Genomic DNA, 57,671 nt, shown 5'->3' on the forward strand with positions numbered 1-57,671 from the left:
CAGACTGGCCCCACCCTCATGGTCTCCGACCTCTTCGACTTCTCCGTTTACGTCGATGCCCGGCGCGAGGACATCGAGGATTGGTACATCGACCGCTTCCTGCGCCTGAAGAACACCGCGTTTAAGGATCCGAAGGCGCACTTCCACCACTTCGCCAACTTCAGCGATGAAGAGGCCACCGTGGTCGCTAGGGAAATCTGGCAGACCGTGAACCTGCCGAACCTCATGGAAAATATCCTCCCCACCCGCGTGCGTGCCTCTCTGGTTCTGCGGAAGGGCCCAGACCACCTGGTGCAAAAAGTGCGGATGCGGAAGATCTAGCCCCGCGCTCTATCGCGGGCAGTTATCGTCCGCGCCCTATCGCCGGCTATCCCCGGCTTAAAGCCCGAAGCGCCGGTGCCGCTGCGAGTAGTCGCGCAGCGCGCGCAGGAAATCCACGCGACGGAAAGCCGGCCAATAAGTATCGGTAAACCAGATCTCCGAGTACGCGGACTGCCACAACAGGAAACCAGATAGGCGCTGCTCCCCCGACGTGCGGATCACCAGGTCCGGATCCGGCTGCCCCGAGGTGTACATGTGATTCCCCAGCGCCTCGGCGGTGATTGCCTCCGCCATATCCTCCGGCGCGGTCCCCTGCTCCGCCAGCTCGGCCACGAGGGTCTGCACCGCATCCACGATCTCCTGGCGCCCGCCGTAGCCCACCGCCACGTTCACGCGCACACCCGTGTGATCGTCCGTCTTGGCCTGGTTTTCCTCCAGGCGAATGCGCAGCTGTTCAGGCAGTAGCTCTAGGTGGCCGACGGTGCGCAGCTGGAAACCGGCGTCAGAATCCGCCAATTCCTCGGCAACATCACCAATAATGCTGCACAGCAACGACAGCTCCTCCGGGGAGCGCTTTAGATTTTCGGTGCTGAGCAGGTACACCGTGACGGTTTCGATCCCCAGCTCGTCGCACCATCCGCACATTTCCGCGATCTTCTTCGCCCCCACGCGGTGGCCGTGCGATACATCCGTAAACCCGTTCTCGCGCGCCCAGCGGCGGTTGCCGTCGGCCATGATGGCGACGTGCTTCGGCCGTGGCTTATCGCGCAGCGAGCGCGCCAGGCTGGCCTCGTACGCTGGGTATAGCAGCTGGGGGATGCGGTTCACGGTGTTGATCCTACTGATGCTGGTTCGGGGGTTCTTCGCCATCCTTATTGACGCCCTTAGCCCGCGCCCGTTCAGCATCAATAGCAGCCGGGCCGGTCAGTGTGCCGGAGGAGGGCAAGAAACGCTCATCTGTCTGCGGCACCTCAGTTCGGGCAAACATGGAGCGCTTGCCGGCAGTTTCGTCGAAACCCTCGGCCTTCATTGCAGCTTCCAGCTTCTCCGTGTCGAACAGATCAATGCCACGCGCATCGGCGAAAGCCTGGCGACGCTCGAGGCGGCGGATGCGCTTGTTCATGGCGAAGCCGATGAGCAGCACAACCAGCAGCAAGATGACGATCACGAACAGGCCCACGGGGGCGGCCTTACCGAACTCGGCACCCTTCGGGCCGGTGCGCTCTGCCTGCGCAATGATCCAGGTGGCGGTGTTCATCGCTGGAAACTCCTTCTTGTTATCTGCCCATTAACTGTAGTTTGTCGCCCGCTTGTGGGGAAACCCTGCACTGCGTGAATCAGGCTTGCGCTGCGCCAGTCAACCCTGCGCTGCGTGAATCAGCCCAGTACTGCGCTAATCCGCTGATTCCAACCCGGCGAAAAGTTCCGACTCCGGCAGCTCGCTATGCACGCGCGACTGTGCGAGCTCGAACTCCTCGGTCGGCCACACCTGCTGCTGCAAGTCCATGTCCGCCAGGAAGAACGCCCCCTTCGGGTCAATCTGAGTGCGGTGGGCACGCAGCGCATCATCGCGGCGCTCAAACCAGTCGGCTACATTCACGCGGGTGGTCACGCGAGAAAAGATATCGGGCAGCTGCCTCCACATCTCCAAGTGCCGCAGGACGTGCTCCGGCAGCTGCGCGCCGCGCTCGTACATGGCGGTGGCCAGGTTCTCGAAACGCTCGCGGATGAACCCGTGGGTGTAGTACAGCTTCTTCACCTCCCAAGGTTCGCCCAGCTCCGGGTGGTAGTTCGGGTCGCCGGCAGCCTCCCAAGCACGGACGGAAACCGCATGCACCTTGATGTGATCCGGGTGTGGGTAACCGCCGTACTCGTCGTAGGTGATGAGGACGTGCGGACGGAACTCACGCACCACCCGCACAACGTTCTTCGTGACCTCTTCCGTGTCCTGCAGTGCAAAGCATCCCTCCGGCAGCGGCGGCTTCGGGTCGCCCTCCGGCAGGCCGGAATCCACATAACCCAACCACTCATGCTCCACCCCCAGGATGGAGGCCGCCTGAGCCATCTCCTCGCGGCGCACCTCGATCAGATCTCCGATGCCCTGGTCGGCCAGCTCCTGCATCTCTGGGTTCAGAATGTCCCCGCGCTCACCGCCGGTGCACGTCAGCACCTTCACCCGGTGCCCCTCATCAACATAGCGGGCCATCGTGGCTGCACCCTTGCTGGATTCGTCGTCCGGGTGCGCGTGAATCGCCAGCAGGCGATAACGCGGCGTATCTACGGAAGATGTCTTTTCACTCACGCCAATACAATCTACTACCCAGCCCTCCCCTACCCAATAGAGCCACCGGTCCGGGCAGGCCGGGGACGTGGGCGTCAATAATAAAAGGGTGGGCTAGACTAGAGACATCATGAACGCGGCGAAAAAGAGCATCCAAGAAGAGCGCTACGGCGAAACGCGCAACCAGAAATTCTCCGGGAAAATCGTTGTAGTAATCCTGGCCGTAATGCTGGCAGCGGCGCTGACTTATGCGGTCACGCAGTTCATGCGTAATTCGGAAGCGGATGTCACGGCGCAGGAATCCGGCGGCGAGATCGTCTCGGACGAGCGCATGACCATGAGCATCGACGTCACCCGCAAGGATCCCTCCAAGCCCGCGTACTGCATCGTCACCGCCCTGGACTACGACAAGAACGAAGTCGGGCGCCGCGAGTTTGTCGTGCCACGCGGCGGCGAAGAAGTAGAGCGCTTTCTGGTGGACATCCCCACCCGCGAACGCGGCTACGCAGCCACGGCCTACGGTTGCTCCGCCACGCTGCCGCCGCACCTCGACCCGCGCGACTAGGCCGGAAGGCTAAGCCGACCCGCGCGACTAGGCCGGGCAGCCCAGGTAGCCTGGCGCCCAGGTGCTACACTTTGCACGCCTACTTAATAATCTATTGACGCCCACGTGAGAGACCGCGTCAACCTTCAACGAAGATGGGAGAACCCAATGGCCGAGAACCAGACTCGCTGGCTGACCCAGGAATCTTACGACCGACTGAATGCAGAGCTGACGGCTCTGAAGGAGAACCGTCCGGTGCTGGCAGCCGAGATTAACGAGCGCCGCGAAGAGGGCGACCTGAAGGAGAACGGCGGCTACCACGCAGCCCGCGAGCAGCAGGGCCAGGAGGAGGCTCGCATCACCTACCTGGAGGAGCTGCTGGATAACGCCACCATCGGTGAGGCTCCGCAGGAGTCCGGCGTGGCACTGGTTGGTTCCGTGATCCACGTCTACTACGACGGCGACGAGGACGATAAGGAGACCTTCCTGATCGGCACCCGTGGCCTGGAGTCTTCTAACCCGGACCTGGAGACCTACTCCACCGATGCTCCGCTGGGTGCGGCCATCGTCGGCGCCAAGGTCGGCGAAACCCGCGAGTACCAGACCCCGACTGGCGATACTGTATCTGTGACGATCGTGGCAGCTGAGCCTTACGACCCGGACCTGGACGTTCCGCGCGCGGAGCAGTAGTTCCTGCCGGTTGAGCTGGGCTTTAGCTGGGCTAGTTTGCGGCTGGCTGGGCTTGCCCGGGCTAGTTTGCGGCTGGGCTTTTAGCTGGGCTGGCTGAGCCGGTTGCATTTATGAAGGGCGCCTGCGGGCGCCCTTCTTGTTTTCCTCTGCCTTGCGGGCCTCCCCCTGCAAGGTCCAATGCCACTCCGGCGCGCCCCACTACCTCCCGGGCTCAATGCTTGCCCCTACAGGATCCAATGCCACTCCGGTGCGCCCCAATACCTCCCAGTAGTGTCCAATGCTGCCGCGGTGGCACCTTTCCCACCCGGGCAGCGCCTTGTGCGCCCCCTCGGAGGGGTTAAATGTCGGAAAAGTTGCAATTTGTTATTGGGAGACATTCTCACTTACCTAAACTTGCAGGTCAGAGCGTTTTGGTATTCACGCATCGATAGCAGGAATTTTAGTTTTGCAACTTTTCCGACATCTAGGCCTGAGAACTGCAATTTTTCCGACATACCCCCGCCCCGCGCTCCCCTTTTCTCTACCCCGCCATTCCCCTTAGCCCCTTCCTGAAAGAGGTTAAACCTCCAGATGTCGCCAGATCGAGAATACGCAGGGGGAAGTGTCGCTAGTTCGGGAATACGCAGGAGGGAACCCCGCCAAATCAGGGCAATACCGGGCTGGATGTCGCTAGAACGGGAATACATTCTTGATAACCATTCTCAACTATAAGAAAGTGCAGGTCAGAGCGCTGCGCTTTTGTCAGGCTGATTGGTCGCGCCCGCGTATTCCCGATCTAGCGACATCTGTCCATGTCCACGCCCGCGTATTCCCGATCTAGCGACACTTCCCCCTGCCGGCGCCCACGTATTCCCGATCTAGCGACATTTCCCCCCTTAGCTGCGAAACCTCCCGCATACAGACAGCAAAATTCCCCGCCCTAGCGGCAATATCCCCCGCACAAGAGCAGCCAACTCCCCCTCTCCGCACACCGGCAGCAGAAAAAGGCTCCCGGTAAACCGGAAGCCCCTCAACTAACAGCGCCCCAGCGCTAGCTCCTAAAGCGCTAGTCCCTGAAGTAGGACAGCAGGCGCAGGATCTCGGTGTACAGCCAGACCAGGGTGACGGCCAGACCCAGTGCCACGCCCCAAGCCATCTTCGACGGAGCACCCGCGCGGACCAGACGATCCGCCTGGTCGAAGTCCAGTAGGAAGCTCATGGCAGCAATACCGATGCAGACCAGGGAGAAGATGATGGCGATCGGGCCACCGTCACGAAGGATGCCTGCGGAGCCCGTAACCAGCGCAAACACCAAGTTGCCCAGCGCCAGAACCAGGATGCCGATCATGGCGCCCACCAGGAAGCGAGTGAACTTCGGAGTCACGCGGATAGCACCGGTCTTGTACACAAACAGCATGCCAATGAACACACCAATGGTTCCCAGAACCGCCTGGGCGATGAGCATGCCGGCGTCAGTATCACCAACCGCAGCACCAGACAGCAGGAACGTAAAGCCACCAACAAACAAGCCCTCAAAAGCCGCGTAGGTCAGCGTGACCGGCGCGGAGTCGTACTTCTTGCCGAAAGCAGAGACCAGAACAGCGATCAGGCCACCGATCATGCCGACGAAGGTTAGGCCCATCGCGATGCCAGAGTAGCTCAGGCCGATGATGAAGTTCACCACCGCCAGAGCAATGATCACGGCCAGCGTGATGCCGGTCTTCGTAACCACGTCATCGACGGTCATCGGACGGTCGGCGCTGCCGGCCTGGCCGTAGTTGGCTGCGTCCTGCATGCCGTAACCCATAGCGGCGGTCTGTACACCGCCGTGAGCGGAGGTCGCGTAGGGGTTCATCCCCTGCTGGCCATAACCGCCCTGCTGGCCGTAGCCACCCTGGTTGCCCTGTTGTGCGAACGGGTGCTGGCCCTGGTTCTTGGCCAGCGACCCCATAAACGGGTTCGAGCTCTTCATTCTTTAGTACTCCAAAGTTGTGCTGGTCATTTTCGGTGCCGGAGCCTAGCAATAAGCCACCGGCGCTTTCGCGTACATCCTACCAACGGCTAAGCCTGCTTAAAGGTTCCCACAAGCAAAAGTTCGCACTCCCGCACCCTATTCATTTGCTTAGAAATGTTCTAGATCGAACACACTCCCCCGGCCTTTTAGGTAGTCTCCCAAACATGAAACGAACCAACTACAAGCGCCTATCCGTAGCCGCTCTGCCCGCCGACCTGGAAGTAGAGCTGCGCGAGCTCACCACCAACGCCCGCCTGCACAACCTCAACGACGATTACGACGGCAAGCGCCTGGAGATCGAGGCTCCCTTCCTCGGCGAGACGATCGGCTGGGTCGCCAGCGGTGACGCCGACGATGTCACCGAAGCCTTCCGCTTCGCCCGCCGCGCCCAGCAGTCCTGGGTGCATGTCCCCTTCGCCGAGCGCAAGCGCATCTTCCGCCGCTTCCACGACCTGGTTTTAAAGAACGCCGAACTGCTCTGCGACATGGTGCAGCTGGAGACCGGCAAGAACCGCGCCAGCGCCTTTGACGAGGTCATGGACGTCGCCAACAATGCGCGCTACTACTCCAACAACGTGGAGAAGTTCATGAAGCCGCGCAAGCGCGCCTCGGCGATGTCGATCATGGCGAAGTCCATCGAGTACCGTCACCCGCTGGGCGCGGTCGGCCAGATCAGCCCGTGGAATTACCCGCTGTCCCTCGGCATTGGCGACGCGATCCCCGCGCTCCTCGCCGGAAACGCTGTGGTCGCTAAGCCCGACTCTGCTACGCCTTTTACCTCGCTTTTGGTCTTTAAGTTTCTTTTTGACGCCGGACTGCCGCGCGACCTGGTGCAGTTAGTTACCGGTTCCGGCCGCGTGGTTGGTAGTGCCATTGCGGATCAGTGCGACTTCTTGATGTTCACTGGCTCCACCGCAACGGGCAAGGTTTTGGGCGAGCAGGTTGGTCGTCGCCTGATCGGCTACTCGGCCGAGCTGGGTGGCAAGAACCCGCTGATTATCGCCAACGACGCGGACGTCAACTACGCAGCCCGCGGAGCTATCGATGCGTGCTTCTCTAACTCCGGTCAGCTGTGTGTTTCCATCGAGCGCATCTACGTCGAGCGTGCATCCTACGAGGATTTCGTGGGCGCGTTTTCCTCTCGCGTGCAGTCCATGAGCCTAGGCAGCGGCTTCGAGTGGGAGACGCAGATGGGTTCGCTGGCTTCCGCCAGCCAGCTGGAGACCGTGGAGAAGTACGTGGAGGACGCCCGCGAGAAGGGCGCGAACATCCTGTGCGGTGGCAAGAAGCGCCCAGATCTGGGGCCGTACTTCTACGAGCCGACGGTCATGGTGGACGTTCCAGAGGATGCGCTGCTGCGCACCGAGGAGGTCTTCGGGCCGGTGGTGTACATCGAGCCGGTGGAGGATCTGTACGACGCGATCGAGCTGGCCAATGACACGGACTACGGCCTGAACGCTTCTGTGTTTGCCGCCGACGACACTGCCTGGAAGATCGGCCCGAAGATCGAGTCCGGTTCGGTGGCTCTGAACGATGGCTACACCTCCAGCTGGGCGGCCATCGATAACCCCATGGGCGGCATGAAGGAATCCGGTGTCTCCCACCGCCACGGCGCGGAGGGGCTGCAGAAGTACACGGCAACACAGAACGTCACCTCGCAGCGCTTCATGTACTTCCGCGGACCGGAGTCCCTCAGCCGGAAGAGCTTCTCCAAGGTCATGCTCACCCTGCTGAAGGCCGGCAAGACCTTCCGCATGCTGCCGTAACTGTGCTGAAGTAGCGCCGAAACTGCGCCGTAGTTTCACAGTAGGCCTTGCGGCAAAGCCCGCCGCGCGATGCTCGCGCTACCGTCACCCTCGGGTGGCCGCCACTACCTCGGCGGCCACCCTTTTTGCATGCACTCCAACGCCAGTGATGGTGGCGGAGCCTGGACCCACCCAATCGCCATAGCCCACGAGGAAGAGGCCGGGGTGCTGGGGCGAGGGGGCGTCACCACGAAAAGAGAGCAACCCGCGAAAAGGGCCGAGGGCGGGGCGGAAGCCGGTGCACCAGATCAGGTGGTCGGTGGTGACTTCGTCGAGGGAGGAGAACATCGGGGTGGGGCGCAGGTGTCCGGAGTCTCGGGCGCGGCGGACCGCGGGAAGCATGACGATGTCCCCGAGGCTGGAATCGGCGCCGGGGTCTTCCTTACCTGCGGAAATGGCGAGGTAGCGTTCGCGGTTGCGGCGGAAGAGCTCCGCGCCATCGACGTCGTCCGGCATCCAGCGGGGCGGGTGGCGGACGAACCAGGTGACGTCGGCGACGTCGGCGCCGTCGGCCAGGTCGGCGGCGATCTGTGCTCCCGAGTTAGCCGCTCCCACGACGGCCACGGAGGAACCGGCGAACGGCTCCGGCCCCGGGTAGGTGGCGGTGTGCCACTGCTGGCCAGCAAACTTGCCGGGATAATAGGGAACGAAAGGCGCGGACCACGTGCCCGTGGCGGCGACGACGGTGCGGGCACGCCAGGTGTGGGAGCGCAGGGTGTGGGAGGAGCTAGTCGGGCGGGCAGCGCCGCTACCCGGGCGGGCGTGCAGATGAAACAGCCCGGTCGGCTCGTCGTACTCCACCCGGTCGATATGCACGGGACGGATGACGGGCAGATCGTAACGGCGCTCGTATTCGCGCAGGTAGTCGACCACATGGCCGGGCGGTGGATAGCCCTTAGACCCTTCGTAACTGGGCATCGGCATGCCCGGAAGGTTGGAGAAGTTGGCGGCGGAGAACAACGTCATCGACGGCCACATGTGCCGCCAGGCCCCACCCGGTTCCGGCTGATCGTCGAACACCGCAAAGTCGGGAGCTTTGCGGCTCCGCCTTCCCTCCCGGCGCAGGTAGAAGGCCGTGGCCAGTGCGGACTGGCCGCCGCCGACAATGGCGCAGTCCAGGATGCGGTTTGGATCGCGGTTTAGGTCAGATTCTGGGCGTGCCATGTAATACTTAGCGCCCGTTGGCCGGGCGGATCGTCAGAGACTCGATCATCGCATCGTCCGTCGCATCAACGGCGAGGCGCACGGCCTTCGCCACCGATTCCGGGCGCAGGTACTGGGTTTCGTCGTAATCCGCTTCGGCCACACCGCGGTGGGACTGGATCTGGCGCTGCATGTCGGAATCGACCTTGCCCGGGTGGATGGAGCTCACGCGGATCTTGTTGCGCTGTTCCTCCCGCAGCGCATCGGTGTAGGCGCGCAGGGCGAACTTCGTGGTGGCGTACGGCCCGAAGCCCACGCTGGAGCGGTAGCCCGCGCCGGAGTTGATCGTCACCACGGTTCCGTGCGCCGCCTGCAGCGCGCCGAGCAGCTGCCGGGTGAGCTCCGCAACGGCAAACAGGTTGATGTCGAAGGCGTGTTTCCACTGTTCAGGAGTGGTTTCGGTGACCGGGTCGTGCGCCACCACACCCGCGGAGTGCACCAGCACATCCAGACTATCGAGCCCCAGCTCAGCCACGGCTGCACCGATGCCTTCCGTATCGGCGAGATCCGCCACGAAGCCTTGCGCGCTTGGGAACTGGGAGGCAACGTCGTAGGCCTTCTCCGAGCTTCCGCCGATGATCAGGTGGTAGTCGTCCTGCAGTTCGCGGGCAATCGCCAGGCCGATGCCTCGCGTGCCACCGGTGATCAGCGCGATCTTGCGATCCATTGTTGCTTTCCCTTCTATTGCTCTCGTGTTCTCTTGCTCTGTGCCCTTGCGCGTTCTCGCGTTATTCGTGGTCGGGCGCCTACCCCTGCACCACTGTGCCCAGCCACGCCGTTGCATGCGGGATGTGCTGCGCGATCTTCAGCGCCGAGGTCGGCGCCGGGCCGTACGGGGTAAGGGAGGATATATATGACGCCGCAGCGTGGATAGCCACACCAACCGCAGCTGAATCGACCACGTAGTCTGCCTCGTGCGCCTCCAACTCGTACTGGCCGGCTTCTGTGTATCCGGTGTCCCGAGCCCGCTTGCCGGCATCGCGCGCCACCAGCGCGCCCAGAATTCCCGCTAATACGTCGCCGGATCCGGGAGTAGCGGCCCAGGACGATGCGGTATCGACAACCACAGTGCGCTGTGGGTTGGCGATGATGGTGAAGCGGCCCTTCAGCAAAACCGTGCAGTTCAGTTCACGTGCCAGCCGTTCTGTGGAGGTGATCCGGTCCGGCGATTCCGCCGGCAGTCCGGCCGCCTTAGCCAGCCGGTCAAACTCCCCGTCGTGCGGGGTGAGCAGCGTGGGAGCGTTGCGAGCACGCAGGATCTCTAGAACGTCAGGGTTCTTCGCCAGGACGGTGATCGCGTCGGCGTCCAGAACCAAGGGCTGCACCATGTCTAGTACGGCGAGCAGTTCGTCGCGGGCATCGCGATCCGTGCCGCGACCGGAGCCGACCATGCGCGCCTGCACCTGCCCGGCCCCGCGGACGACGGGGTGCACGACGACTTCCGGGGTGGTCGCCAGAACGTATTCGGGGTGCTCGCCGATGTAGCGCACCATCGAGCTGGTGGTGTTCACCGCCGCGAGCGTGGCCAGCACACCTGCTCCCAGATAGTCTTTGCTACCCGCGCAGATGCCCACTACCCCGCCGGAGTATTTGTCGTCCACTGCCCCCGGCTCGCCGGGCAGCTCCCCGGGCAGAGGTTCCGGACTGCCGAGCAGCTGCGCGGCCAAACCTTCCGGCGCAAGGCGCTCGACAGGCGTGTGCCACAAAGAGACGGCGCTTTGGAGCCTGGACAGCTCGGCGGAAAGCATAGAACCATCGTCCAGGTTGATGTCCTCGCACAGCACCGTCCCGCACGCCGCGCTCAGGCCGTGTGCCCGGCGCAGCCCACCGAAGGTCACGGTCACGTCGGCATTAACGTGCCTGCCCGGCGCCTTGCCGGTATCAGCAACCACACCGCTGGGAAGGTCGATGGCCAACACAAGCGGCCGGCGCTTCCTTCCAGCGCGCACCCCCTGGGCCTCTCGCAGGAACTCGTCGACCTCCACCGGGATCTCACCACGCCCGCCGAGGCCGAACATCCCGTCGACGATCACGCGATAACTGTCTGCTCGCTCCAGGCCGACGAAGCTGCCACCCGCCGCAGTGAAGGCCCGCGCGGCGCGCTCGTGCACGCGGTCGGCGCCTTCGAGCGGGAAGGCCTCGACCTTCCTACCCTGCATCGCAAGAACCGCGCCAGCGTACAACGCATCGCCGCCGTTGCCACCCGGGCCGACCAGCAACAACACGGAACCTTCCGCAGCGCCCGCCGACTCCTCTGCTTTGGCCAGCATCTTTTCCGCTACGACCGCCACTGCGTGCGCGGCAGACTGCATCAGCTCGTCCTCTCGCTGCTCGCGGGGGAACAAAGCCGCCTCGGCCGTGCGGATGTCCTGGGCTGTGTAGAGAGTGCGCATACTTCCCATGATAGGTGTGCAACGCACCTACCCTGCGCTCGAACCAGACCCCAAGCCCCGCCCGCGTGAGGGCGTCCTAAAAAAATCGTTTCCCAAAGGTTCCCCAAAGGGCTAGACTGCAAAGTCTGAACTGACGCGCCGGCAGCGCGCATAAAACCTCATAAGCACCTCACTTTTTGGATAAAGGTTCACTCGCTTCACATGCCTCGCCCAATAAACAAGAATCAGCGGTACGTATCCGGACTCGACGGGCTGCGGACGATCGCAGTTGCCGTGGTTGTGCTGTACCACCTGCACGTTCCCGGCTTCGTCGGGGGACTCATGGGCGTGGGCGTGTTCTTCACGCTCTCGGGTTACCTCATCACCGCGAACCTCATGCGTTCGTGGGATAAGAAGGGCAACTTGACGCTCCGCACCTTCTGGCTGCGCAGGTTCCGGCGCCTTATGCCGGCGGTGATAGTCACGCTGCTTGCCACTCTGATTCTGACTGCGGCGCTTGCCCGCGACGAGCTCACCAATCGTTTCTGGGAAGCACTTTCCGCCCTGTTCTACGTGAACAACTGGCACACCATCTTCCAGGAAAAGTCCTACTGGGATAACTTTGGCGGGCCGAGCCCGCTGAGCCACATGTGGTCGCTATCCGTCGAAGAGCAGTTCTACCTGCTCTGGCCCCTGGTGCTGCTTGTGCTGCTGGTTGTTACCCGCTCGCGGATTGGTGCACTGATTGGCTCTTTGCTGCTGACGGGCGCCTCCTTCGCCTGGATGTGGGTGCTGGCAACCCCGGGGATGGACAACACCCGCGCATACGAAGGCACCGATACCCGTGCCGGCGGCCTGCTGCTGGGTGCGTGCCTGGCGATTTGGCTATCCTCCCGCCGCCAAGCGGGTAAGTCCGTCGAACCTGCGAAAAGCACCGCGAACCTGTTTGGCCTTATCGGCCTGGCGGGCATCGTGGCGCTTGTTGTGCTGGTGGAGCAGGAATCGATGTTCCTGTACCACGGCGGGCTGATCCTGCTTTCCGTCGCTTCCGTGCTGGCGATCTTCTCCGTTCTGCACCCGCAGAGCCTGTGGAGCCAGGTGTTGGGCTTTGGCCCGATCCGCTGGCTCGGCGAGCGTTCCTATGGCATTTACCTGTGGCACATGCCGGTAATTGCCTTCATGCCGCAGTCATGGCTGGAGAACAACAAGCTGCTGGCCAGCATCATCACCATCGGCGTGAGCGTGGCTCTGGCCGCCATCAGCTGGACGCTGATCGAGGATCCAATCCGCAAGCACGGCGTGATCCCGCCGATCAAGGCATGGATGCGCAGCCGCAAGGCAGACCGCGAGGTCGGCGACAACCGCGACGGCTCTGGCACGCCTGTGGGCATTTTCCGCCAGCCGTTCCCCACCTACTTCACTTCCGGTGCCGCTGTGGTGCTGGCCGCGGTGGTCGCTATTGGTGCGACGCCCATTAGCATCAACCCCACGGCATCCCAGCAGGAAGCTGGCGCGGGCAAGGGCGGTGAGCCCGCAATGGAACTGGATCCTTCGCAGCGTCCGGGTGGCGCTGGGAAGGCTGCGGGGCCGCAGAACCCCAATGCTGAGGGGCCTGCCGAAGATGTCGACCAGGAACCGGATTCCAAGCTGATGAGCTGCAAGCGCGTGGTGCACGTCGGCGATTCCACGTCCATCGGCATGTTCGCCAACGACATGGTGAATGACCCCGAGAACACGGCCTTCGAGACGTATCTGAAGTACGGCGCAGAGGAAGTCATCGACAGTGTCTTCGGCGCGCGCAACACCACCGAGGGATGGCAGTCCGAGGACGGTTCACAGAGCTACCCGCCGGCCATCGACTCCGTGCAGGAGCTGCTGCCCACCGCCGCTGGCCCGGATACCTGCTGGGTTATCGCTACCGGTGTGAACGATGCGGCTAACTACGCGGCGGGCGCAAACCTGGCAGCCCCGGAGCGCATCAAGATCATGATGGACATTCTGGGCGACCAGAAGGTCATGTGGCCGACGGTCACCACCAACACCAACGAGGGCTACTACGCGAACTCCAACATGGAGGAGTTCAACCAGGCGCTGCGTGACGCGCAGAAGGATTACCCGAACCTGCGGATCTACGACTGGGCCGCCGAGGCGAAGCCCGAGTGGTTTGCCGAGGGCGATTTCGCCCACTACGGCCCCGAGGGCAACAGCCAGCGCGCCGAGCGCTTCCCCGCTGCCCTGGCCAAGGCCTACCCGAAGTCGAAGGGCGGCCAGCCCTCCGACGAGTTGGTGGTGAACTCCGGACTGTAGGAGCACCCCCCAAGAACGTAAACTCCCAAGAACGTGCGGAAGCACACTAAGCTTCTGTACGTTCTTCTTTAATGCAATGCTTATGCAACGCTCGTGAGATTAGCGCCCATAAGCAGTCCAACGTGTAGGAGCCCAGGCGTGGAATCACCGGAAAACGGCAGCCGGAACCAGCGAGACCAGCGAAGCCAAAGAAACCAGTGGAACTCGCAGAGCTCAGGGCCATCGAATAACACTCGCAGCTCACGCGACTCGCGGAACGAGTGGAGTTCGCGGAACGAATGGAAGACCGTGGTGCGCTCGGACGAGACCCCGGCCGCCGACACCGATGCGGAGACTGGCTCCACCACGCACCCCTCCACGGAGCCTTTCGAGCCGGTATCGCCGTCCCAGCAGCCAGCTTTCAACCCAATTTCAGCCCCAGGTGCCAGCCCCAGCGCAGGTCCCGCACCGGTGTTCGGCCCGGGCATGGCTCCCCCACCTGCGGCGGCGCAGGCTATGGCGCAAGTTCAGCCTCCGAAGAAGAGCTCGGCACTTCTGCCGGCAATCGTCACCTTTATCGTCTGCGTCCTGTTGCTGGCAGGTGGCCTGTTCGGATACAAGAGGCTCACCGAGCCCTCCAACAACGAAGCTGATCCTGGCAAGCCCTCCGCAGCCTCAGGGGCGGCGCCTGACACAAAGGAAGACGAGGGGGCTGACGCAGATCCAGATGCAGAAGACTCCGACAACGGGGACGACTCCGATGGATCCGACGAGCCCGGGGAGCAGTTTGACGCCGCCGACCTGGTCCCACGAATGGCCTCAATGACGGTGCCCGACTTCAGCGTGCTGGAAGATGCCGAACGCTCCGATGAAACGAATTTTCCGGCAGTCACTTTGAGCGATGGCGTGTACGGCGAACCCGGCTATGGTTTCAACATCAGACTCGGCAGCAACGATCCAAGCGGCGATCGCGACAAAATCTCCCCAATCTACGCTCAAGGCGACCTTAACGGTGACGGGGAGGACGAAATCGTCGTGCAAATGTACAGCAACCGGGGAGGAAACAGCTTCGTCAACCACTTCGTGGTGTACGACAAGAACCTCACCCCGATGGGCTACACCCAGGTGGATGACCTAGACGAAGATCTGCCGACGATGGGCCGACGTGGCCAGACAGTTGACGAGGTAAAGATCGAGGATGGAAAGCTGTTCTTCGACTACCTTGGCTACGGCGATTCAGACCCCGCGTCCTCCCCCTCCCAGCGCACGCAGGTCTACCTGACCTGGAACGGCGGCACGGACTTCGAGCTAGCCGAGCCGCCGACCTTCCTCTGACCCCCTGGCCCAGTCTCGCTAGTCCTGCTTAAACTCGCGGGCGATCAGCAGCTTCATGATCTCGTTCGTGCCGCCGTAGATGCGCTGCACGCGAGCATCCGTGTACATGCGGGAGATCGGGTACTCGCGCATGAAGCCGTAGCCGCCGAATAGCTGCAGGCAGCGGTCTGCCACGGAGCTCTGCAGGTCGGAGGCCAGGTACTTCGCGGCCGAGGCCTGCGCGGGCGTCAGCTTGCCCTCAATGTGTAGCGCCGTGCAGTGGTCGGTCAGAGTCTTCGCCGCCAGCGTCTCACTCGCGCACTCGGCCAGAACGAACTGGGTGTTTTGGAATCCCAGGATCGGGCGGCCGAACGCCTCACGGTCGTTGACGTAGCGGATGGTTTCGCGCACGGCGCCCTCGCAAGCGGATGAACCGGCGATGGCCAGGATCAAGCGCTCCTGCGGCAGCTGCTGCATCAGCTGCAGGAAGCCCATACCTTCCTTGCCTCCCAGCAGGTTATCGGCGGGCACTCGCATGTCGGTGAAGAAGAGCTCGCGGGTGTCTTGACCGCGCTGGCCGATCTTGTCCAGCACGCGGCCACGCTCGAAGCCCTCGAGGTCCTTGGTCTCCGCGACGATCAGGGATAGTCCCCTGCCGCCCGGCTGGTCGTTGGTGCGGGCGACGATCACCACAACGTCGCAGTGCGTGCCGTTGGTGATGAAGGTCTTCGAGCCATTGATGACCCACTCGTCGCCATCCAGCTCTGCGCGGGTCTTGATGGCCTGCAGGTCGGAACCGGTTCCGGGCTCGGTCATGGCGATCGCGCCGACCAGCTCACCGCTGGCCATTCCCGGCAGCCAGCGCTTACGCTGCTCTTCCGTTCCGAGTTGGTAGATGTAGTGGGCGACGATCACGGAGTGCACACCGTTGTGCCAGGCGGAGTTGCCAGCCAGGGCGAGCTCCTGCTGGATCACGGCCTCGTGGGCGAAGGTGCCGCCGCCTCCGCCGTACTCCTCGGGGATGGAGGCGCACAGCAGGCCAGCGTCGCCGGCCTTGTTCCAGAACTCACGCTCTACCTGGTGGTTTTCTTCCCACTTCAGCTCGTTGGGAGTTACCTCCCTGGCGATGAACTCGCGGGCGTGCAGGCGTAGGGCGTCAGTTTCCTCGGTTTCCCAAGTAGCGCGGTAGTTATCCAGAATCATGTCGATGGCTCCCTCAAAAGTGAATCGAAACGCTAGCATGTGGTTTTGCCAGCGAAATACTTTCTTGGAAACAACGCTACAACAGCGCGATCGTGATCTGGCTCACTTTCATAAAGAAGTTCTAAAAGAAAAACAAAAAGTCCCCCCAGTCGGACTCGAACCGACACTGAACGGATTTTAAGTCCGCTGCCTCTGCCAATTGGGCTATAGGGGGCGTGCCATGACCTCAGCCAGCATCCCGTCCAATATATCTTTCTCGCTGACCGTGATCTCACTAAGCCCCCAATCAAGGAACTGGCTCGTGAAGGCGTCCACCACAATAGAACCGCCACCGATCACATCCGCGCGGCCCGGGTGCATAGGCCCGTATTCGCAGCGCTGGGGTGGCGTCAATCCCAAAAGATTGCGCGCCGTGGCGCGGAATTCCTCCAGCGGCAGGGTGGCCATGTGGATGGCCCGCGAGTCGTATTCCGAGAGGCCCAGGGTGATGGCGGCGAGGGTAGTCATCGTGCCCGCCACACCCACGACCTGATCCACGTCGCGCAGATCCACGTGGGAGCGCACCTGCTCCATCAGCTCCGCTACGAAAGCGCGGGCCTCGGCGACCTGCTGCTCCGCCGGCGGCTGGTCGTGCAGGAATCGCTCCGTCAGGCGCACGCAGCCCATGTCCGCCGAGAAAGCCTGCGGCTCGCGCCCCGGGCCGTGCACGACGAACTCGGTGGAACCGCCACCCAGGTCGATGACGCACACGGTGCGGTCCTGCGCATCCGGCAGATCCGTGATGGCACCGCGGAAGCTCAGCTCCGCCTCTTGCTCGCCGGAGATCACCTGCGCAACCGCGCCCTCGCGCACGCGCCCCAGGTGCCGGCGGGTGATGTCGAAGAACTCCTCGCGGTTCGCCGCATCGCGGGTGGCGGAGGTCGCCCCCATCATCACGTCCACCACGCCGTACTCAACCATGCGATCGGCGTAGATCTGCAAGGCCTCATCCACGCGCTGCAGGGCCTCGTCGGCGAAGCGTCCCGTGGCATCCACGCCCTGGCCCAGGCGCACGATGATGTTATCCCTGTTGAGCTCGTTAATCTGCCCGTCCGGTGTCCGCTCGCTGATCAGCAGGCGGATGGAATTCGTACCGCAGTCGATGGCGGCGAAGCGAGGGCTCTGGGACTCGTGCTGGCCCAAGTTCTGGGGCTGGTTCTGGCGCTGGTTCTGGGCGGTACTCATGGTTCCCCAGACTACCCCGCGGCTACTCTGCGACGCTCGCGGCTTCCATCGACGTACCCAGCGAGGCCGCCGTCGGCCAGTCCGCAGGCAACGCCGTGCCCTCAAGCTTCGGGTTGTTCTCGATGGCCAACGCAACGGCCTCGGTGCCCAGGCGCACCCGCTGTGGCCCTTCCGCCAGCGCGTAGGCAATCAGCACGTGCAGGCACTTCACCCGGTCGGGCATGCCGCCACCGGAGAAGTCCGTGCCCAGATCCTCCATCTTGTTGCGCTCGGCCAGGTAGTGCTCGTGCGCGGCCTGGTAGTCGGCGGCCAGCTCTTCGTCTTCGGGCAGCCGAGCCTGCATCGTCTTCATCACACCTGCAACCTCTAGGCGGGAGGCTTCAGCGGTCAGGCGCGGGTCCGTCAGGTAGTACAGCGTGGGGAACGGTGTGCCATCCGGTAGCTTCGGCTGGGTCTTCACCACTGCGGGAACCCCATCCGGCGTGTAGTAGCTGACCTCGACCACACCGCGAAGCGGGCGGCCGAGCTGCTGGCGCATTACCTCCAGGTCGTCGTCGGTCGGCGGGCCGGGCTGGCGTTGGTTGGTCATGAATTCCCTCGGTTCCTTGGTTGGAATGTCTCGCTCTAGTTTGGTGCTCTAGCTAGCTGGTCTAAGTCAGTCGCTCTAGTTACCCGGTGCGGGCGCTGGCGCCCCTTCTGGCGCTGCGGGCTGTTCCTCAGGTGCGGGCGCTGCGGGCTGTTCCTGCTCCGGCTTCTCCTCCGGCACCGTCGGCAGTTTGTGGTCTTCGGTCGCCGGATCGCCTTCCTTGAGCTCTTCCTCCGGCGTGGAGATCGCATCCCACAGCTGGGCGTACCAGTCGCGGTTGCCGTCACCCTCACCCTGGGACTCTTCGTCCGTTTCGGTACCTAGCTCGTCTGCATGGATTTTCGGGGAGATGATGCGGAATGCCGACTCCCCCGGCTCAATCAACCCCAGTCGCGTGCGCGCCTGTTCCTTGATGAAGTCCTCGTCGCGGTAGCGGTTGAGCTCGCTGGTGAGCTCCGCTTTCTCTTTCTCCTGCGCCTCGATCTTCTGGTTCAGCTGCGCCAGCTCGGCGCGTTGCTCGAAGTAGTTACGCAGCGGGTTGGCTATGGAAACCGCCAGGAAAATCACCAACACCAGCGTCACGAGCCACGTGGTGGGGCTCATGTTCTTGGGCACTTCTACAAAGGAGCGCGCCATGCGTTTCGGCGCGGTTTGTGCGCGGGCTCGGCGCCTTTCGCGCCTCTCGATCGACCGTGCTCGGGGCAGGTGGGCGGACTCGGGGCGGCTGTTTTCTGGCCCCTCTTTTTCGGACGCCACGTCTGCGCGCGGCTGATCCTCCGGCTCCTTGTCCGGTTCGCCCTTGGTCGATTTGCTCATGGTCTACAGAGTCTAGCGAAGCGAGACTGAAATGCGAGTAGCCCACGGCCATCGGCTGGATGGCTGTGGCTACCTGATTGCCTTGCGCCCCCTGAGGGGCGCCTAGCGCTTACTTGGTGAAGCGCGGGAAGGCGGAGCGGCCAGCGTAGACGGCTGCGTCGCCCAGGATCTCCTCGATGCGCAGCAGCTGGTTGTACTTAGCAACGCGCTCGGAGCGAGCCGGAGCACCGGTCTTGATCTGGCCACAGTTCAGGGCGACGGCCAGGTCAGCAATGGTGGTGTCCTCGGTCTCACCGGAACGGTGGGACATCATGCTGCGGTAGCCGTTGCGGTGTGCCAGCTCGACAGCGTCGAAGGTCTCGGTGAGGGTACCGATCTGGTTCACCTTCACCAGCAGCGCGTTGGCTGCCTTCTCCTCGATACCCTTGGCCAGGCGCAGCGGGTTGGTGACGAAGAAGTCATCGCCGACCAGCTGAACCTTGTCGCCGATCTTGGCGGTCAGGGCGGTGTAGCCCTCCCAGTCGTCCTCCTGCAGCGGGTCCTCGATGGAGACGATCGGGTACTCCTCGATCAGATCTTCGTAGACCTTCGCCATCTCCTCGGCAGTGTGCTCGCCGCCCTCGAAGTGGTACTTGCCGTCCTTGAAGAACTCGGAGGAGGCAACGTCCAGCGCCAGCGCAACGTCCTCGCCGACCTTGAAGCCGGCCTTCTCGATAGCCTCAACGATCAGGTCCAGGGCCGCCTTGGTGGAGTCAACGGACGGGGCGAAGCCGCCCTCGTCACCCAGGCCGGTGGACAGGCCCTTGTCCTTAATGACCTTCTTCAGGGTGTGGTAGACCTCGGCGCCCACGCGCAGCGCCTCGGAGAAGGTCTCTGCGCCGATCGGGGCGATCATGAACTCCTGGACGTCCACGCCGGAGTCGGCGTGTGCGCCACCGTTGAGGATGTTCATCATCGGTACCGGCAGCACGTGGGCGTTCGGGCCACCGACGTAGCGGAACAGCGGCAGGTCGGCGGACTCTGCAGCGGCGCGGGCAACAGCCATGGAAACACCCAGGATGGCGTTGGCGCCCAGCTTGGACTTGTTCTCGGTGCCGTCCAGGTCGCGCATCAGCTGGTCGATCAGGCGCTGATCGTCGGCCTCCACGCCCATCAGCTCTTCGTCGATGTCCTCGATAACGTTCTTGACGGCCTTGAGCACACCCTTGCCCTGGTAGCGCTCGCCGCCATCACGCAGCTCGTGTGCCTCGTGCACACCGGTGGAAGCGCCAGAGGGAACGGCTGCGCGGCCGAAGGAGCCGTCGTCCAGCAGTACGTCTACCTCGACGGTCGGGTTACCGCGGGAATCGATGATTTCACGGGCATCAATGTTGAGGATCAGGGCCATGTGTCTGCCTCCTTGGCATGTGGCATTGGGGTGCCAAACTGTTGATTATCTGTTCTTGGGTTAACAGCTAACAAAGGTCTCCACCGCAGCGCTGGGCAGCCCACGGGTGGCACCGAGCACAGCGGTCTACTCCCATTGTGGCACCGCCAGAAATTTTTCGCCGTCACGGGCGCAAAACCTGGCCAAAACCACCCCTCCCTAAAGGGGGAATGGCCTACTGCGGCGACTGGCCGATCGCGTAGTTTGCCGCTGCGTCACGTACCTGCACGACGTATTCGTCGGAGAGGTTGTAGCCCCTGATCGCACTCTTCCAGCCGTTTTCGGTGCTGAGGTCACGGCCCTCGCTGCACAGTAGTTTGGTCGCGGTCGCGGCGGCATCGTAGACGCTCTGCGGATTCTTCTTGCCATCGCCGTCCGCGTCCACCCCGTAGATCTTCCAGGATTCGGGGATGAACTGCATCGGCCCCAGCGCTCGGTCGTACTCGCGGTCGCCGTCCAGGCGCCCGTCGTCGGTGTCCTCCACCTTGGCGAACTCGCGGCCGTTGAGCTGCGGGCCGATGATGTCAGGTTCGGCGATGCCGTCGTCGTTGAGTTTGGACGCCCCGAAGCGCTGGCCGTCATAAGTCCCGTGGCGGGTCTCTACGTAACCGAGCCCGGCCAGCGTATTCCAGGACAGATTGCAGTCGGGGGTTTCCTTCCGGGCGAAGCCTTCGGCCTTTCCGTAGGCCATGAGAGCCTGCAGAGGGATATGCAGTTCCTCGGACTTCGGTTTAGCCCAGTCCAGCGCCTGCTGGTATGCGCGGTCGCTGTCGTTCGGGTCGAAGTCCGGCGCCGGACTCGCAGCCTTCGGCGGAATATCGGTGGGCACCGGCAGCCGGTCGGATTCAGAGCTGTGGTCACTGGTGACGAACCCTGCCACCAGGTAGCCGACCAGGGCGATGATACCCAGCAGTGCGATGACCACTACGAAGAATCCGCAACCACCCAGCAGCCCCCGGTTCGGGCGGCTTCCGGCTGCGTCGTCATCCCACACAGAATCGTTCGGTTCGATCCTCTGCGGGCGGCGATAGTGGTTCGACGCCATGGATTTCCTTCCTACTTCTCAGCGCGGCCGTTCTGCGAGTTCTTGTCAGCTGCGCTTACCAACACTGCGCTTAGGCTACTCGCTGGAAGTTGAACCCTGGTTTCCGACTCGGCGATGTGCAACTCCGCCATATCTGCGAACACACGCTCGCCGACGGTGATGTGAACCCCGGGGAGCACGCCATGCTCGGTGAGATAACGCACCAGGGCAGCATCCCTGTCGCTGATGCGATCCACGATAAGCTGCTCGCCCGTGTGGGCGTCCGAAAGAAGGAAAGCCGAGCTCGCAGGAATGTGTCCACCCTCGTCGGGAATAGGGTCACCGTGCGGGTCACGGGTGGGGTTATTTAGCAGGCTGGCGATGCGATCGACGAAGGTGTCGGAGACCGCATGCTCTAAAACCTCGGCCTCGTCGTGCACCTCATCCAGGCCGTAGCCCAAGTGGTTGCACAGAAAAGTCTCGATCAGGCGGTGGCGGCGAACCATGGTAAGGGCGATTCTGCGACCCGCTTCACTGAGCTCGATGTCCCCATAAGGGGCGTGGTCGACGAGCCCTTGGGTGGCGAGGCGCTTGATCGCCTCCGAGGCAGTAGAAGGTCGCTGGTCCATGTGGCTGGCTAAGACGGAGAGGGAAACCCCACCTCCGGACCACTCCTGCAGATCGAAGATCTTCTTCAGGTAATCCTGGGACCTCTCGGGAAGGTCTGTGACATGCATGTCGACCAGTGTACGGGGGTAATCGGGGTTTTAAGAACTCAAGGGTGTGGATTAAGCTGCACTATATTGTTCAATACATTGAACATTATACCCCTCACTATCGGAAGGTTTATTACCTTGCAAATGAAGCCCAGTAAGAAGCTAGTGGCAACTCTGTGCACCACAATCCTCGCAGTTGCAGGCACCACCGCCTGCAATAGCGAGAACACACCCGATGAAAAAGCCGAGGTTCTAACGACTTTCACCATCTTGGAAGACATCACCTCCAACATCGCCGGCGATACCCTCACCGTGCGCTCACTGACCCAACCCGGCGCGGAGGTTCACGGCTACGACCCCACCCCCAGCGACATCGCCGCCGCGTCCGAAGCGGAGCTCATCATCAACAACGGACTGGGACTGGAACACTGGCTGGACAAGCTGACCGCAGACAGCTCCGCCCAGCGCACCACTGCCAGCGACGGCGTGAAGCCCATCAACATCAAGGGCACCGATCAGCCCAACCCACACGCCTGGATGAGCCCCACCCTCGCCAAAACCTATGTGGACAACATCGTCCAGGCCTTGAGCGACCTGCGTCCGGAAAACGCAAAGACCTACGAGGACAACGGCAAGAAGTACAAAGACAAGCTCGACGACGTGCAGACCGAGCTCCAGGACGGCCTGAAATCCCTGCCCCGCCACCAGCGGACACTGATGAGCTGTGAGGGTGCCTTCAGCTACCTCACCCACGATGCCGGCATGAAGGAGGGCTACATCTGGCCTGTCAACACCGAGGGCGAGATCACTCCCCAGCAAATCACCCAGGCAGCCGATTTCGTCAAGGACAATGACGTCCCCGCTGTTTTCTGCGAATCTACAGTGGAGCCCGGGCCGAAGGAACAGCTCATGCGAGATACCGGTGCCCGCGACGGCGGTACACTGTACGTCGACTCGCTCTCCGAAGCCGACGGTCCTGTACCGACCTACCTCGACCTTCTTTCTTACGACGCTCAAACCATCGTCAGCGGACTCACGGGCAAGAATCCGAAGGAATAGATGAACTCGCCACACTCTTCCCCCTCCCCCGCGCTGGTCGTCGACAATGTGCACGTGAGTTACGGCCACGTCGATGCTCTCACCGGCGTAAACCTGCAGCTCGGCTTCGGCCAGATCACCGCCTTGATCGGCATGAACGGCGCGGGCAAGTCCACCCTGTTCAAAGCCATCATGGGGCTGGTGCGCCCCACTTCCGGGAGCATAACGATCAACGCCACCGGCTCACGCGGCACGGTGGCCTACGTCCCTCAACACGACCACGTGGACTGGAACTTCCCCATCAGCGTGCGCGACATTGTTGCCAGCGGACGGCGCCGCGCACGCTCCAAGGTAGGCCTGCTACCGCAGGGTTCGGCGCTATGGGGGCTGAAGAGTTGGCGTCAAGAGAAAAGAGAAAACAACCGCATCATCGACGCGGCATTGCGGCAGACCGGACTGACCGACCTGCAGAACCGCCCCGTCGGCGCGCTATCAGGTGGCCAGCGCAAGCGCGTTTTCGTAGCACGCGGCATCGCGCAGGAGGCGAAAATCATGCTGCTGGACGAACCCTTCGCAGGGGTGGATACGCAGTCACAATCGCAGATCACCGCACTGCTACACGAGCTCGCCGAGGCCGGGACAGCGCTACTGATCTCCACACACGATTTGGACCGGCTGCCGGAACTGTGCGACAACGTGGCTATGCTCAACCGGCGGATCGTGGCCGAAGGGGCGCTGGAAGAGGTTCTGACAGCAGAGAACCTCGCGCGCACCTTCAGCACCAACACGGCGGACGCACAGCTGGTCGCTAGTGAGGAGGCGCAGCGATGAGCACACTTTCGACTCTTTTCGACCCAATCCTGGTGCCCCTGAGCTACAGCTTCGTACAGCGGGCGGTGCTCGCCGCCAGCGTGATGGCCGTGGTCGCGGGACTACTGAGCTGCTGGCTGATCTTGGTGGGCTGGTCACTGCTAGGCGATGCGGTCTCCCACGCCGTGCTGCCCGGTGTGGTGCTGGCCTACATCACCGGAGCGCCCTTCGCCGTCGGTGCGATGCTGGCCGCACTCATCGCCGTCGGCCTGGTCGGCTCGGTAAAGGAAAGAACCACCCTGCGGGAGGACACCTCCATCGGCATTGTCTTCACCACCTTCTTCGCCCTCGGACTAGTGCTTCTTTCTGTGACGCCTAGCGGCACGCACTTACAGGAGATCCTGTTCGGCAACCTGCTGGGCATAACGCAGTCCGCACTGTGGCAGATCCTGGCCATTGGAGGCATCGCGTTTGTGGTGTTGCTGGCGAATGCACGCACGTTTACTCTGTGGGCTTTTGACGCCGAACACTCCAGAACCATGGGCTTCAATACGAAGGCCATACGGTGGGCACTGTTGGCGTGCCTGGCGTGCGTGGTGGTGGCCAGCGCCCAGGCCGTTGGCGTGATCTTGGTGGTAGCAATGCTGATTACCCCCGGCGCAACCGCTTACCTGTGGACGCGCCGCTTCCGCCACATGCTGCTTATTGCCCCGTTGGTGGCGTGGGTCAGCTGCATCACGGGCATCCTGCTGAGCTTCAACGTAGACGTATCCACTGGCGGCACCATCGTGCTGGTACAGTCGGCCATCTTCGGGCTGACGTACCTCTTCGCCCCACGTGAAGGCCTGGTACGCAGTTTTCTAACGCGGCGCTAGTTGCCCTGCTGCTGGCTCCCTGGCTGCTGGGGGTTGGGATGCTGAGGCTTGTGCTGTTGGGACTGCAGCTTCTCGCGGAACGCCGCAACAGCATCGTGTAGGCGGCGCTCTGCCTCACCGGGGCTATCTAGCTCCAGGCCAACCATCGGGTAGCGGATGTCGGTCGGGATGTCCTTATCCGGGATTCCCTGCTCCCGCGCCTCAGCGATGACGGCCTCCGCTGCGGTCAGGGCGCTGGTGCCAGTCGAGCCGACAGCTGTGCCAACAGAGCTGGCGGGGACTGCCGGACCTGCCGTTTCAGCGGGCGCTTGGACGGCCGGGAACTGTTCCGCGTGCGGCTCCTGGCGGGGCTGTGCAGACTGTGCAGGCTCAGCCTGCTTCTCGGCCGCCTTCCGCTCAGCTTCCTTCTTGGCCTCGCTGTAGCGCAGGTACTCCTCACCGAAACTGCGAATTCGCTGAGCTTCCTCTTCCTTCTTGCCCTCCTCCCATAGGCGATCCTGCTCCTGGCGCGGAACCTGACGCTCAACCTCCTCAAACAGGTAGGGGGCGCGGGCGCGCAGCTTCGCCGAAAACGCCCCGGCCACGTGGCCAATGTCGAAGGCACCACGCCGGTTGGCGATCTCCGCGTGGAAAAGCACCTGCAGCAAAACGTCCGACAGCTCGGAGCACAGATCCTGCTCGATCCACTTCGGGCGCGCAGCACCCTCACCTTCGCCCTCTGGCTTCCAGTTCTCCATCAGGTCGATGGTGCGGGCCAGCTCCTCAGTCTCCTCGCGAAGGAACTTCACCAGGCTGGTGTGGGTCATGGACTGCTCCCACTCCCCCTGGCGCAGGGCACGTGCCATCAGCGCCACCGCGTCCTCGATCTCATCCATCACAGAGGCTGGAACCTCGGTGCGCGTCGTGCGGCGCAGGCCCGCCACGGCTGCGGTGTGCTCGTCGGTCCCGACGATCTCGCCGTCCACCACGCCATCGCCCGAGTGGGTGATCTCGGCTGCGTCTTCCCCGTCGGTGGCGTCACCAACAGAAGATCCACCGGCCTCCAGCTCGCGGGCGGGCTCCATGTGCACCTTTAGGCTCGGCGCGGTGATGAGCTCCTCACCAGCCTCGATGCGGGTAACGACAGCTTCGTTTTCCAGATCCGTCGTGACGATAATGTCGGACTCATCGACCGTGTGGCCGCCCAGATCCGCGATAACCCAGCGGACGCGGATGGGCACCTCCTCCGTGTAGCACACATCTCCACGGAGCAGATCGACGGCCTCCACGGGAATCATCGCGGGGAAACGGGGATCTAGTAATACGACTGACATGGCGGTTATTCTAGCGCGTCGGTGTTTAGGACGTGCCCTTATCCTTGCCTGCCCCCTTACTTGAGCCCTTGCCAGCCCCCTTGCCGACACCGCCCGCCATGTTGCGAATCGGGATGCCAGCCAACTGCGTCAACGCATCGGCGCACCACTGCACCAGCTCCGTATCGCGCAGCGGAACCGCGCGCATGCCCTGCCCGCGCTTCGGAGCCGGGATCAGCACGATCTTGGTAGTCGCACGGTAGTTCGCCGCCGGGAACAGGCGCTTCAGGCGCACCTGGGTGGAATCCTGCAGCTCGATGGGGCTGAAGCTGATCTTCGAGCCCGTGGCCACCACCTCCGTGACCTGCAGATCGCGGCACAGCAGGCGCAGGCGCGAGAGCACCGCGAGCATCTGGATCTGCTCCGGCGGCTCGCCATAGCGGTCGCGCAGCTCCTCGAGCACCTTCTCGATCTGCTCCTCGTCCTGTACCTCGGCGAACTTGCGGTAGGCCTCCAGGCGCAGACGCTCCGAAGCGATGTATTCGGCCGGGATGTGCGCATCCACCGGCAGGTCGATGCGGATCTCCTTCTTTTCCTCCTCCCGGCCGTCGACGGGCTTGCCGTCAGCCATCGCGCGAAACGCCTCCACTGCTTCGCCGACCAGGCGGACATAAAGGTCGAAGCCCACGCCCGCGATGTGGCCGGATTGCTCGGCACCCAAGACGTTGCCCGCACCGCGCATCTCCAGGTCCTTCATGGCCACCGCCATGCCCGCGCCCAGGTCGTTGTTCTGGGCGATGGTTGTCAGCCGGTCGTAGGAGGTCTCGGTCAGCACCTCGCCCTTCGGGTAGAGGAAGTAGGCATAGCCGCGCTCACGAGAACGCCCCACGCGGCCGCGCAGCTGATGCAGCTGGGACAGCCCCATGTGGTGGGCGTTCTCCACGATCAGGGTGTTGGCATTGGCGATATCCAGGCCTGTCTCCACGATGGTGGTGCACACCAGCACGTCGAACTCGCGATCCCAGAAGCCCTTCACCGTGGTCTCCAGCTGTTCCTCGCTCATCTGGCCGTGTGCGACCACCACGCGGGCCTCCGGTACCAGGCGGCGAATGTCCGCGGCGGTCTGCTCAATACTGCGGACCTTGTTGTGTACGTAGAACACCTGGCCGTCACGCAGTAGCTCGCGGCGGATAGCCGCAGCCACGTGCTTATCCTCCTGCGCACCCACATACGTCAGCACCGGGTGGCGATCCTCCGGCGGGGTGAGGATCGTCGACATCTCGCGGATGCCCGCCATCGACATCTCCAGCGTGCGGGGAATCGGGGTTGCGGACATCGTCAGCACGTCCACGTGGGTGCGCAGCGACTTGATGTGCTCCTTGTGCTCCACACCGAAGCGCTGCTCCTCGTCCACGATAATCAGCCCCAGGTTCTTCCAGTGCACACCCGTCTGCAGCAGGCGGTGGGTACCGATCACGATGTCCACCGTGCCGTCGGCCATGCCATCGATAACCTTCTTGGACTCCGCCGGGGTGGTAAAGCGGGACAGCTCCTTGATGGTGGTGGGAAAGTCCTGCATGCGCTCGCTGAACGTGTTGAAGTGCTGCTGCGCCAGCAGGGTGGTCGGCACCAGCACGGCCACCTGCTTGCCCGACTGCACGGCCTTGAATGCGGCACGCACCGCTACCTCGGTCTTGCCATAGCCCACGTCACCGACGATCACGCGGTCCATCGGCACCGGCTTTTCCATGTCGGCCTTCACAGCCTCGATGGCGTTGTACTGATCCTCGGTCTCGGTGAACGGGAAGGCATCTTCCATCTCCCGCTGCCAGGGCGTATCCGCGGCGAAGGCATAGCCCGGCGCGGCCTGGCGGCTGGCGTAGAGCTGCACCAACTCGCCCGCGATCTCACGCACGGCACCGCGGGCCTTGCGCTTGGTGTTCTTCCAATCCGCGCCACCCATCTTCGACAGCGCGGGCTTTTCCCCACCGACGTAGCGCGACAGCATATCCAGCTGATCCATGGGCACATAGAGTTGATCGCCCGGCCCGCCCCGCTTGCTGGGCGCGTACTCCAGCACCAGGTACTCACGGCGGGAGGCATCCGGCCCCTTGCCCACCGTGCGTTCCGTCATCTTCACGAACTTGCCTATGCCGTGGGAATCGTGCACCACCAGGTCGCCCGGCTCCAGTGCCAGCGGATCCACGCGGTTGCGCTTCTTCGCGGGCTTGCGCTTGCCCGTGGCCTTCGCGTCCACGCGGTTGCCGGTCAGGTCCGTTTCCGTGAAGAACAGCAGGCTAGGGCGCTTGTCATCCCCGGTGAAGGGGAACACCAGCCCCTCGTAAGCCACGGCGTGGTAGATGCTCACCTGGTGTGGCGCGGGCTCGTCGGCGGTGGTGTGTTTGGACTTCTTAATCCGCCCCAGGCCACGGCTGCCGCTGAGGTCCACACCGATCGCCTCGGCCGCGATGCCGGCTTCTTGGAAGCGCCGCAGCATGCGGGCCGCCACGGCCGGGGTCGGGGCGGCAAAGGCCACCCGTCCGCCGGATTCCACGCGCTTGCGGATGTCGCTCATCAGCGCACCGATGGCCTCCATCTCGCCGTGCGGTCGGGGCGCCGAGTCGTAGTTGAGTTCCAGAACATCGGAAGTGTCGGCGTCAAAATCCGCCATCCCGAGCGTAGACAACGTCCACCAGGGTCGCCCCAGCTTCTGCTGCACATTCTGCACCGCGTCGATCGAAAGGTAAGCCACGCCCTCCATCGGCGCCGAGCCGCCCATCGCCGCAACGTCCCAGCCGGCCTCCAGGAACTGCTGGCCGGTTTCGCGCAGGTCGTGAGCGCGGCGTTCGACGGCCGCGGGTGCCATCACCAGCGTGTGCGTACCTTCCGGCATGAGCTCCGGCAGCGCCACCAGCTCCGCCGTGTGCAGGGCCGGGATCAGCGATTCCATCCCCTGCACCTGGATTTTCTGGCTGATCTTGTCGAGGATCTCGGCCAATTCCGCGTTGCCGGCGTGCTCTTGGGCAAGGTTTTTTGCTTTGGACGCCACCTCGTCCGTGACAACCAATTCCCGGCACGCATAGACCATCACCTGGTCCGGCTCCACCCCGGGGATGGTCCGCTGGTCGCCGACGCTAAAGGCGCGCACCTCCGTGATCTCGTCGCCCCAGAAGTCCACGCGGACGGGCATTTCCTCGGTCGCGGGGAAGATGTCCACGATGCCGCCGCGGATGGCGAAGTGGCCGCGCTTACCCACCACGTCCACGTGCGTGTACCCGAGCTCTTGCAAACGGTGGGTCAAGGAGTCGAAGTCGATCTCCTCCCCCACCTTCAGTCGCACCGGCGTGACCTCGCCCAGATTGGACTGCACGGGCTGCACAGCTGCGCGGGTCGGAGCCACCACCACCTGCAGACCCTCGTCGCCCTCGTGCAGGCGACGCAGCACGCGCATGCGGGTGGACACAGTCTCCACGGCCGGCGACAGCTTCTCGTGCGGCAGGGTCTCCCACGACGGGAATAGTTCCACCCGGTCACCCAGCATGTAGCGCAGTACCGTGGTGAGGTCCTGGGCCTGGCGCCCCGTAGCCGTCACCACCAGCAGCGGGGTGCGCTGCGCCAGCGTGCCCACTGCGAAAGGCCACGCGCCCTCGGGGGCCTGCATGTGCAGGGAGCCCTCCCCCAGGTGCGTCATCATTCCGCGCAGTTTTCCGTCCTGCGCAGCAGCTTTCAGCAGCCCCGCCAGGCTGGGCGCCGGGTTTGAAGAGCGGTTGGCGTTGGCTTTGGGCGTGGCTGTCTGACTCATGGCCAACAGTCTATCCTCCACACCACCCGGCGGTTTATGCGCCCGGTTGAGCGTGCTGTAGAGTGTTCGCTGCACACTAATATGTGCGCTTCTCCCATGGTGTAATTGGCAACACTACGGTTTTTGGTACCGTCATTCTAGGTTCGAGTCCTGGTGGGAGAGCTTTTTTTATTTGGAAGGGTGGGGCGATACATGTCCGGCAAGTCCAGCACAGAATCCAGCAAGTTCTGGCGCACATTCACCACGAAGTTCATTGGCACGCCACCCGAGAGCGACCTGAAGCACGTCGAGGAAAACGCAGGCCGCTATTCCCTAGGCTTCGGCACGCAGAACATCGGCGATCAGATCGTTTCCGCTAAGACGGTTCTGCCGTGGTTTTTGTCAGTCGTCGCCGCCCCGGTGTGGATCATCCCGCTGCTGGTGCCGATCCGTGAGTCCGGTTCGATGCTGCCGCAGGCCCTGTTCCGCCCGTGGCTGCAGACAAAGACCTCGCGGCTGGGTTTCATGCTTGTCGGCACGCTCGGCCAGGCGCTGGCGTGCGCGATCATGGTCGCCGCCGCGCTTCTGACCGACGGGCTGCTGGCCGGGTTGATCATTCTGTTCGCCCTCGCCCTGCTGTCCACCTGCCGCTCTTTGGTTTCGCTAACCAGCAAGGACATTGCCGGGCGCACGGTTCCCAAGGGTTTCCGCGGGCGGCTGACCGGCTTTGCCACCACCTTGTCCGGCGCGGTGGCGATCCTGGTGGGTGTGGCCATTCAGGCCGCCCGCGGCGAGCTGACCCCTACCCTCTTCGCAGTGCTCTTCGCCATCGCCACCGCAGCCTGGCTGGCCAGCGCATGGCTGTTTAAGGGGATCCGTGAGGGCGTCACTAAACAAGAACAAAAAGAGCTACCACAGGGCACGAACTACCTACGCGATGTGTTCGACGACATCGTGGACCTCGTGCGTTCTGACCGTGACTTTAGGCGCTTCGTGCTGGTCCGATCACTGCTGCTGGCCTCTGCACTGTCGCCGACGTTCCTGGTGACGATGGCGAACCAGCAGAGCGTGACGGAGGAATCCTCGCTGGCCAGCGCCATCTTCACGGGCCTGGGAACGTTCGTGATCGCCTCCGGCGTGGCCTCGCTGCTCGCGGGCAGGATCTCCGGCTTACTGTCCGATGTGAGCTCCCGCAACACCCTGTCCGGCGCCGCACTACTGGCGACGATCGTGCTCATCATCACCGTGGCACTGGGTTACGCTTCTTCGCTTAGTGACGCCCATGCGTGGACCACCGCCCTGGTGTGGTGGCTGCCCATCGCGTTCTTCATCATCTCGCTTGCCCACGCCGCGATTAGGGTCGCCCGCTCTACCTACATCGTGGACATGGCAGAGGGCACGCAACGCACCCGCTATGTCTCGGTGGCGAACACCCTGATGGGCGTGTTGCTTCTGATTGTGGGTGCGCTGACCAGTGTGTTGGCACTGGTTTCCCCCGAGGTCGCACTGGCTGCGCTGGCGCTTTTCGGGCTACTCGGCGCCGCGCTGTCGAAGACCCTGCCGGAAGTCTCGGTGGGCAAAAACAAGATTTCCTAAACGCCCGCGGGCGCCCCTCCCCGATGCGGTAGCTAAGCGGCGCTATGCTGGTATTCGCTTTTAACCGAAAGTAAGGAATGCCAACAACGTGACTGATGCTGCTCAGAACCCCGAAGCTCAACCAAAGGCCCAAGACAAGCCTGTGGCAGTGATCGTACTGGCCGCAGGGGCGGGCACGCGGATGAAGTCCGCAACCCAAAAGACCCTGCACTCCATCGGCGGGCGCACCCTGCTTTCCCACAGCCTGCACGCTGCCGCTGGCATCGACCCCGCCCGCATCGTGGCTGTTGTCGGCCACGGGCGCGAGCAGGTCGGCCCGGCGGTGGAAGAGGTAGCCGAGCAGCTGGGGCGCAGCATCGACACTGCGATCCAGGAGCAGCAGAACGGCACCGGCCACGCCGTGCAGTGCGCAATGGAGGAGCTGGAGGGCTTCGAGGGCACCGTAGTGGTCACCAACGCGGACGTGCCACTGCTGTCTCCGGAGACCCTGCAGGAACTTACTGCCACCCACGACGGCGCCAGCGTGACCGTGCTCTCCGTCAACCAGGACAACCCCACCGGCTACGGTCGAATCCTGCGCACCAACGACGGCATGGTTACCGCCATCGTGGAGGAAAAGGACGCGACGGAAAAGCAGAAGGCAATCACCGAGGTTAACTCCGGCGTGTTCGCCTTCGACGCGGCCATCCTGCGCGATGGCCTGGCGCAGTTGAACACGGATAACGCCCAGGGCGAGCTGTACTTGACGGACGTGCTGAGCATCGCCCGCCGGGCGGGTCACCCCGTTCGGGCCCACATTGCCGCCGACGCGGCGGAACTCGCGGGCGTCAACGACCGAGTACAACTTGCCGCCGCCGGCGCTGAACTCAACCGCCGCACCGTGACCGCCGCGATGCGGGGCGGGGCCACCGTCGTGGACCCGGCGACGACCTGGATCGACGTGGACGTACAGGTCGGCCAGGACGTCACCATCCTGCCGGGAACGCAGCTGCTGGGCACCACCACCATCGGCGATAACGCGCAGATCGGGCCGGATACCACTCTGGAAAACGTCACGGTCGGCGAAGGCGCGCAGGTGGTGCGCACCCACGGGTTCGATTCCACCATCGGCCCGCGCGCCGAGGTAGGCCCCTTCACCTACATCCGCCCCGGCACGGTGCTGGGCGAAGATGGCAAGCTCGGCGGCTTCGTCGAGGCGAAGAAGGCGAACATCGGTCGCGGCTCGAAGGTCCCGCACCTGACCTATGTCGGCGATGCAACGATCGGCGAGTACTCCAACATCGGCGCCTCTAGCGTGTTCGTGAACTACGACGGTGTGAACAAGCACCACACCACCGTAGGTTCCCACGTGCGCACCGGTTCCGATTCGATGTTCATCGCCCCGGTCGTCGTGGGCGATGGTGCCTACTCTGGCGCCGGCACCGTCATCAAGGAAGACGTGCCACCGGGCGCGCTGGTGGTATCCGGCGGCAAGCAGCGCAACGTCGAGGGCTGGGTGGCTAAGAAGCGCCCCGGAACCCCGGCGGCGGAGGCCGGCGAGGCCGCAGCCAAGCGTGTGGCGGAAGGTGGTTCCCCGGCTTCCACACCGCAGGCAGACCAGCAGGCAGACCAGAAGTAGCGCACGGAAGCTACGCTGGTTTTTGTTGATATGTCTGGGCGCGCCCTAAAATAGGGAGCGCCTAGTAAAAGTGAATAGTCCAGCTCTTCGACCGGAAGGTTAAAGCACAAGTGTCCACCACCCACTGGATCGACAATCAAAAGAACCTGATGCTGTTTAGCGGCAGGGCTCATCCGGAATTGGGGGAGGCTGTTGCCCGCGAACTGGGCATCGAGGTCACTCCGACCACCGCCCGCGACTTCGCTAACGGCGAGATCTTCGTCCGCTTCGAAGAGTCCGTCCGCGGTTCCGATGCCTTCGTGCTGCAGTCCCACCCGCAGCCGCTGAATAACTGGCTGATGGAGCAGCTGATCATGATCGATGCACTAAAGCGTGGCTCCGCCAAGCGCATCACCGCGATCCTGCCCTTCTACCCCTACGCCCGCCAGGACAAGAAGCACCGCGGCCGCGAGCCGATCTCCGCCCGCCTGGTTGCCGACCTGCTGAAGACCGCCGGCGCGGACCGCATCGTCTCCGTGGATCTGCACACCGACCAGATCCAGGGCTTCTTCGACGGTCCGGTGGATCACATGCACGCCATGCCGATCCTGACCGACTACGTGAAGGCCAACTACAACCTGGACAACATCTGCGTGGTCTCCCCCGACGCTGGTCGCGTGAAGGTGGCCGAGAAGTGGGCCAACGTGCTGGGCGATGCCCCGCTGGCGTTCATCCACAAGACCCGCGACGTGGACGTGGCCAACAAGGTCACCGCCAACCGCGTGGTCGGTGACGTGAAGGGGCGCACCTGTGTACTGTTGGACGACATGATCGATACCGGTGGAACCATCGCCGGCGCCGTCGGCGTGCTGCGCGAGGCTGGTGCAGGCGACGTGATCATCGCCACCACCCACGGCGTATTCAGCGGTCCGGCGCGCGAGCGTCTGAGCAGCTGTGGCGCCCGCGAGATCATCACCACCGATACTCTGCCGCAGTCCACCGAGGGCTGGGACAACCTGACGGTTCTGCCGATCGCCCCACTGGTGGCCAAGACCATTCACGAGATCTTCGAGAATGGCTCCGTGACCACGCTGTTTGAGTAGTTTTAATCCCCGGTTGGGGGTGTGCTAACATACTTTCGAATCTCGGCGAGGGCTGAATTCCTACATAGAATTTGGCCGTTATCGGCGCGAAAAGCACACTCCCCCTTCTTTTTGTGTGACGTAACCTTTCAAAGCGAGTCCGCTCGTGTGCGGGTGCGTGACCAATGAAACTGTGGGATGCATACACGCCGCGAGATATCGCGGCATTTTTTATGTCCGCGGTAGAAACGCAAGAGCGATTCAGAGCAATCTGAAACACAAAATTTGAAGGAGAAAATCATGGCTGACATTACCCGCCTGAAGGGCGAGCTGCGCACCGAGTTCGGCAAGGGCGCTTCCCGCCGCCTGCGTCGTGACTTCCGCGTTCCAGCTGTTGTCTACGGCAACAAGCTGGACCCGATGCACGTTCACGTGGACATCCTGGAGTTCCAGGCAATCCTGCGTAACGAGGGCGTGAACGCCGTTCTGGAGCTGGAGATCGAGGGCCAGGACCACCTGGTCATGATCAAGGCTGTGGACCAGAACGTGCTGACCCTGGACGTGGACCACGCTGACCTGCTGAACGTTAAGCGCGGCGAGAAGGTTGAGGTTGACGTTCCGGTTATCTTCACCGGTCAGCCTGCTCCGGGCGCCCTGGTCACCCAGGAGGCAGACGTCATCACCATCCTGGCCGACGTTCTGAACATTCCGGAAGAGATCACCGTCGACATCGAGGGCAAGGAAATCGGCGACCAGGTTCTGGCCGGCGACCTGCAGATGCCGGGCAACGCAACCCTGGTATCCGAGGAAGACACCCTGATCATCAACGTTGTGGAGCCGGAGGAAGAGGAACTGCCGGAGCCTGACGAGGAGGGCGAAGGCGCCGAGGGCGAGGCTGCCGAGGACGAGTCTGCAGAGGGCGAGTCCGAGGAGTAATTCACTCCCCCTTCACACACTGGGCCACTCCGCGTGCACTTTTCACACCGGGTGGCCCTTTTTGTTGCTCTTTTTTATTGACGCCCACCCCACGGCCGCGGGGGGCTGTCCGGGGTGGACAGTACAATAACCGTCAGTGAGCTAGAGAGAGGGCTGGGAGACGGTGGCGTCACCAAACAAGAAACAACACACCAACAGCGACACGTGGCTGATCGTCGGCCTGGGCAACCCCGGCGATAAATACGCCAATACCAGGCACAACGTTGGACGAATGGTGATCGGCGAACTGCTGGATCGACAGGTACCGGCAGCCAGCCTGAATGCCCACAAGAAGACGAACACGGACATCGCCGAGGTGACTATCGCGGGGCGCAAGGTGGTGCTGGCGCAGCCGCGGACCTACATGAATGTGTCGGGCGGGCCGGTGCAGCAGCTGGCGGCGTTTTTCAAGATCCCGGCGGGTAACATCATCGTCGCCTACGACGACCTCGAGGGCGATCCGGGGGCGGTGAAGCTGCGGCAGTCCGGTGGCGACAAGGGGCATAACGGGTTGAAGTCCATTACGAAGTCCCTGGGCACGAAGGACTACTGGCGCCTTTCGTGCGGCATTGGACGGCCGCCCGGGCGCATGGATCCGGCGGCCTATGTGTTGAAGCCCTTCCCCAAGTCGGAGGCGGCGGATGTGGCGATCATGTGCGCTGACGCAGCCGACGAGGTTGAACGCACCCTCGGTGTGGGAAACTAGTGGCTGTGTCTTTCCTCCAATCTCTATTTTCCGTTTTCCGAAAGAACCCCGCGTCGCAGGGGCCGGCAGCTAATAGTGCTGATGCTAGGCCAGCTAAGCCTGCGAAGCGTGCCAAGCTTACCGTCGGGGAACTGCAAGAATTCGCCCCTGAATGGATTGTGATCGGCCTGGGCAATCCTGGTGCCAAGTACGCGGAAACGCGCCATAATATCGGCTATTGGCCGATTGATCGTCTGGTTGAGCGCTATGGGGTTCAGTGGCTACCGGTGGAGGGTCAGAAGGCTCACGCAGCGTTGATCACGGTGGAGGAAACTCCCGTGGTGCTGCTCCGCTCCACGACGTACATGAACAATTCCGGTGAGGCGGTGGGGCCGCTGGCTTCTGCTTTGAGCCTGCCGGCGGAGCGGGTCATTGTCTGCCACGACGAGCTGGACATCGCCACTGGCCAGGTGCGCATCAAGGATAAAGGTGGCGAGGGTGGCCACAATGGGCTGCGTTCAATGACTGCAGAGCTGGGCACCCAGCACTACGTGCGCGTCCGCATGGGCATCGGCCGCCCGCCTAAGGGCACATCTGTGATTGATTTCGTTTTGAGCCCGTTCGAGGATGCAGACATCGACCCGGAGAGCGGGTGGATGGAGAACACGCTTCAAGATTCGGTGGACTCAGTGACGCTCATCGTGAACAATGGCACAGACATTGCGCGAAACGATATCCACACACGCAAGCACTAATAAATGCTGCGGTGCAGGTAGCGCGCAGTAACGAGAATACTCGCGGGTTTTCGAGCTTCCTAGCGTTAGTATTGATGAATCAATGCACTCGATATTGCCTTTGGGAGATGCAAAGTGAAGCAGGTTTTTGGACTACTGCGCGCTGTTCGTAACGCACGAACGGGTTCAGCGAAGTCGTCTCCCGACCAGCAGAAACGCCAGAAATCTGGTGCGCCTTCCGGGCCTTCTGTGCCTTCTAAGCCGTCTGCGAATTCCGAACCGTCAGCGGCCTCCAAACCGTCTGCGGCTTCCAAACCTTCCGAGGCGAAGAAGGCGGCTCCTGCGAAGGCGGAACCAAAGGAGGTAGCTCCGGCGAAGCCCGCGCAGCCGCCGATCAAGCTCTCCGCAGTCGGCGCCCCCAAGGCTCCCTCCGCTCCGAAGCCACCAAAGGCTTCCGCTTCTCAGAGGCAGGAGCCGCCGAAGGCAACCGCAGCCTCGCAGGATCCCAAGAAATCCACTACGACTGCGAAGGCCCCTAAAACAGACAAAAACAAGAAGCAGACAAGCACTAGCCCCAAGCAGGCTGCTACTGCCCGGCCAGCTGCGGCTGCTCCGGCCATCAAACTCGGTAGCGTAGGTGCGCCGCCTGCCCCGGGGGCTACCCCTGGCACGACGCGAAAGACCCCGGCTGCCAAGGAGGCGGCCGCCGCGAAGCCTGCTCCCAAACAGGAGCCCAAACAGGAGCCCAAGCAAGCGGCGAAGTCACCCGCAGCGAAGCCTGCACCCAAGGAGGCCGCGAAGACGGCGCCCAAGCAGGTCGCCAAGCCCGCTCCCAAGCAGGCGCCTGCAGCAAAGGCCACGCCACCCGCGAAGCCGAAAGCGGAGCAAAAGCCGGTACCCGCGCCAGCTGCAAAGCAGGCGCCCAAGCCAGCCGCGAAGGCGGAGCCGAAGCCGGTGCCGCCAGCCGCGAAGACGGAGCCGAAGCCGGTACCGCCAGCGGCGGAAAAGTCGGCGTCACAACCAAAGAATCTGCCCGAACCAAAGCAGGTGGCAACGGCACAACCTGCACCACAGCAGCACCCCGCACCACAGCAGCACCCTGCGCCACAGCAGCACCCTGCGCCACAGCAGAACAACGTTCCGGAAGCGCTGGCGATCCCGCCCGAGAACAAGACGGTTAAGAAGGATCGCCGTGCGCGCCTGCGCCAGGTGAAGGGACTAGATGGCCTGCGTGGCCTCGCCGTGCTCGCCGTGGTGATCTACCACTTCTTCGGCGATATTCTGCCCGGTGGCTACCTGGGCGTGGACCTGTTTTTCGTCCTATCGGGCTTCCTGATCACCTCGCTGCTGGTGCGCGAGTACCGGGTAAACAACACGATCAGCCTGAAAGACTTCTGGATCAGGCGTTTCCGCCGTATCCTCCCCGCCGCGCTGGTCACGCTGTTTATCGTCACCGCAATCGTCACCGCCATAGGTGGGGACATCGCCGTGGGCATCCGCGAGCAATTCCTGGGCACGCTGTTCTTCGTCAACAACTGGACGCAGATCGCCACCTCCCAGTCGTACTTTGCGGAAAACGAGGTCCAGGTTTTCGCCCACTACTGGTCGCTGGCGGTCGAAGAGCAGTTCTACATCATCTGGCCGCTGGTGACACTCGGAATTTTCGTGTTCACCCAGCGCCGGCTCCGCCGCAGTCCGCGCCGCGTCCCGATGCTGGTGACGGCGCTGCTGGCCGTGCTTTCCGCTGCGGCCATGGCGCTGCTTTTCACCCCCGGCGAGGATCCGACGCGCGTCTACTACGGTACGGATACGCACGCTTTCGGCCTGCTCATCGGCGCTTTCCTCTCGCTGGCTGTAACCTCCACGCGCAACGATCCACGAGTGGATTCCTGGCCGTCGGCAGGAAAGTTTGAGGCTCGCGTTGCCGGAGCCATCGGTGCCCTGGCGCTTGTCGGCTACGTCATCCAGCTGCTGTTTATGGGCGACGACCTGGCGGTGACCTACCAGGGTGGCCTGCTGCTAACCAGCGTGCTGGGCGTGCTGATGATCTGGGGCGTGATCCGCGAGACCGGCCCGCTGACGTGGATCTTCCGCACCAATGTCATGCGCTGGCTCGGCCAACGCTCGTTCTCGTTGTACCTGTGGCACTGGCCGGTCATCATGATTCTGCGTGCTCTTTTTGACGCCGACGGTCACATGGACCACAAGTGGATTCTCGGGCTGGCAGCGGTGCCGATCGCTCTGCTGATCTCCGAGATTTCCTACCAGCACGTGGAAAACCCCTTCCGCCGCCGCGGCTACAAGCAGACGTGGAAGGACTACTGGGCTTCCCGCCCGAGCTTCCACGAGATCAACGAGGGGTTCAAGAAGGTCGCGTGGCCTGTTGTGCCACTGCTCGTCGTAGCTTGCGTGGGCGGTGTGGTCTACGGCGTGGTGAACTCCAACGACAAGACCGAGCTGGAGCAGGAACTGGACCAACTGCAGCGCATGAACCAGGAAGCCAACAAGGGCAATGCCCCCGCCCCCGCTACTCCACCGCCGCCGAAGGAAGAGAAGGCCGCGGCCGTGCAGGGCAAGGACATCACCGCCGTGGGTGACTCCGTGATGCTGGCAGCCAGCGAAGCGCTGAACACCAACTACCCGGGCATCTACATCGATGCGGACGTTTCCCGCCACTACACCGCCGGTATGGACGTGCTGCGGCAGCTGAACGATTCCGGCAAGTTGCGCAAGAACATATTCCTCGGCTTCGGCACCAACGGCCCGGCCTTCCCGAACCAGTTGGAGGAGATGATCAACCTCATCGGCCCCGACCGCCAGATCTTCATGGCCATGCCTTACGGCGATCGTGAGTGGATGGCGCAGTCCCGCCAGGATGTGCTGGACGCAGCCAAGGCGCACGACAACGTCTACATCGCGGACTGGTGCGGCCATGCTCAGTCCCACCAGGATCTGTTGTTCGAGGATGGTGTGCACCCGATGCCCGAGGGCGCGCAGGAATACGCGAAATCCTTCGACGAGGCGCTGGCCCAGGCCGCGAACCACGAGAAGAAGACCACGACTACCTGCGCCTAATGCCCACCCGCTAGACTTGTGGGCATTATGAGTTCAACCGCATCCGAAGCCTCGCGCCGCCGCACATTCGCCGTCATCGCCCACCCGGATGCCGGTAAATCCACCCTCACCGAGGCGCTCGCGCTGCACGCCCACATGATCAAGGAGGCCGGCGCCGTACACGGCAAGGCCGGCCGCAAGTCCACCGTCTCCGACTGGATGGACATGGAAAAAGACCGTGGCATTTCCATCGCCTCCTCCGCGCTGCAGTTTGAGTACGCCCCGGAGGGTCACGACGGCGAGCCCTTCATGATCAACCTTGTCGATACGCCTGGCCACGCGGACTTTTCGGAGGATACCTACCGAGTTCTGTCCGCCGTGGATGCCGCGGTGATGCTCATTGATGGCGCGAAGGGCCTGGAGCCGCAGACGCTGAAGTTGTTCCGCGTGTGCAAGGCCCGCGGTCTGCCGATCGTGACCGTCGTGAACAAGTGGGACCGCCCGGGTCGCAGCCCGCTGGAGCTGGTGGACGAGATCGTCAACGAGATCCAGCTGCAGCCCACTCCCCTGTTCTGGCCGGTTGGCGAGGCCGGCGACTTCCGCGGGTTGGCGCGCATCAACGACGACGGAGAGGCCGAGGAGTACATCCACTTCCTTCGCACTGCCGGTGGTTCAACCATCGCACCGGAGGAGCACTACACCCCGGAGCAGGCCGCAGAGCGGGAAGAGGACGTGTGGGAAACCGCTGCCGAAGAGGTGGAGCTGCTGGCCGCCGACGGCGCGCTACACGACCAGGAGCTGTTCCTGGAGTGCACCACTTCCCCGCTGATCTTCGCCTCCGCGATGCTGAACTTCGGCGTGCACCAGATTCTGGATACCCTCTGCGCGTTGGCGCCCGCCCCAGCGGGCCGCGATTCCGACCCGAAGGTGCTCGAGGCCGCCGCTGGCGGAAACTCCGTCGCGGTGGACGAGCACCGCGACCCCACCGATGATTTTTCGGGCGTGGTGTTCAAGGTACAGGCCGGCATGGACCGCAATCACCGCGACTCCCTGGCTTTCATGCGAGTGGTTTCCGGCGTGTTCGAGCGTGGCATGCAGGTCACACACGCGCAGTCGGGCCGGTCTTTCTCCACGAAGTATGCGCTGACTGTCTTCGGTCGCACCCGCGCCACCGTGGAGGCCGCCTACCCCGGCGACATTGTGGGCCTGGTCAACGCTGGTTCGCTCGCCCCGGGAGACACGATCTACGCCGGCAAGAAGGTGCAGTTCCCGCCCATGCCGCAGTTCGCTCCGGAGCACTTCCGCACGCTGCGAGCCAAGTCCCTGGGCAAGTACAAGCAGTTCCGCAAGGCCCTCGAGCAGCTGGATTCCGAAGGTGTTGTGCAGATTCTGCGCAACGACGCTCGCGGTGACGCTAACCCGGTCATGGCCGCCGTCGGCCCCATGCAGTTCGAGGTTATGCAGGCCCGGATGGACGTTGAGTACAACGTGGAGACCGTGGCCGACCCCGTCCCTTACTCTGTCGCCCGTCGTACTGACGCCGAGTCCGCGCCGGTGCTGGCCAAGCAGCGAGGCGTGGAGATCTTCACCCGCACAGACGGGGAGCTGATTGCCCTATTCGGCGACAAGTGGAAGCTAGCCTTCGTGGAGAAGGAACACCCGGAGCTGACGATGGAGACGTTGGTCGCCGACTAGGCGGAGTAGCTATTCGTCGCGACCCTATCGAAATATTTGCACAACTCTTGCAACATTGCACTACTTGTGCAAATATCTTGTGCATGGCTAAATTCCTGTATCGAGTAGGCCGCTCCGCCTACCTCCACAAGTGGCGCTTCCTCGCCGTCTGGCTGATCGTGCTGATCGGCGTGGGCACCGCCTCCGCACTGTTAACCAAACCAACCTCGCAGTCCTTCACCATCCCTGGCCTGGAGTCCATCGAGACCCAGGACAGGATCAAAGAGGAATTCCCCAACGGCGAAGACGCTGATCAGCTAGAGGCCGCCACGGGCAAGCTCGTGATCCAAGCCCCTGAAGGTCAGACTCTTGCCAAGGGTGAGGCTGCACAATCGACCGAAGACATCCTTCAGGCGCTGCAAGAGCTTGATTTCCTGAAAGACAAAGAAAAGCTCGTCTCCCCCGTGCTGGCCAGCGAAAGCATGCACCAGCAAATGGCTCCCATGAAGCAGAAGCAGGGAATGCCGAAGGAGCAGATCGCCTCTGACATCGCTGCTCTGAGCCCGCTGAGCGCCGACCAGCGCACTGGCACCATCGAGGTTTCCTTCGATGCGGAAACTGCAGCAGACGTGCCCGCAGAGGACGTGCAGAAGTTCGAGGATGCAGTAAAGAACAACGAAGGCAACCTCAAGGTTGGATGGAGCGGTAACGCATTCCAGCAGCCGGAGATGAGCATGGCCTCCGAAGCCATCGGCCTGGCGGTCGCTGCCATCGTTCTGATCGTCACCTTCGGCAGCCTCGTGGCTGCAGGCCTGCCGCTGCTCTCCGCAGTGATTGGTGTGGGCACCGGCATCGGCATCGTCATGGCAGCCACCTCCGTCACGGACAGCATCAACTCCATGACCCCCACCCTGGCCTCCATGATCGGCCTGGCCGTGGGCATCGACTATGCGCTGTTTATCCTCTCCCGCTTCCGCAACGAGCTGGTCGCCCATGTGGATGGCCAGGATCTGGAACCGAAGGAACTACACCAGAAACTCAAGACGATTCCCGTCAAGGAACGCGCCCACCTGGCCGGCCTCGCAGTCGGCAAGGCCGGTTCCGCAGTTGTCTTCGCTGGCCTTACGGTCCTGATTGCACTGGCAGCACTGTCCATCATCAACATTCCGTTCCTCACCGCGATGGCCTTGGCCGCCGCCGGTACCGTTGCCATTGCCGTGATCGTCGCGATCACGCTTCTGCCCGCCATCATGGGCCTCATTGGCACGAAGGTCTTCGCAGGACGCGCGCCTTTCGTCAAGGCTCCGGACCCAGAGAACGAGAAGCCGACCATGGGGCTGAAGTGGGTGCGCATCATCCGCAAGAAGCCCGCCCTGTGGTTGGTAGGCTCTGCAGTGTTGTTGATTCTGCTGGCCATCCCCGCAATGAACCTGCGTCTGGCCATGCCCTCCGATGGTTCTATGGCCAAGGGCACCCCCGACCGTGTCGCCTACGAAATGACGGAGGAGGGCTTCGGAGCTGGCCGCAATGCCCCGATGGTCGCCCTCGTTGAATACCCCGACCTCAACGACAAGGAGAAGGCTGCCGCTACCCAGGAGGCCGTCGCGACCCTCCAGGGCACCGAAGGCGTGGAGAACGCCCAGGTAGTGCAGACCAACGGCGATCCGCGCAACCCAGCCGACCTGGGTACTGCGGCTCAGGTGATGATCACCCCGTCCTACGGCGCAACGGATGCCCGTGCCGCCGATGTCCTCGAGCAGATGCGTGACGAGGAAGCCGGATATACCGAAAAGACCGGGGCAACCTATGCCATCACCGGCGTCACCCCGATGTACGAGGACATTTCACAGCGCCTGTCGGACGTCCTCATCCCCTACATCGCCATCGTCCTCGTGTTGGCTTTCATCCTGCTGATGGTCGTCTTCCGTTCCATCTGGGTGCCACTGATCGCAGCACTGGGCTTCGGCCTGTCGGTGGCCGCCACGTTCGGCGTCACCGTCGCACTGTGGCAGGAGGGCTTCGGCGGCATCATCGACGACCCGCAGCCCATCATCTCCTTCTTGCCCATCATGCTGATCGGCATTGTCTTTGGCCTGGCCATGGACTACCAGGTCTTCCTTGTCACCCGAATGCGCGAGGGCTGGGCGCACGGCAAGACCGCCGGCAACGCCACCGCCAACGGCTTCAAGCACGGCGCGCGCGTGGTCACAGCAGCTGCACTGATTATGATCTCGGTCTTCGCCGCCTTCATGATGGCCGATGAGCCGTTTATTAAGGTAATGGGCTTTGCTTTGGCCGCCGCCGTATTCTTTGACGCCTTCATCGTCCGCATGACCTTTATCCCAGCAACGATGTTCCTTCTTGGCGAGCGCGCGTGGAAGTTCCCCAAGTGGCTAGCGAAGATCATTCCCGCTGTCGATGTCGAGGGCGAGAGCCTGGTGGGATTGAATGCTGACGGTAGCCGCACTCCGGATACCCCTACCGAATCAGGTGAGGCAAATCCGCGAGACGCACAGGCAGGAGTAAAGTAAGGCGTCACTAAAGAAAGGTTGTGAAAGTGAGCTACGAAGGCGGAAAAAGCGTAGAGGCCGCAACGCCGGGCCTACGGGATCGCAAAAAAGCCGAAACTCGTGAGCGCATCGCCTACGCCGCCGTTGACTTACTAATCAACGAGGGAGTCGAGAATGCTACTATCGCGAAGATCGCAGAAAAGGCTGATATTTCTCCGCGCACTTTTCACAACTATTTCCCTCATCGAGACGCCACTTTACTATTCACACTTAATCAATTCGTTGAGGAAATGGTTAGGGCGGTGAATACTGCACAACCCGGGCAACAATTGATATCGATTGCCGAGAATATCGCGGTGGACTTCTTTAACCGAACGACGGGCAGCCCAAACAGCATTCAAACCCTCTCCCGTCTTGCGGACCACTTACTCTCTATCCCCGCTCAAGCTCGTACAGAGCTTTTCACAGAGAACGAGGGCTTCCCCCGCAACGCCGTGGAGTTCTTCTCTCCGCTCGTAGAGGCTTTCCAGCGCTACAGCGAGCGCGAAGGTCAGGCGCTCAACACCGCCCACGCGCTATTGCTCATCAATTCGATCATGGTTGTGCCCACAGTTTTCGTGGAACTCAACGAGGGTGGGGAATGTGCGACGGAAAAGGAAATTCGAGGTGCTTTCCAACTACTAGCGGGAGGGCTTTCGCAGCTCGGCTAACACAGATGAGAAACAATTCAATACCCAACCTCTGTTTTGTGAATATCAGACTTGCTACGCTAATCTGCATCGTGCGATATCCATCAAATCGGATCATCTGGGCATAACGAAAGGTTTCTCACTCACATGTCATCGCGTTCGACGATCCCCGAGCCCTCCGCCTCCCGCCGCGAACAGAAGAAGGCCGAAACAAAGCAGAATCTCATCGATGCAGCTATTGAGCTGTTCATGGGCTATGGCCCGGAGGAAGCAACGGTCCAGGCCATCACTAAACGGGCGGGCGTATCCACCCGCACATTCCACAACTACTTCGAGCGCCGCGACGATGTCTTCGCCCACTACCTGCACGAAGTCTTCGAACACTTCGCACACCGCATCCGGGAGATTGCGGTGGATCACCCCACCGGTCGCATCGTAGACATCATGCGCGATGCCATGCGGATCTACTGCTTCCCACCGCAAGGCGATCAAGGAGGCTCGGCCAGCCAGACAGGCTCGACTGACTCGCCTGGATCGGCTGACTCTGCCGACTCTGCCGACATTTCCGAGCTAGTGGACCACGCCACCCCGGATATCCGCAAGTTCAAACCTCTGCTCGTCATGCTGGAAAACCCGCAGGATAAGGGCAGCAGTGAACGCCTGGACGTGGATCTGCCCACCCTCACGGCTCCAGGAACCAAGGCTTTGTGCGATATCGCCCCCTACCTCTCCCCCTTCGAGGCATTCCTGCTGCTGGATGTTTCCTTCAGCATCGCCATACGCGCCATGGAGGCATCTGTCGACGAGAGGCTAGCTGGCGGCCTCAGCCCCCAGGAGCTCTACGACCAGGCCTTCGACCTGCTGTCCCGCGTGGACCGCACCGAGGATGGCGAGTAGTCAAACGCCACCCCACCGAGAACCAAACCCGGTTTCCCTTGTCCAGACCCGATAAGGGAAGATGGGCACTGTGGAATCAGAGGGAATCTTTACAACGCTTCTCAACGCAACGCTGATCATCGGTGGCTACCCGATCCTCTGGCGCGAGATCATTGGCAATCTCTTCGGCCTAGCCTCCGCCATCGGCGGAATGAAGCGCGTGGTGTGGGCCTGGCCCGTGGGCATCGTCGGCAACATGCTGCTGTTCACGGTATTCCTGGGCGGGCTGTTCCACACCCCGCAGGATCTGGACCTCTACGGCCAGGCAGGCCGCCAGGTGATGTTCCTCATCGTCTCGCTGTACGGCTGGTATCAGTGGAGCCGCGCACGCACCGCCGGCATGCGCGAGCCTGATAACACTGACCCTTCCCGCTCCATCGTCAGCGAACCCGCCGCCGACAGCGCGGCAGTACAGCCCAGTTGGGCCAGCCCCAAGGAACGCATCGGCATGCTCGCCTTTGCGGTGATCGGCACCGTCGTCTTCGCCCTGATCTTCGACGCGCTAGGTTCGTGGGGGCCGTGGGCGGACGCCTGGATCTTCACCGGCTCCATCCTGGCCACGTTTGGCATGGCCCGCGGCTGGACCGAGTTCTGGCTGATCTGGATCGGCGTGGATATTGTCGGCGTACCCCTGCTGCTCGCCGCGGGCTACTACCCCTCCGCGGCGCTATACGTGGTCTACGGCGCGTTCGTGCTGTGGGGATTCTTCGTGTGGCTGCGGGTGCAACGTACAAGAGCTTAAAAGGTACTAGCCCAGCAGCGCCCGCCATTTCTCCACGTCCACGTCATCCGTGGAAGCCGGCTCGAACTGCGCGTTGTGATCCTTGTGTTCCAGCACTGCGCGCACTCCCTCGATGAAGTTCGCCCCCCGGCGCAGCTCACCACCGACCTTGAATTCCATATCCAACGCCTCGCGCAGCGTTGCACCCTCCGCGCGGCGGAAAAGCTCCACCGTGGCCACAAGACTCTCCGGGTTGGCACCCTTCAGGGAATCGGTCACCTTGGTTATAAACTGCGCCAATTCGGCGTCCGAAACAGAACCCTCATCCCGCACGATCCGAGCTTCGATGTCTGCCCAAGTACCTTCGGCGAAGGTCCGCTCGATCCACTCCGCGTGCTGCTGCAGCGTAGACGTGGGCTCCTCCAGCTTCTGCGGGTCGAGAGCGTTAGACCGCAGTGCCTCTGGAAGATCGCCCGAATGCAGGTCGGATTCGAAAGCATGCACATCGGCCACCAGGTTCGTGGCCAGGCCGGTGTACAACATGTCCGCAGGGCTTAGGCGCCAACCCGTGGCGGCGATAAAGAGCCCCACTGCGGGCGAGCAATCCAGGTGCGTCAGCCGGTAAGACATACCCACGTCGGGCACAAACCCGATCGCAGCCTCCGGCATTGCCCCCAGGGTGCGCGGGGTGACCACGCGGTGCGAGCCATGCATGGAAATACCCATGCCGCCGCCCATCACGATGCCTTCCAGCAGTGCGATAACAGGCTTGTTTACCCGCGACAGCCGCTCGTTGAGGTCGTACTCTTCCTCAAAGAAGGAGTCCCCGAAGCGGTACATGCGCTTCATGTCTCGCATCCGCACATAGCGCACGTCCCCGCCTGCACAGAAGGCCCGGTCGGAAGACGACTTAATCACGATGAACTGAATCCAGTCATCGTCGGCCCATTTGTCGACCGCCTCGCGGATTAGGCGGATCATCTCCACGTTTAAGGAATTCAGAGCCTTAGGGCGATTCAGCTCGATAACCCCGACGTGACCTGCGACGACAGTCGTTACTTCCGCATCCGGGTCGTACGTCGGGTGCTTCCTTCTCTTGTCTGCCATGTCACCATAATTACAGGAACGACAAGGAAGTGCAGCCTAATTTAAATCTAAGGTCTACTTAGATTTCTTGCCCTTCTTGGACTTCTTGCCCTTCTTCTTTTTGTCGCCCTTGTTCTTTTTGGACGCCGCAGCCTCCTTGCCCTCGGACTTCGACTCCTTCTTGGATTTCCCCTCGGACTCAGCTTCCTCGGCCTGCTTGGCTTCCTCGGCCTGCTTCTTCAACAGGTCCTTCTCCAGCAGCTTCGCCACGTCGGGCACGTAGCGGAACTGGGTGCGCGGCGGGCGCTCGTAGGTGGACTCAGATGCCGGGCGCTCCGGAATCTTCGGCACGTTCTTCTCCACGTACTCCCACGGGATCGTGTTCAACAGGTGGTTGATCACGTTGATGCGGGAGCGCTTCTTGTCCTCGGACTCCACGGTGTACCACGGGGCAGACGGGATGTCGGTGTGCACGAACATCTCATCCTTCGCGCGCGAGTAGTCCTCCCAGCGCGTGATGGACTGCAGGTCCATCGGGGACAGCTTCCACTGGCGCAGCGGGTCGGACTGGCGGGACTGGAAGCGGCGGATCTGCTCTTCGTCGGACACGGAGAACCAGTACTTGCGCAGGATGATGCCGTCCTCAACCAGCAGGCGCTCGAAGATCGGAGCCTGGTGCAGGAAGCGGCGGTATTCCTGGGTGGTGCAGAAGCCCATCACGCGCTCCACGCCGGCGCGGTTGTACCAAGAGCGGTCGAAGATGACGATCTCTCCGGCGGTGGGCAGCTTCTCGATGTAGCGCTGGAAGTACCACTGGCCCTTCTCGCGCGAGTTGGGGGCTGGCAGAGCCTCAATGCGGCAGACGCGCGGGCTGAGGTACTGGGTGATGCGCTTAATCGCGGACCCCTTGCCCGCCGCATCGCGCCCCTCCATCACGATGACGATGCGGGCTCCAGTTTCCACCACCCACTGCTGCATTTCGACGAGTTCCGCTTGGAGCCTTTTGAGCTCCTTTTCGTAGGCCTGTTTGTCCAGCTTGGGAAGTCTATTGCTCATTGTTCCAAGTTTAGTTCTTCGCGGTCCGAACACCTAATATTTTCTTAGCTTTTAGGCGTTCCCGAGCCTGGGCGCGAGCGACCTCACAGATAGTGCAATAATTAGCCCTTATGCAGACAAAGGAAGTCGCTTCGGCGCGATTGGAAAACTTCAGACATCTCAAGATCAACCTCCCGGTTAAGATCGCGTTGAGTGTGCTGCTGGTGCTTTCTGTCCTACCGAAGATCTTCAACACTCGCGGCTTCCACTACAACCTGGACCTGGACGTCTACCGGGTGGGAGCCCAGCGCGTTCTGGACGGCCAGGAGCTCTACAGCGGCCACTTCCACATCATCGGCGATACGTATCTGCCGTTTACGTACCCGCCGATTTCGGCCCTCTTGTTCACTCCCCTGGCGGTGATGCCCTATAACCTGGCCGCCGTTTTGCTGGTCTGCGCCACGGTAACTGTCACCTGGTGGGTGCTCGCCCACACCGTGCACGCGGCAGCGCGCCTGGATCGCCCCTCCGCAGGCTGGGTCGCGGTAATCCTCACCGCTGTGCTGATCCACTTAAGCCCCATCCACACCACCCTGGCCTATGGGCAGATCAACGTTTTGCTGATGGGTATGGTCTTCGTCGATGCGCTCGTCGTGCCTCGTCGCTACCGCGGCCTGCTCACGGGTGCTGCGGTTGCTATCAAATTGACGCCCGCAGTTTTCGGCCTGTGGTTCCTTCTGCGCAAGGACTGGGGTTCCATCCTGCGCATGGGCGTAGGCACGCTCGGCACTACAGCTTTGGCGTGGCTGATCCTGCCGCGGGATTCTCTAGAGTATTGGACGCACACGCTGCGCGAAACCGGGCGTATCGGCAACCACGAATACGCCCTGAACCAGAGCATCAACGGTCTGCTGTACCGCTTCGGCCTGCGTACGGATGATTCCTCCAGCTTGTTGTGGGTAGTCCTGGTGTGCGTTTCGCTGGCAGTCATCACCTTCGTCATGATCAAGCTGCTGGAGGCACAGGCGCCGGTCGTCGCGCTGTGCGTCAACTCGTTGTTTGCACTGCTGGCCAGCCCGATCTCCTGGAACCACCACTGGTCGTGGGCTCCGGTGCTGCTGGTGGCCCTGGCCTGCTACGCGATCGCGGACCCCACTTCCCCGCTGGCCACCCCGCGCTGGCTGTGGGTTGCCCTGGTTGCCTTGGGCTTTGCCGCCTTCGCCTTCGAACCCACCGCTTTCGTTCCCTTCCAGGAGCAGCGCGAGTTCGAGTGGAACGCCTGGCAGGCGCTCCTGGGTAACTCCTACCTGTGGTGGACAATCTTGGCCCTGTTAGTGATGACGGTTCGCCTCGCGCTTTACCACGGCAAGACTTCCGACAAGACCCCGGTCTCTGAGGCAAGCGCCGGAGCTTAAGAGGCTTAAGGGGGGTTTAGGGATTTAAGCCCCTTGCCTTTAGCACTCCGGCACGTTGACGGAGACGTTCGTCGCTAACCCGCCGCCGGCCGTTTCCTTGTACTTCTCGGACATGTCCCTGCCGGTCTGCCGCATGGTCTCAATGACTTCATCAAGGGTGACGTGATGGTCCCCGTCGCCGCGCATCGCCATCTTGGCGGCGTTGATGGCCTTGCCCGCACTGATGGCGTTTCTTTCGATGCACGGGATCTGCACCAATCCCCCAATGGGGTCACAGGTGAGCCCCAGCGAATGCTCCATCGCAATCTCCGCCGCGTTCGCCACCTGCCGCGGAGACCCTCCCAGCACCTCCGCCAGCCCGGCGGCGGCCATGGAGGCCGCAGAGCCGACCTCGCCCTGGCAGCCGACCTCCGCGCCGGAGATGCTGGCGCGCTCCTTGTACAACGAACCAACCGCGCCTGCGGCCAGCAGGAAGCGCCGGTTCACCTGGAAGGGGTCCTGCTTGCCGGCGGGCGTGAACTCGCGGGCGTAGAACATCACGGCGGGGATGATTCCCGCGGCGCCATTCGTCGGCGCGGTGACCACCCGCCCACCAGCTGCGTTCTCCTCGTTTACCGCCAAGGCCATCAGGTTCACCCAGTCCTCGGAGAACTCGGCAGTGCGGTGAGGGTCCTCCTCCATCAGCTGGTCGTACCAGCGCTTCGCGCGACGGCGAACCATCAAGGCTCCGGGCAGCACTCCGGCGAAGGTTACTCCGCGCTTGGCGCAATCCTGCATGGCCTGGGCGATGGCATCCAGGTTCGCATCGATCTGCTCGTCGGTGCGCAGCGACTGCTCGCAGCGCCGCTGCACCTCCCCCAGGCTAATGCCCGCGTGCTCCGCCAGGGAGATCAGCTTGTCACCGGACTCGAACAGCCACTGACCGCTGAGCTCGTCCAGGGTGGGGATTTCCTCCTCGGTACGGATGAAGCCACCGCCGATGGAGTAGAAAGTCTGCTTCAGCGGCTCGGATAGGCCGCTGACCACGAATGTCATAGCATTCGTGTGAATCGAACGGCGCACGGTCGGCCGCAGCACAATGTCTTCGAAACCGCAGGTGACGGGCAGGCTCTTATCGCCCGCCAGATAAATGGTGCGAGTCTGGCGGATCTCATCCAGCCGGGACTGCATGTAATCCGGATCGACCTGCGCCGGATCGGCGCCGTCCAGGCCCAGCAGGCAGGCTCCCAGCGTGCCGTGTCCAGCACCCGTAGCGGCTAGCGAGCCATACAGGACAACGCTGATGCTCAGCGGGTGTTCACCCTCATCGGGCAGGCTCACCACGTCGGCCAGCTTGTCGGAGCCCAGCGGGCGCAGCCCCTCCTCGGTTGCTGAGTCGGCGGTGCGGGGAGACGTGGCGTCATCCCCCAAAAATGCCTTGACCCGGCGCGCGAAGGACAGTCCCGCGCGCATCGGCCCGACGGTGTGCGAAGAAGACGGGCCGACGCCGATCTGGAAGAGGTCGAAAACGCTGACAGTCATAGTGGTGTTAAGGGGGTGGGGTTAAGGGGGCGAGACTACGGGCTAGTTATTCTCGACGCGGAACTCGGCCATGCGGTCCCACTCGGTCTTGCCTGGGATCTTCGTGTTGATGATCTCCGGGGTCTCCAGCAGGTACTTCGGCATCTCGTCGCAGGCGCGCTTGAAGTGCTCGGACTCTACGTGGGCGACGTCGGCATCGTCCTGGAAAGCCTCGATCAGCAGGTACTCGTTTGCGTTCTCCGGGTCGCGGAACCAGTCGAAGAAGATGTTGCCTTCCTCGGCGCGGGTGGCCTCGGTGAACCAGGAGACCTCCTGCAGGAAGTTGTCGGCGAACTCGGGGCGGACCTTGTACTTTACGTTGATAAGGATCATGGTGCCCCACCCTACGCTGTGCACCCGAGTGTTGGCAGATGCCCAGCTGATCCGACATGCCCGTCCCTGCACTCGGTACTGCCTCCGGCCCTAGCCGTTGTCCACGCCGACTTCCTTCTCCGGGCCTTGCGATTCCATCGCCTCGTCCAGCTGCTCACGAAGCTCCTCGGCGCGCTGCGGGTTGAAGTCCCTCCCGCCGACCATCGCCAGCATCCCGTCCAGCACGCTGTTGCCGTAGTTGTGCCCGTGGCCGTTCGGCACGTTGGCCGCAACCGGGAGGTCCATGGTGACCTGCCAGAAGGTAACAAACGGGATCCAGGACATAGACGGCGAGCGGTCAAAGCCGGCCGGTTCCTTCAGCCAATCGGGTTCCTGGGCGATCAGCGACGGCGACCACCACACCACCGGGTCCGAAGGGTGCTGGATAAACAGGATTCGCGGTTGGTGCCACCCGGCGCGCGAGGTCAGGTCTTCTTCTCGACGCCACCGCCAGATCTCATCGGAGTTCTCCGCAAAGCGGACATTCAGCCCGCCCGCGTATTCCGCAGACACTTGCGGCGAGCCGGGGTCTCGCCGATCCACCAGGTCGTGCCACAGCTTGTTTGAGTTCGGTGGCCCCACCCACAGCAGGCCATCCACGCTAGAGACGATGTCGCGCACGCCAGAGAATGCCCCGCTGCCCGCGTTGGTGCCCAGCGATTCGCCGTAGACGTACAGCTTCGGGCGGTCGTTCTCCGGCAGGGTGTGCCACCAGTCCACGATGGTGGAGACCAGCGCCTCTCCCGCGTCTTCCACGCGCTGCTGGTCAGCGATGAACTGCACGCCACTGGGCAGGTAGGAGTACTGGGCGGAGGCGATCGCGGAATCGCCGTCGAACATCAGCTCGAAGGCCTGGGCGGCCGTGGGGTTCACCCACCCGGTGCCGGTCGCGGGCACCACGAGCAACGCCTCGCGGTCCTTCGCGCCCGTCCGCTTCAACTCCTCGACTACGCTTTCCGCCCGGGCTTTATCCGTATCCTCTGCACCGTTTTCCAGGCTGGCGTACACACGGATGGGTTCCTTGCTGGGCCGGCCGGTCAGCTCTTCCAACTCGTCCTTGTACAGCCCCAAGCCGACGAACCTAGTGCCGAAGGCCCCCAGGTCCTCCCACTTGTTGGGCGACTGCGGGCTACCGGAGCGCTCCGGCACCTGGGGTTGCACCAGGTCTTCCCGAATCTCCTGATCCCGGACCGAAAACACCCGTTCGGTGGCGCTGACAACCGTGCCGGGAACGACGGTATCCACCAGGAAAAGCACGGCCATGCCGACGGCCAGCCAGGCGAACAGCGGGCGGGTAACCCCACCCAAGCGGCGCCCCACGGGGCCATCTTCCAAGGCCTCGATCAGCCACAGCAGACCTTTGCCCACCAGCACGATCAGCGTCCACAGTCCGATGCCGATGGGCAGCACCAGCAGGAACTCGGCCGCCGTATAAGCCTCCGCGTCCATCAAATGTGCCAACTCTCGTTGCCAGCGCACGGCGAAGGAAACCCACACAAGTAGTGCCAAGATCACGACGGCCACGAAGCCAATCTCCAGGCCATTCTTCAGCTTCCGCATCCCTCGGTCGCTGAGCTCCAGCTTATGCTGTAGCTTCTCTAGCAGCCCCAGGGCCTTGCGGCGGCCCCGTCCCATGGGCTCGTTGAAGCGCCGTTGCAGGAAGGCTTCCCACAACCAGTGGAGGAACACACCAACGGTATAGCCGGTGCCGCCGGAGATACCTGCGACCACGCCCTGAAACAGCCAGTCGCGCGGCAGCAGCGAAGGCGTGAGCGAAGCCGCGAACAGCAGCGCACCGACGATCACACCACCGGGGTCCACGTGGGCCTCCCACTGATCCCTAGCGGCGCTTAGCTTCCCAGTGATTTCCTCCTCTGCGGCGGAGGCGACATCAGCTATCTTCAAGCTTCTCCCCGATCTCCAGCCACTGCATCTCCAGCTCGCCGTGTTCTTCCTGGTTGGCCTTCAGATCCTTATCCAGCGCGGCTAGCTCGTCAGTCACGGGCTCGCCGGTAGCTGCCTTTTCCGCCACCTCGTTCATTTTCTCGTGGATGGAATTGATCTTCTGCTCGATCTTGGCCATCTTCCTTTCCAGCGCACTCATTTCCTTGGTGAGTGTGTGGACTTCCTTGGCGCCGAGGCTGGGGCGTCCAGAAGAAGTAGCGCCAGAACCGGTGGCGCCGGAGCTACCAGAACCAGAATCCGCAGCGTCGAAGGTCAGAGTGTTCTTGCGCCCCTCATCGCTGGCCTCCTGCTTGCGGCGCTCCAGGTACTGCTCGATGCCGCCGGGCAGGTTCGTCAGCCGCCCATCGCCGAACAGCGCCCAGGTGGAATCGCAGATGCGCTCGATCAGGTAACGGTCGTGGGAAATCACCACGAGCGTGCCGGGCCATTCGTCCAACAGGCTTTCCAGCTCCTGCAGGGTGTCGATGTCCAGGTCGTTCGTCGGCTCATCCAGCAGCAACACGTTTGGCTCGGCCATCAGCACGCGGGTCAGCTGCAGGCGGCGCTTCTCGCCACCCGACAGGTCCCCGATGGGCGTACGCTGGCGCTTCGCGCTGAAGCCCAGCCGCTCGGCCAGCTGGGAGGCGCTGATCTCCTTGTCGCCGAAGGTCACGTAACTGGCGATATCCTCGACAGACTCAATCAGGCGCTTCGTGGGATCCAGGTCGTCTAGCTCCTGCCGCAGCCAACCCAGGCGCACGGTCTTGCCCTCGACGCGGCGCCCCTGCTCCAGCGGCGCCTCGCCCGCCAGGGTGCGCAGCAGGGTCGTCTTGCCGGAACCGTTCACCCCCACCAGGCCGATGCGCTCGCCCGGCCCCAAGCGCCAGGTCAGGTCCTCTACCAGGGTGCGCCCGTCCGGGGTGGCGATGCGCGCGTTCTCCAGCTCGATGACCTTCTTGCCCTGGCGGCGCGCTGAGAAGCTCATCAGCTCCACCTTGTTGCGCATCGGCGGCACGTCGGCGATCAGGGATTCCGCGGCCTCGATGCGGTAGCGCGGCTTCGAGGTTCGCGCGGGCGCCCCGCGGCGTAGCCACGCCAACTCCTTGCGCGCGAGGTTCTGGCGGCGCTGCTCGGCCGCGTCCGCCTGCCGGGCGCGCTCGGCGCGGGCGAAAGTCCAGTCGTTGTAGCCACCCTCATAGACGTCCACCGCGCCGTCGTGCACCTCCCAGGTGTGGTTGGCGACGGTATCCAGGAACCAGCGGTCGTGGGTGACCACAACCAGCGCAGTGTTGCGCCCCAGCAGGTGCTCGGCCAGCCACTGCACGCCTTCGACGTCCAGGTGGTTGGTCGGCTCGTCGAGGATCAGCAGGTCCAGATCCTGCACCAACGCGGCGGCCAGGCCGGTTCGGCGGCGCTCGCCACCGGACAGCGAGTGCACGGGAGTATCCAGCCCCAGCCGGGCGATGTCCAGCCCGTTGAGTACGCTACGCACCTTCGGGTCGCCGGCCCATTCGTATTCCTGCAGACCCAGCGGTTCTAGCACTGCCCCGGCGACAGTCATGTCTTCCGGCGCGTCGCGCAACACGTCCTGGGTGACCATGGCCATGCGCAGGTCGTTGTTGTGGCTTACGCGCCCGGAGTCCGGCTCGTCCTTCCGGCTCAGGATGTTCAGCAGGGTGGACTTACCACCGCCGTTGAGCCCGACCACGCCGATGCGGTCGCTGCTGTCTACACCGAGGCTCACGTCGTCGAGCAGGGTCTTGAGCCCGTAGCTCTTCGAGACTTTTTCTAAGTTGATGAGGTTACTCAAGTACTTCTTCCCTTTTTATGACGCCCGCAGCCGCAGCTGGGGAACTCGTCGTCATCGTGGAGCTGGCTTTCCCGGCCACGCTAACGGCTGTCGCGACCTCCACCGCGTCGTCAGCGGATGCGCACAGCATGGCGACCGTGGGCCCGGAGCCGGAGACGATCGCGGCGATGGCGCCGGCCTCCTCGGCGGCCTTCAGGGTCTCGCGCAGGCTGGGCAGCAGGCTGATGGCTGGGGCCTGCAGGTCGTTAACCAGCAGCTTTCCCACTTCTTCCGGGTTGCCTGTCCGCAGGGCTGCGATCAGCCCCTCAGGGCTTCCAGCTCGCGCGGCCTTGGGGCTGGCCTCCGAGGCAGCGGCGCGCTGCTGGTCCAGCTGTCTAAACACCTCCGGGGTGGATAGGCCGCGCTTGTCGGTGGCGATGGCCCAGTGATAGGTGCCCGTGGCGATGACGGGCATGAGGTTTTCCCCTTTGCCCGTACCCCTTGCCGTGCCGCCGAGCAGGCAGAAGGGCACGTCGGCGCCCAGGTCGGCTGCGATGCCGGACAGTTGTGCGCCGTCCGGGCGGCGCGGGGAACGCGGGTCCGGGAAGTACAGCTCTGTCGCCGCAACCAGCGCGGCTGCCGCATCCGCCGATCCCCCGGCCATTCCGCCGGCAACGGGAATTCCCTTGTCGATGTGGATGTGCACGGGTTCGTCGGCCCAGGGGACGTGCGCGTCTCGTGCCAGTTTCTGGATTGCGGCAACGGCCTTCCACGCCAGGTTGCTGGAATCCTGTGGCACCAGGTGGCTGTCGAAGCCGGAGACGCTCCAGGTGCACGGCGCCGCGTCAGCGGCCTCCTGCGCAACTTCGGCCTCTCGTACAGCTTCGGCATCATGTGCGTCCTGCGCACCTTGTGCATCCCGCAGCGCGACGGTGACCTCTTCCTTCAGCGAGACGGCCTGAAAGATCGTGTCAAGCTCGTGGTATCCGTCCTCCCGGGCCGGCCCCACGCCGAGATGCAGGTTCACCTTGCCGTGCGCACTAGCTGTGACGGAGCGGTACTGGGGCTCCTGCGGACCGAAGATGTGGGAAACAGTCATTGCGCACCCCTCAGCGAAGCCACGGCCAGCTGCACGAACTGTTCCGTCGAGAGCTTCTCACCGCGAAGGGTCGGGTCGATCCTCGCGCTTCGCAGCGCATCTTCGGCCGCCTGGCCGCTGCCGAAGTGGCCGGAAAGGGCGGCGCGCAGCGTCTTGCGGCGCTGCAGGAAGGCGGCGTCTGCCAGAGCGAAGACCTCGCGGCGCAGCTGCTCGGCATCCAGCTGTCCAACACCCTGGTCTGCGTCAAACTGTTCGGCGCCCGACTGCCCGCCGGCCCACGGCTCCGCCCCTTCGGCGTAGCGGTCGATGCGCACCAGGCCGGAGTCGATCTTCGGCGCTGGCCAAAAGACGTTCTTGCCGATGGTCGCCGCGCGGGTGACGGAGCCATAGAAACCAGCCTTCACGCTGGGCACACCATAGATCTTGGATCCGGGAGCGGCGGCCAGACGGTCGGCGACTTCCAGCTGCACCATGACCAGAACGCGGTCGATACTGGGGAACTCCTCCAGCATATGCAAGAGCACGGGAACGGAGACGTTATAGGGAAGATTCGCCACCAGTGCGGTGGGAAGGGGGCGTCCAGCGTCGGCAAAGTCCTGCGCCGTGACCGCCATCGCGTCCTTGAGGATCACCGCCGCATCGGCCTCGCCTGCACCCTGTTCTTCCAGGGTGGCGGGCAGCTTCGCGGCCAGGCGCGGATCGATCTCCACGGCGGTAACGCTCGCGCCGGTTTCCAGCAGCGCGAGGGTCAAAGAGCCCAGGCCAGGGCCGATCTCCACCACGTTGTCGTCCGCGGTGACATCGGCGGCCTTGACGATCTTGCGCACCGTGTTGGGGTCGTGGACGAAGTTCTGCCCCAGCTTCTTAGTGGGGTTTAGGTCCAGTTCCTCGGCGAGCTGCCGGATCTCATTGGGCCCCAGCAGCCGAATCTTCCGTTCATTCACCATTCACAGGATAGTCGAGCTGGTGCCCGATAAAAACCGAGGTTGCTGCGCTGCTGTGCATAACTATGCACAGCCATGCTCGGCAGTGCTCGGCAATGGCCTAAGGCTTAGCGCAGACCCATCTTGGAGGTGCAGGCAGGCCATGCGCCCCAGCCCTGTCCGGCCTGCACGCGCTCGGCAACTGCGATCTGCTGCTCGCGGGTAGCCATGTGGGCAGCCGGTGCATACTCGGTGCCACCGAAAGCAGCCCAGGTGGACGGGGTGAACTGCAGGCCACCAGAGAAGCCGTTGCCGGTGTTGATGGACCAGTCGCCGCCGGCCTCGCACTGTGCCAGCTGATCCCAGACGGAGCCGTTGGCCACAGCCGGGGCTGCCGCGCCAGTGTTGGAGCCCTTGTCGTCGGCCTTGTCAGCCTTCTTGGTGCCGCGGATGATTACGCGCTCCTTTGGAGCGGCGATCTCCTTGCTGGACTTCTCCTCGCGGCTAACCTCTTCGCCGTTGACGGTGCGGACGGTCGCAACAACGCGAGCCTTGCCCGGCGCGCCCTTCTCTACGACCTTCTCCTCGCCCTCGG

The 57,671-nt window shown here is 63.0% G+C and carries 46 protein-coding genes, 2 tRNA genes and 1 pseudogene (2 of these 49 running past the window's edge); 23 read left to right on the forward strand and 26 right to left on the reverse strand.

Annotated elements, in window-relative coordinates; translation table 11 throughout:
- Positions 1 to 321, forward strand: partial view of a type I pantothenate kinase gene (gene coaA, locus L8V00_RS04670; RefSeq protein ID WP_239200284.1) — the final stretch only. 606 nt of this gene lie to the left of the window's left edge; only the last 321 of its 927 coding nucleotides appear in the window; its start codon lies off the left edge, out of view; its stop codon occupies positions 319 to 321.
- A gap of 57 nt (positions 322 to 378) precedes the next feature.
- On the opposite strand, the gene L8V00_RS04675 is transcribed toward coaA, so the two are convergent.
- The 3 genes from L8V00_RS04675 to mca all read right to left on the reverse strand — a co-directional run bounded on the left by L8V00_RS04675 (position 379) and on the right by mca (position 2,623).
- On the reverse strand, positions 379 to 1,149 hold the full coding sequence (locus L8V00_RS04675; RefSeq protein WP_239200286.1) for an isoprenyl transferase: 771 nt from the start codon (positions 1,147 to 1,149) through the stop codon (positions 379 to 381).
- A gap of 10 nt (positions 1,150 to 1,159) precedes the next feature.
- A complete protein-coding gene (locus tag L8V00_RS04680) occupies positions 1,160 to 1,579 on the reverse strand; it encodes a hypothetical protein (protein WP_034985789.1) in 420 nt (139 codons plus the stop codon).
- A 135-nt stretch (positions 1,580 to 1,714) separates the two neighbouring features.
- On the reverse strand, positions 1,715 to 2,623 hold the full coding sequence (mca, locus tag L8V00_RS04685) for a mycothiol conjugate amidase Mca (RefSeq protein ID WP_269944336.1): 909 nt from the start codon (positions 2,621 to 2,623) through the stop codon (positions 1,715 to 1,717).
- 109 nt (positions 2,624 to 2,732) lie between these two features.
- On the opposite strand from mca, the gene L8V00_RS04690 reads away from it, so the two are divergent.
- On the forward strand, positions 2,733 to 3,167 hold the full coding sequence (locus tag L8V00_RS04690) for a DUF4307 domain-containing protein (RefSeq protein ID WP_035004424.1): 435 nt from the start codon (positions 2,733 to 2,735) through the stop codon (positions 3,165 to 3,167).
- A 147-nt stretch (positions 3,168 to 3,314) separates the two neighbouring features.
- Positions 3,315 to 3,836 carry a transcription elongation factor GreA gene (greA, locus tag L8V00_RS04695; RefSeq protein WP_035004425.1) on the forward strand — a complete coding sequence of 174 codons (522 nt, stop codon included), beginning with the start codon at positions 3,315 to 3,317 and terminating at the stop codon, positions 3,834 to 3,836.
- A gap of 1,045 nt (positions 3,837 to 4,881) precedes the next feature.
- On the opposite strand, the gene L8V00_RS04700 is transcribed toward greA, so the two are convergent.
- Positions 4,882 to 5,787: a Bax inhibitor-1/YccA family protein gene (locus tag L8V00_RS04700; RefSeq protein ID WP_269944337.1), complete on the reverse strand. Its 906-nt coding sequence runs from the start codon at positions 5,785 to 5,787 to the stop codon at positions 4,882 to 4,884.
- A 206-nt stretch (positions 5,788 to 5,993) separates the two neighbouring features.
- Here L8V00_RS04700 and L8V00_RS04705 point away from each other — a divergent pair, with 206 nt between their 5' ends.
- A complete protein-coding gene (locus L8V00_RS04705; RefSeq protein WP_070487895.1) occupies positions 5,994 to 7,595 on the forward strand; it encodes a succinic semialdehyde dehydrogenase in 1,602 nt (533 codons plus the stop codon).
- Between the two features lie 84 nt (positions 7,596 to 7,679).
- On the opposite strand, the gene L8V00_RS04710 is transcribed toward L8V00_RS04705, so the two are convergent.
- From L8V00_RS04710 to L8V00_RS04720, 3 genes are all read right to left on the reverse strand, one after another.
- A complete protein-coding gene (locus L8V00_RS04710) occupies positions 7,680 to 8,798 on the reverse strand; it encodes an NAD(P)-binding domain-containing protein (RefSeq protein WP_239317273.1) in 1,119 nt (372 codons plus the stop codon).
- Positions 8,799 to 8,805: 7 nt separating this feature from the next.
- Complete coding sequence (locus tag L8V00_RS04715; protein WP_035004429.1) at positions 8,806 to 9,504, reverse strand: SDR family oxidoreductase; 699 nt, start codon at positions 9,502 to 9,504, stop codon at positions 8,806 to 8,808.
- Positions 9,505 to 9,583: 79 nt separating this feature from the next.
- Positions 9,584 to 11,230 (reverse strand): bifunctional ADP-dependent NAD(P)H-hydrate dehydratase/NAD(P)H-hydrate epimerase, encoded by a 1,647-nt coding sequence (locus tag L8V00_RS04720; RefSeq protein WP_269944338.1) that lies wholly within the window; start codon positions 11,228 to 11,230, stop codon positions 9,584 to 9,586.
- A gap of 201 nt (positions 11,231 to 11,431) precedes the next feature.
- Between L8V00_RS04720 and L8V00_RS04725 the strand changes: the two genes are divergently transcribed.
- Together L8V00_RS04725 and L8V00_RS04730 are read left to right on the forward strand one after the other, a co-directional pair.
- Entirely contained in the window at positions 11,432 to 13,516 is a 2,085-nt protein-coding gene (locus L8V00_RS04725) for an acyltransferase family protein (protein ID WP_269944339.1), read from the forward strand.
- A gap of 138 nt (positions 13,517 to 13,654) precedes the next feature.
- Positions 13,655 to 14,830, forward strand: a complete 1,176-nt coding sequence (locus L8V00_RS04730) for a hypothetical protein (protein WP_269944340.1) — start codon at positions 13,655 to 13,657, stop codon at positions 14,828 to 14,830.
- An 18-nt stretch (positions 14,831 to 14,848) separates the two neighbouring features.
- Here the strand turns inward: L8V00_RS04730 and L8V00_RS04735 are convergent, their stop codons facing one another.
- From L8V00_RS04735 to L8V00_RS04770, 8 genes are all read right to left on the reverse strand, one after another.
- On the reverse strand, positions 14,849 to 16,012 hold the full coding sequence (locus L8V00_RS04735; RefSeq protein WP_269944341.1) for an acyl-CoA dehydrogenase family protein: 1,164 nt from the start codon (positions 16,010 to 16,012) through the stop codon (positions 14,849 to 14,851).
- Positions 16,013 to 16,152: 140 nt separating this feature from the next.
- Positions 16,153 to 16,226, reverse strand: a tRNA-Leu gene (locus L8V00_RS04740).
- On the reverse strand, positions 16,217 to 17,236 hold the full coding sequence (locus L8V00_RS04745; protein WP_420840032.1) for a Ppx/GppA phosphatase family protein: 1,020 nt from the start codon (positions 17,234 to 17,236) through the stop codon (positions 16,217 to 16,219). The genes L8V00_RS04740 and L8V00_RS04745 overlap by 10 nt, the downstream gene beginning before the upstream one ends.
- 22 nt (positions 17,237 to 17,258) lie before the next feature.
- Positions 17,259 to 17,825 carry a DUF501 domain-containing protein gene (locus L8V00_RS04750; protein ID WP_269944342.1) on the reverse strand — a complete coding sequence of 189 codons (567 nt, stop codon included), beginning with the start codon at positions 17,823 to 17,825 and terminating at the stop codon, positions 17,259 to 17,261.
- Positions 17,826 to 17,900: 75 nt separating this feature from the next.
- Positions 17,901 to 18,638: an FtsB family cell division protein gene (locus L8V00_RS04755; protein WP_269944343.1), complete on the reverse strand. Its 738-nt coding sequence runs from the start codon at positions 18,636 to 18,638 to the stop codon at positions 17,901 to 17,903.
- Positions 18,639 to 18,747: 109 nt separating this feature from the next.
- Entirely contained in the window at positions 18,748 to 20,025 is a 1,278-nt protein-coding gene (gene eno / locus L8V00_RS04760) for a phosphopyruvate hydratase (protein WP_269944344.1), read from the reverse strand.
- Positions 20,026 to 20,239: 214 nt separating this feature from the next.
- Positions 20,240 to 21,109, reverse strand: a complete 870-nt coding sequence (locus L8V00_RS04765) for a lytic transglycosylase domain-containing protein (RefSeq protein ID WP_269944345.1) — start codon at positions 21,107 to 21,109, stop codon at positions 20,240 to 20,242.
- An 11-nt stretch (positions 21,110 to 21,120) separates the two neighbouring features.
- Positions 21,121 to 21,825 (reverse strand): metal-dependent transcriptional regulator, encoded by a 705-nt coding sequence (locus tag L8V00_RS04770; protein ID WP_269944346.1) that lies wholly within the window; start codon positions 21,823 to 21,825, stop codon positions 21,121 to 21,123.
- Positions 21,826 to 21,948: 123 nt separating this feature from the next.
- Here L8V00_RS04770 and L8V00_RS04775 point away from each other — a divergent pair, with 123 nt between their 5' ends.
- From L8V00_RS04775 to L8V00_RS04785, 3 genes are read left to right on the forward strand one after another with little or no spacing between them, the layout of a single operon-like run.
- Positions 21,949 to 22,863 (forward strand): metal ABC transporter solute-binding protein, Zn/Mn family, encoded by a 915-nt coding sequence (locus tag L8V00_RS04775; protein ID WP_011273915.1) that lies wholly within the window; start codon positions 21,949 to 21,951, stop codon positions 22,861 to 22,863.
- Positions 22,864 to 23,673, forward strand: coding sequence for a metal ABC transporter ATP-binding protein (locus L8V00_RS04780; RefSeq protein ID WP_269944347.1), 810 nt, complete (start codon positions 22,864 to 22,866; stop codon positions 23,671 to 23,673).
- Entirely contained in the window at positions 23,670 to 24,527 is an 858-nt protein-coding gene (locus tag L8V00_RS04785) for a metal ABC transporter permease (RefSeq protein WP_005293374.1), read from the forward strand. The genes L8V00_RS04780 and L8V00_RS04785 overlap by 4 nt, the downstream gene beginning before the upstream one ends.
- Here L8V00_RS04785 and L8V00_RS04790 read toward each other — a convergent pair.
- Positions 24,524 to 25,840: a MazG nucleotide pyrophosphohydrolase domain-containing protein gene (locus tag L8V00_RS04790; protein WP_269944348.1), complete on the reverse strand. Its 1,317-nt coding sequence runs from the start codon at positions 25,838 to 25,840 to the stop codon at positions 24,524 to 24,526. The two genes, L8V00_RS04785 and L8V00_RS04790, sit on opposite strands and share 4 nt — an antisense overlap.
- A gap of 25 nt (positions 25,841 to 25,865) precedes the next feature.
- Complete coding sequence (gene mfd / locus L8V00_RS04795; protein WP_269944349.1) at positions 25,866 to 29,621, reverse strand: transcription-repair coupling factor; 3,756 nt, start codon at positions 29,619 to 29,621, stop codon at positions 25,866 to 25,868.
- A gap of 90 nt (positions 29,622 to 29,711) precedes the next feature.
- Here mfd and L8V00_RS04800 point away from each other — a divergent pair.
- The 13 genes from L8V00_RS04800 (at position 29,712) to L8V00_RS04860 (ending at position 45,874) form a co-directional block, all read left to right on the forward strand.
- Positions 29,712 to 29,783: transfer RNA gene (locus tag L8V00_RS04800), tRNA-Gln, on the forward strand.
- 30 nt (positions 29,784 to 29,813) lie between these two features.
- Positions 29,814 to 31,196 carry an MFS transporter gene (locus tag L8V00_RS04805; protein ID WP_269944350.1) on the forward strand — a complete coding sequence of 461 codons (1,383 nt, stop codon included), beginning with the start codon at positions 29,814 to 29,816 and terminating at the stop codon, positions 31,194 to 31,196.
- A gap of 88 nt (positions 31,197 to 31,284) precedes the next feature.
- Positions 31,285 to 32,814 carry a bifunctional UDP-N-acetylglucosamine diphosphorylase/glucosamine-1-phosphate N-acetyltransferase GlmU gene (glmU, locus tag L8V00_RS04810; RefSeq protein WP_420840034.1) on the forward strand — a complete coding sequence of 510 codons (1,530 nt, stop codon included), beginning with the start codon at positions 31,285 to 31,287 and terminating at the stop codon, positions 32,812 to 32,814.
- 110 nt (positions 32,815 to 32,924) lie between these two features.
- Positions 32,925 to 33,896 carry a ribose-phosphate diphosphokinase gene (locus L8V00_RS04815; protein ID WP_005293382.1) on the forward strand — a complete coding sequence of 324 codons (972 nt, stop codon included), beginning with the start codon at positions 32,925 to 32,927 and terminating at the stop codon, positions 33,894 to 33,896.
- A gap of 279 nt (positions 33,897 to 34,175) precedes the next feature.
- Positions 34,176 to 34,811: a 50S ribosomal protein L25/general stress protein Ctc gene (locus tag L8V00_RS04820; protein ID WP_269944351.1), complete on the forward strand. Its 636-nt coding sequence runs from the start codon at positions 34,176 to 34,178 to the stop codon at positions 34,809 to 34,811.
- A gap of 163 nt (positions 34,812 to 34,974) precedes the next feature.
- Positions 34,975 to 35,556: an aminoacyl-tRNA hydrolase gene (gene pth / locus L8V00_RS04825; protein ID WP_049049159.1), complete on the forward strand. Its 582-nt coding sequence runs from the start codon at positions 34,975 to 34,977 to the stop codon at positions 35,554 to 35,556.
- The gene (pth, locus tag L8V00_RS04830) at positions 35,556 to 36,290 is read left to right on the forward strand and encodes an aminoacyl-tRNA hydrolase (RefSeq protein ID WP_269944352.1); all 735 of its coding nucleotides are present in this window, start codon (positions 35,556 to 35,558) and stop codon (positions 36,288 to 36,290) included. The genes pth (L8V00_RS04825) and pth (L8V00_RS04830) overlap by 1 nt, the downstream gene beginning before the upstream one ends.
- Positions 36,291 to 36,518: 228 nt before the next feature.
- Complete coding sequence (locus L8V00_RS04835) at positions 36,519 to 39,344, forward strand: acyltransferase family protein (protein WP_269944353.1); 2,826 nt, start codon at positions 36,519 to 36,521, stop codon at positions 39,342 to 39,344.
- Positions 39,345 to 39,371: 27 nt separating this feature from the next.
- Positions 39,372 to 41,018, forward strand: coding sequence for a peptide chain release factor 3 (locus tag L8V00_RS04840; RefSeq protein WP_034985922.1), 1,647 nt, complete (start codon positions 39,372 to 39,374; stop codon positions 41,016 to 41,018).
- 83 nt (positions 41,019 to 41,101) lie between these two features.
- A complete protein-coding gene (locus tag L8V00_RS04845; RefSeq protein ID WP_269944354.1) occupies positions 41,102 to 43,528 on the forward strand; it encodes an MMPL family transporter in 2,427 nt (808 codons plus the stop codon).
- Positions 43,529 to 43,554: 26 nt separating this feature from the next.
- A complete protein-coding gene (locus tag L8V00_RS04850) occupies positions 43,555 to 44,217 on the forward strand; it encodes a TetR/AcrR family transcriptional regulator (RefSeq protein ID WP_269944355.1) in 663 nt (220 codons plus the stop codon).
- Between the two features lie 126 nt (positions 44,218 to 44,343).
- On the forward strand, positions 44,344 to 45,093 hold the full coding sequence (locus L8V00_RS04855; protein WP_269944356.1) for a TetR/AcrR family transcriptional regulator: 750 nt from the start codon (positions 44,344 to 44,346) through the stop codon (positions 45,091 to 45,093).
- A 61-nt stretch (positions 45,094 to 45,154) separates the two neighbouring features.
- Positions 45,155 to 45,874: a nicotinamide mononucleotide transporter family protein gene (locus L8V00_RS04860; RefSeq protein WP_035009475.1), complete on the forward strand. Its 720-nt coding sequence runs from the start codon at positions 45,155 to 45,157 to the stop codon at positions 45,872 to 45,874.
- A gap of 6 nt (positions 45,875 to 45,880) precedes the next feature.
- Here the strand turns inward: L8V00_RS04860 and L8V00_RS04865 are convergent, their stop codons facing one another.
- Together L8V00_RS04865 and ppk2 are read right to left on the reverse strand one after the other, a co-directional pair.
- Positions 45,881 to 46,960 carry an enoyl-CoA hydratase/isomerase family protein gene (locus tag L8V00_RS04865; RefSeq protein WP_269944357.1) on the reverse strand — a complete coding sequence of 360 codons (1,080 nt, stop codon included), beginning with the start codon at positions 46,958 to 46,960 and terminating at the stop codon, positions 45,881 to 45,883.
- A 393-nt stretch (positions 46,961 to 47,353) separates the two neighbouring features.
- Positions 47,354 to 47,995: pseudogene (gene ppk2, locus L8V00_RS04870) on the reverse strand (polyphosphate kinase 2); the annotation flags it as partial.
- Positions 47,996 to 48,105: 110 nt separating this feature from the next.
- Here ppk2 and L8V00_RS04875 point away from each other — a divergent pair.
- Positions 48,106 to 49,389: a glycosyltransferase 87 family protein gene (locus tag L8V00_RS04875; RefSeq protein WP_269944359.1), complete on the forward strand. Its 1,284-nt coding sequence runs from the start codon at positions 48,106 to 48,108 to the stop codon at positions 49,387 to 49,389.
- A gap of 39 nt (positions 49,390 to 49,428) precedes the next feature.
- Here the strand turns inward: L8V00_RS04875 and L8V00_RS04880 are convergent, their stop codons facing one another.
- From L8V00_RS04880 to L8V00_RS04910, 7 genes are all read right to left on the reverse strand, one after another.
- Complete coding sequence (locus tag L8V00_RS04880) at positions 49,429 to 50,910, reverse strand: L-serine ammonia-lyase (protein ID WP_269944360.1); 1,482 nt, start codon at positions 50,908 to 50,910, stop codon at positions 49,429 to 49,431.
- 42 nt (positions 50,911 to 50,952) lie between these two features.
- Positions 50,953 to 51,282 carry a putative quinol monooxygenase gene (locus tag L8V00_RS04885; RefSeq protein WP_035004463.1) on the reverse strand — a complete coding sequence of 110 codons (330 nt, stop codon included), beginning with the start codon at positions 51,280 to 51,282 and terminating at the stop codon, positions 50,953 to 50,955.
- A 90-nt stretch (positions 51,283 to 51,372) separates the two neighbouring features.
- Positions 51,373 to 53,226 carry an alpha/beta hydrolase gene (locus L8V00_RS04890; protein WP_049049180.1) on the reverse strand — a complete coding sequence of 618 codons (1,854 nt, stop codon included), beginning with the start codon at positions 53,224 to 53,226 and terminating at the stop codon, positions 51,373 to 51,375.
- Complete coding sequence (locus L8V00_RS04895; protein WP_269944361.1) at positions 53,213 to 55,075, reverse strand: ABC-F family ATP-binding cassette domain-containing protein; 1,863 nt, start codon at positions 55,073 to 55,075, stop codon at positions 53,213 to 53,215. The genes L8V00_RS04890 and L8V00_RS04895 overlap by 14 nt, the downstream gene beginning before the upstream one ends.
- Entirely contained in the window at positions 55,068 to 56,153 is a 1,086-nt protein-coding gene (locus tag L8V00_RS04900) for a 4-(cytidine 5'-diphospho)-2-C-methyl-D-erythritol kinase (protein WP_269944362.1), read from the reverse strand. The genes L8V00_RS04895 and L8V00_RS04900 overlap by 8 nt, the downstream gene beginning before the upstream one ends.
- A complete protein-coding gene (gene rsmA, locus L8V00_RS04905) occupies positions 56,150 to 57,100 on the reverse strand; it encodes a 16S rRNA (adenine(1518)-N(6)/adenine(1519)-N(6))-dimethyltransferase RsmA (protein ID WP_269944363.1) in 951 nt (316 codons plus the stop codon). The genes L8V00_RS04900 and rsmA overlap by 4 nt, the downstream gene beginning before the upstream one ends.
- A gap of 104 nt (positions 57,101 to 57,204) precedes the next feature.
- Positions 57,205 to 57,671: the final stretch of a resuscitation-promoting factor gene (locus tag L8V00_RS04910; RefSeq protein WP_034988183.1), read on the reverse strand. The gene runs 709 nt beyond the window's last position; only the last 467 of its 1,176 coding nucleotides appear in the window; its start codon lies beyond the right edge, outside the window; the stop codon is at positions 57,205 to 57,207.

The sequence above is a fragment of the Corynebacterium evansiae genome, assembly GCF_027570065.1.
GTDB classification, from domain to species: Bacteria; Actinomycetota; Actinomycetes; order Mycobacteriales; family Mycobacteriaceae; genus Corynebacterium; species Corynebacterium evansiae.

Coding starts and splice junctions, on each gene's coding strand:
- L8V00_RS04680 (WP_034985789.1), bottom strand. CDS start 1,579: ATGAACACCGCCACCTGGATCATTGCGCAGGCAGAGCGCACCGGCCCG.
- L8V00_RS04690 (WP_035004424.1), top strand. CDS start 2,733: ATGAACGCGGCGAAAAAGAGCATCCAAGAAGAGCGCTACGGCGAAACG.
- greA (WP_035004425.1), top strand. CDS start 3,315: ATGGCCGAGAACCAGACTCGCTGGCTGACCCAGGAATCTTACGACCGA.
- L8V00_RS04700 (WP_269944337.1), bottom strand. CDS start 5,787: ATGAAGAGCTCGAACCCGTTTATGGGGTCGCTGGCCAAGAACCAGGGC.
- L8V00_RS04705 (WP_070487895.1), top strand. CDS start 5,994: ATGAAACGAACCAACTACAAGCGCCTATCCGTAGCCGCTCTGCCCGCC.
- L8V00_RS04710 (WP_239317273.1), bottom strand. CDS start 8,798: ATGGCACGCCCAGAATCTGACCTAAACCGCGATCCAAACCGCATCCTG.
- L8V00_RS04715 (WP_035004429.1), bottom strand. CDS start 9,504: ATGGATCGCAAGATCGCGCTGATCACCGGTGGCACGCGAGGCATCGGC.
- L8V00_RS04720 (WP_269944338.1), bottom strand. CDS start 11,230: ATGCGCACTCTCTACACAGCCCAGGACATCCGCACGGCCGAGGCGGCT.
- L8V00_RS04725 (WP_269944339.1), top strand. CDS start 11,432: ATGCCTCGCCCAATAAACAAGAATCAGCGGTACGTATCCGGACTCGAC.
- L8V00_RS04735 (WP_269944341.1), bottom strand. CDS start 16,012: ATGATTCTGGATAACTACCGCGCTACTTGGGAAACCGAGGAAACTGAC.
- L8V00_RS04745 (WP_420840032.1), bottom strand. CDS start 17,236: ATGAGTACCGCCCAGAACCAGCGCCAGAACCAGCCCCAGAACTTGGGC.
- L8V00_RS04750 (WP_269944342.1), bottom strand. CDS start 17,825: ATGACCAACCAACGCCAGCCCGGCCCGCCGACCGACGACGACCTGGAG.
- L8V00_RS04755 (WP_269944343.1), bottom strand. CDS start 18,638: ATGAGCAAATCGACCAAGGGCGAACCGGACAAGGAGCCGGAGGATCAG.
- eno (WP_269944344.1), bottom strand. CDS start 20,025: ATGGCCCTGATCCTCAACATTGATGCCCGTGAAATCATCGATTCCCGC.
- L8V00_RS04765 (WP_269944345.1), bottom strand. CDS start 21,109: ATGGCGTCGAACCACTATCGCCGCCCGCAGAGGATCGAACCGAACGAT.
- L8V00_RS04770 (WP_269944346.1), bottom strand. CDS start 21,825: ATGCATGTCACAGACCTTCCCGAGAGGTCCCAGGATTACCTGAAGAAG.
- L8V00_RS04775 (WP_011273915.1), top strand. CDS start 21,949: ATGAAGCCCAGTAAGAAGCTAGTGGCAACTCTGTGCACCACAATCCTC.
- L8V00_RS04780 (WP_269944347.1), top strand. CDS start 22,864: ATGAACTCGCCACACTCTTCCCCCTCCCCCGCGCTGGTCGTCGACAAT.
- L8V00_RS04785 (WP_005293374.1), top strand. CDS start 23,670: ATGAGCACACTTTCGACTCTTTTCGACCCAATCCTGGTGCCCCTGAGC.
- L8V00_RS04790 (WP_269944348.1), bottom strand. CDS start 25,840: ATGTCAGTCGTATTACTAGATCCCCGTTTCCCCGCGATGATTCCCGTG.
- mfd (WP_269944349.1), bottom strand. CDS start 29,621: ATGAGTCAGACAGCCACGCCCAAAGCCAACGCCAACCGCTCTTCAAAC.
- L8V00_RS04805 (WP_269944350.1), top strand. CDS start 29,814: ATGTCCGGCAAGTCCAGCACAGAATCCAGCAAGTTCTGGCGCACATTC.
- L8V00_RS04820 (WP_269944351.1), top strand. CDS start 34,176: ATGGCTGACATTACCCGCCTGAAGGGCGAGCTGCGCACCGAGTTCGGC.
- L8V00_RS04840 (WP_034985922.1), top strand. CDS start 39,372: ATGAGTTCAACCGCATCCGAAGCCTCGCGCCGCCGCACATTCGCCGTC.
- L8V00_RS04845 (WP_269944354.1), top strand. CDS start 41,102: ATGGCTAAATTCCTGTATCGAGTAGGCCGCTCCGCCTACCTCCACAAG.
- L8V00_RS04855 (WP_269944356.1), top strand. CDS start 44,344: ATGTCATCGCGTTCGACGATCCCCGAGCCCTCCGCCTCCCGCCGCGAA.
- L8V00_RS04860 (WP_035009475.1), top strand. CDS start 45,155: ATGGGCACTGTGGAATCAGAGGGAATCTTTACAACGCTTCTCAACGCA.
- L8V00_RS04865 (WP_269944357.1), bottom strand. CDS start 46,960: ATGGCAGACAAGAGAAGGAAGCACCCGACGTACGACCCGGATGCGGAA.
- L8V00_RS04875 (WP_269944359.1), top strand. CDS start 48,106: ATGCAGACAAAGGAAGTCGCTTCGGCGCGATTGGAAAACTTCAGACAT.
- L8V00_RS04880 (WP_269944360.1), bottom strand. CDS start 50,910: ATGACTGTCAGCGTTTTCGACCTCTTCCAGATCGGCGTCGGCCCGTCT.
- L8V00_RS04885 (WP_035004463.1), bottom strand. CDS start 51,282: ATGATCCTTATCAACGTAAAGTACAAGGTCCGCCCCGAGTTCGCCGAC.
- L8V00_RS04900 (WP_269944362.1), bottom strand. CDS start 56,153: ATGACTGTTTCCCACATCTTCGGTCCGCAGGAGCCCCAGTACCGCTCC.
- rsmA (WP_269944363.1), bottom strand. CDS start 57,100: ATGGTGAATGAACGGAAGATTCGGCTGCTGGGGCCCAATGAGATCCGG.